At 56.3% G+C, this 57,671-nt stretch carries 46 protein-coding genes and 2 pseudogenes (2 of these 48 cut by a window edge); 20 read left to right on the forward strand and 28 right to left on the reverse strand.

Features of this window, described 5'->3' with window-relative positions; genetic code table 11:
* From rtcA to KRR23_RS09475, 5 genes are all read right to left on the reverse strand, one after another.
* Nucleotides 1–91: the beginning of an RNA 3'-terminal phosphate cyclase gene (gene rtcA / locus KRR23_RS09455; RefSeq protein ID WP_216742290.1), read on the reverse strand. 941 nt of this gene lie to the left of the window's left edge; only the first 91 of its 1,032 coding nucleotides appear in the window; the start codon lies at nt 89–91; its stop codon lies beyond the left edge, outside the window.
* Nucleotides 92–99: 8 nt separating this feature from the next.
* Nucleotides 100–888: a nucleotidyltransferase domain-containing protein gene (locus KRR23_RS09460; RefSeq protein ID WP_216742291.1), complete on the reverse strand. Its 789-nt coding sequence runs from the start codon at nt 886–888 to the stop codon at nt 100–102.
* Nucleotides 889–907: 19 nt separating this feature from the next.
* Nucleotides 908–2,239: a HEAT repeat domain-containing protein gene (locus KRR23_RS09465; protein ID WP_216742292.1), complete on the reverse strand. Its 1,332-nt coding sequence runs from the start codon at nt 2,237–2,239 to the stop codon at nt 908–910.
* A gap of 14 nt (nt 2,240–2,253) precedes the next feature.
* Nucleotides 2,254–3,480, reverse strand: a complete 1,227-nt coding sequence (locus KRR23_RS09470; RefSeq protein ID WP_216742293.1) for an RtcB family protein — start codon at nt 3,478–3,480, stop codon at nt 2,254–2,256.
* A gap of 366 nt (nt 3,481–3,846) precedes the next feature.
* Complete coding sequence (locus tag KRR23_RS09475) at nt 3,847–5,397, reverse strand: TROVE domain-containing protein (protein ID WP_216742294.1); 1,551 nt, start codon at nt 5,395–5,397, stop codon at nt 3,847–3,849.
* A 205-nt stretch (nt 5,398–5,602) separates the two neighbouring features.
* Here KRR23_RS09475 and rtcR point away from each other — a divergent pair, with 205 nt between their 5' ends.
* The 4 genes from rtcR to KRR23_RS09495 all read left to right on the forward strand — a co-directional run bounded on the left by rtcR (nt 5,603) and on the right by KRR23_RS09495 (nt 9,529).
* Nucleotides 5,603–7,201, forward strand: coding sequence for an RNA repair transcriptional activator RtcR (gene rtcR / locus KRR23_RS09480; RefSeq protein WP_216742295.1), 1,599 nt, complete (start codon nt 5,603–5,605; stop codon nt 7,199–7,201).
* Between the two features lie 239 nt (nt 7,202–7,440).
* Nucleotides 7,441–7,854, forward strand: a complete 414-nt coding sequence (locus KRR23_RS09485) for a hypothetical protein (protein ID WP_216742296.1) — start codon at nt 7,441–7,443, stop codon at nt 7,852–7,854.
* Between the two features lie 353 nt (nt 7,855–8,207).
* Nucleotides 8,208–8,885 (forward strand): SOS response-associated peptidase family protein, encoded by a 678-nt coding sequence (locus KRR23_RS09490; RefSeq protein WP_216742297.1) that lies wholly within the window; start codon nt 8,208–8,210, stop codon nt 8,883–8,885.
* Nucleotides 8,886–9,184: 299 nt separating this feature from the next.
* Nucleotides 9,185–9,529, forward strand: coding sequence for a hypothetical protein (locus KRR23_RS09495; protein WP_253912003.1), 345 nt, complete (start codon nt 9,185–9,187; stop codon nt 9,527–9,529).
* 29 nt (nt 9,530–9,558) lie between these two features.
* On the opposite strand, the gene KRR23_RS09500 is transcribed toward KRR23_RS09495, so the two are convergent.
* Nucleotides 9,559–10,800: an MFS transporter gene (locus tag KRR23_RS09500; RefSeq protein WP_216742298.1), complete on the reverse strand. Its 1,242-nt coding sequence runs from the start codon at nt 10,798–10,800 to the stop codon at nt 9,559–9,561.
* Between the two features lie 3 nt (nt 10,801–10,803).
* On the opposite strand from KRR23_RS09500, the pseudogene KRR23_RS09505 reads away from it, so the two are divergent.
* From KRR23_RS09505 to KRR23_RS09520, 4 genes and pseudogenes are all read left to right on the forward strand, one after another.
* Nucleotides 10,804–11,304: pseudogene (locus tag KRR23_RS09505) on the forward strand (LysR family substrate-binding domain-containing protein); the annotation flags it as partial.
* Nucleotides 11,305–11,649: 345 nt separating this feature from the next.
* Entirely contained in the window at nt 11,650–12,354 is a 705-nt protein-coding gene (locus tag KRR23_RS09510; RefSeq protein ID WP_216742299.1) for a phytanoyl-CoA dioxygenase family protein, read from the forward strand.
* A gap of 191 nt (nt 12,355–12,545) precedes the next feature.
* Entirely contained in the window at nt 12,546–13,220 is a 675-nt protein-coding gene (locus KRR23_RS09515) for a DUF3313 domain-containing protein (RefSeq protein ID WP_216742300.1), read from the forward strand.
* Nucleotides 13,221–13,409: 189 nt separating this feature from the next.
* On the forward strand, nt 13,410–13,910 hold the full coding sequence (locus KRR23_RS09520) for a hypothetical protein (protein ID WP_216742301.1): 501 nt from the start codon (nt 13,410–13,412) through the stop codon (nt 13,908–13,910).
* Nucleotides 13,911–14,001: 91 nt separating this feature from the next.
* On the opposite strand, the gene KRR23_RS09525 is transcribed toward KRR23_RS09520, so the two are convergent.
* Complete coding sequence (locus tag KRR23_RS09525) at nt 14,002–14,265, reverse strand: hypothetical protein (protein WP_216742302.1); 264 nt, start codon at nt 14,263–14,265, stop codon at nt 14,002–14,004.
* A gap of 354 nt (nt 14,266–14,619) precedes the next feature.
* Between KRR23_RS09525 and KRR23_RS09530 the strand changes: the two genes are divergently transcribed.
* The 3 genes from KRR23_RS09530 (at nt 14,620) to KRR23_RS09540 (ending at nt 17,142) form a co-directional block, all read left to right on the forward strand.
* On the forward strand, nt 14,620–14,826 hold the full coding sequence (locus KRR23_RS09530; RefSeq protein WP_216742303.1) for a hypothetical protein: 207 nt from the start codon (nt 14,620–14,622) through the stop codon (nt 14,824–14,826).
* 128 nt (nt 14,827–14,954) lie between these two features.
* Complete coding sequence (locus tag KRR23_RS09535; RefSeq protein WP_216742304.1) at nt 14,955–16,067, forward strand: CapA family protein; 1,113 nt, start codon at nt 14,955–14,957, stop codon at nt 16,065–16,067.
* 718 nt (nt 16,068–16,785) lie between these two features.
* Nucleotides 16,786–17,142 carry a hypothetical protein gene (locus tag KRR23_RS09540; RefSeq protein WP_216742305.1) on the forward strand — a complete coding sequence of 119 codons (357 nt, stop codon included), beginning with the start codon at nt 16,786–16,788 and terminating at the stop codon, nt 17,140–17,142.
* 256 nt (nt 17,143–17,398) lie between these two features.
* On the opposite strand, the gene KRR23_RS09545 is transcribed toward KRR23_RS09540, so the two are convergent.
* Nucleotides 17,399–17,593: a hypothetical protein gene (locus KRR23_RS09545; protein WP_145014628.1), complete on the reverse strand. Its 195-nt coding sequence runs from the start codon at nt 17,591–17,593 to the stop codon at nt 17,399–17,401.
* Nucleotides 17,594–17,911: 318 nt separating this feature from the next.
* Here KRR23_RS09545 and KRR23_RS09550 point away from each other — a divergent pair, with 318 nt between their 5' ends.
* Complete coding sequence (locus KRR23_RS09550) at nt 17,912–19,462, forward strand: sensor domain-containing diguanylate cyclase (RefSeq protein ID WP_216742306.1); 1,551 nt, start codon at nt 17,912–17,914, stop codon at nt 19,460–19,462.
* Nucleotides 19,463–20,004: 542 nt separating this feature from the next.
* On the opposite strand, the gene KRR23_RS29070 is transcribed toward KRR23_RS09550, so the two are convergent.
* Entirely contained in the window at nt 20,005–20,484 is a 480-nt protein-coding gene (locus tag KRR23_RS29070; protein WP_253912005.1) for a hypothetical protein, read from the reverse strand.
* Nucleotides 20,485–20,731: 247 nt separating this feature from the next.
* Complete coding sequence (locus KRR23_RS09560; protein WP_216742308.1) at nt 20,732–22,012, reverse strand: HAD family hydrolase; 1,281 nt, start codon at nt 22,010–22,012, stop codon at nt 20,732–20,734.
* A 265-nt stretch (nt 22,013–22,277) separates the two neighbouring features.
* Here KRR23_RS09560 and KRR23_RS09565 point away from each other — a divergent pair, with 265 nt between their 5' ends.
* Complete coding sequence (locus tag KRR23_RS09565; protein WP_216742309.1) at nt 22,278–23,048, forward strand: DeoR/GlpR family DNA-binding transcription regulator; 771 nt, start codon at nt 22,278–22,280, stop codon at nt 23,046–23,048.
* Nucleotides 23,049–23,050: 2 nt separating this feature from the next.
* Here the strand turns inward: KRR23_RS09565 and KRR23_RS09570 are convergent, their stop codons facing one another.
* A complete protein-coding gene (locus KRR23_RS09570; RefSeq protein WP_216742310.1) occupies nt 23,051–23,935 on the reverse strand; it encodes an alpha/beta fold hydrolase in 885 nt (294 codons plus the stop codon).
* A gap of 326 nt (nt 23,936–24,261) precedes the next feature.
* Here KRR23_RS09570 and KRR23_RS09575 point away from each other — a divergent pair, with 326 nt between their 5' ends.
* Nucleotides 24,262–25,026 carry an ABC transporter substrate-binding protein gene (locus KRR23_RS09575; protein ID WP_216742311.1) on the forward strand — a complete coding sequence of 255 codons (765 nt, stop codon included), beginning with the start codon at nt 24,262–24,264 and terminating at the stop codon, nt 25,024–25,026.
* Between the two features lie 128 nt (nt 25,027–25,154).
* On the opposite strand, the gene KRR23_RS09580 is transcribed toward KRR23_RS09575, so the two are convergent.
* Nucleotides 25,155–26,030: a DNA/RNA non-specific endonuclease gene (locus KRR23_RS09580; RefSeq protein ID WP_216742462.1), complete on the reverse strand. Its 876-nt coding sequence runs from the start codon at nt 26,028–26,030 to the stop codon at nt 25,155–25,157.
* Nucleotides 26,031–26,419: 389 nt separating this feature from the next.
* On the opposite strand from KRR23_RS09580, the gene KRR23_RS09585 reads away from it, so the two are divergent.
* From KRR23_RS09585 to KRR23_RS09600, 4 genes are all read left to right on the forward strand, one after another.
* Nucleotides 26,420–28,159, forward strand: a complete 1,740-nt coding sequence (locus tag KRR23_RS09585; protein ID WP_216742312.1) for a dipeptidase — start codon at nt 26,420–26,422, stop codon at nt 28,157–28,159.
* Between the two features lie 53 nt (nt 28,160–28,212).
* A complete protein-coding gene (locus KRR23_RS09590; protein WP_253912006.1) occupies nt 28,213–29,394 on the forward strand; it encodes a sensor histidine kinase in 1,182 nt (393 codons plus the stop codon).
* A complete protein-coding gene (locus tag KRR23_RS09595; RefSeq protein WP_216742313.1) occupies nt 29,391–30,044 on the forward strand; it encodes a response regulator transcription factor in 654 nt (217 codons plus the stop codon). The genes KRR23_RS09590 and KRR23_RS09595 overlap by 4 nt, the downstream gene beginning before the upstream one ends.
* 136 nt (nt 30,045–30,180) lie before the next feature.
* Entirely contained in the window at nt 30,181–31,383 is a 1,203-nt protein-coding gene (locus KRR23_RS09600) for an NAD(P)/FAD-dependent oxidoreductase (protein ID WP_216742314.1), read from the forward strand.
* Between the two features lie 120 nt (nt 31,384–31,503).
* Here the strand turns inward: KRR23_RS09600 and KRR23_RS09605 are convergent, their stop codons facing one another.
* From KRR23_RS09605 to KRR23_RS09660, 12 genes and pseudogenes are all read right to left on the reverse strand, one after another.
* On the reverse strand, nt 31,504–32,937 hold the full coding sequence (locus KRR23_RS09605; protein ID WP_216742315.1) for a mechanosensitive ion channel family protein: 1,434 nt from the start codon (nt 32,935–32,937) through the stop codon (nt 31,504–31,506).
* 422 nt (nt 32,938–33,359) lie between these two features.
* Nucleotides 33,360–34,076: pseudogene (locus KRR23_RS09610) on the reverse strand (ATP-binding protein); the annotation flags it as partial.
* Between the two features lie 552 nt (nt 34,077–34,628).
* Nucleotides 34,629–36,041: an aldehyde dehydrogenase family protein gene (locus KRR23_RS09615; RefSeq protein WP_216742316.1), complete on the reverse strand. Its 1,413-nt coding sequence runs from the start codon at nt 36,039–36,041 to the stop codon at nt 34,629–34,631.
* 10 nt (nt 36,042–36,051) lie between these two features.
* Nucleotides 36,052–37,095: a homoserine dehydrogenase gene (locus KRR23_RS09620; protein WP_216742317.1), complete on the reverse strand. Its 1,044-nt coding sequence runs from the start codon at nt 37,093–37,095 to the stop codon at nt 36,052–36,054.
* A 176-nt stretch (nt 37,096–37,271) separates the two neighbouring features.
* Nucleotides 37,272–37,709: an Lrp/AsnC family transcriptional regulator gene (locus KRR23_RS09625; RefSeq protein ID WP_103318034.1), complete on the reverse strand. Its 438-nt coding sequence runs from the start codon at nt 37,707–37,709 to the stop codon at nt 37,272–37,274.
* Between the two features lie 21 nt (nt 37,710–37,730).
* Nucleotides 37,731–39,110: a threonine synthase gene (thrC, locus tag KRR23_RS09630; protein ID WP_216742318.1), complete on the reverse strand. Its 1,380-nt coding sequence runs from the start codon at nt 39,108–39,110 to the stop codon at nt 37,731–37,733.
* Between the two features lie 16 nt (nt 39,111–39,126).
* Nucleotides 39,127–40,017 carry a LysR substrate-binding domain-containing protein gene (locus KRR23_RS09635; RefSeq protein WP_216742319.1) on the reverse strand — a complete coding sequence of 297 codons (891 nt, stop codon included), beginning with the start codon at nt 40,015–40,017 and terminating at the stop codon, nt 39,127–39,129.
* A gap of 60 nt (nt 40,018–40,077) precedes the next feature.
* The gene (locus KRR23_RS09640) at nt 40,078–41,508 is read right to left on the reverse strand and encodes an amino acid permease (protein ID WP_216742320.1); all 1,431 of its coding nucleotides are present in this window, start codon (nt 41,506–41,508) and stop codon (nt 40,078–40,080) included.
* Nucleotides 41,509–41,659: 151 nt separating this feature from the next.
* Nucleotides 41,660–42,937, reverse strand: a complete 1,278-nt coding sequence (locus KRR23_RS09645) for a cystathionine gamma-synthase family protein (protein ID WP_216742321.1) — start codon at nt 42,935–42,937, stop codon at nt 41,660–41,662.
* A 388-nt stretch (nt 42,938–43,325) separates the two neighbouring features.
* Complete coding sequence (locus KRR23_RS09650; protein WP_216742464.1) at nt 43,326–43,739, reverse strand: DoxX family protein; 414 nt, start codon at nt 43,737–43,739, stop codon at nt 43,326–43,328.
* A gap of 83 nt (nt 43,740–43,822) precedes the next feature.
* On the reverse strand, nt 43,823–44,476 hold the full coding sequence (locus tag KRR23_RS09655) for a hydrolase (RefSeq protein ID WP_216742322.1): 654 nt from the start codon (nt 44,474–44,476) through the stop codon (nt 43,823–43,825).
* Between the two features lie 132 nt (nt 44,477–44,608).
* Nucleotides 44,609–45,505, reverse strand: coding sequence for a LysR family transcriptional regulator (locus KRR23_RS09660; RefSeq protein WP_216742323.1), 897 nt, complete (start codon nt 45,503–45,505; stop codon nt 44,609–44,611).
* A gap of 160 nt (nt 45,506–45,665) precedes the next feature.
* Between KRR23_RS09660 and KRR23_RS09665 the strand changes: the two genes are divergently transcribed.
* Nucleotides 45,666–46,682: an alpha/beta hydrolase gene (locus KRR23_RS09665; protein ID WP_216742324.1), complete on the forward strand. Its 1,017-nt coding sequence runs from the start codon at nt 45,666–45,668 to the stop codon at nt 46,680–46,682.
* A gap of 147 nt (nt 46,683–46,829) precedes the next feature.
* Nucleotides 46,830–48,257, forward strand: a complete 1,428-nt coding sequence (locus KRR23_RS09670; RefSeq protein WP_216742325.1) for a mechanosensitive ion channel family protein — start codon at nt 46,830–46,832, stop codon at nt 48,255–48,257.
* A 234-nt stretch (nt 48,258–48,491) separates the two neighbouring features.
* Here KRR23_RS09670 and KRR23_RS09675 read toward each other — a convergent pair whose 3' ends face one another.
* From KRR23_RS09675 to KRR23_RS09690, 4 genes are all read right to left on the reverse strand, one after another.
* Complete coding sequence (locus KRR23_RS09675) at nt 48,492–49,844, reverse strand: OprD family outer membrane porin (protein WP_216742326.1); 1,353 nt, start codon at nt 49,842–49,844, stop codon at nt 48,492–48,494.
* A 992-nt stretch (nt 49,845–50,836) separates the two neighbouring features.
* Nucleotides 50,837–51,289 carry a very short patch repair endonuclease gene (locus tag KRR23_RS09680; protein WP_216742327.1) on the reverse strand — a complete coding sequence of 151 codons (453 nt, stop codon included), beginning with the start codon at nt 51,287–51,289 and terminating at the stop codon, nt 50,837–50,839.
* Between the two features lie 215 nt (nt 51,290–51,504).
* Complete coding sequence (locus KRR23_RS09685) at nt 51,505–56,934, reverse strand: ATP-binding protein (protein ID WP_216742328.1); 5,430 nt, start codon at nt 56,932–56,934, stop codon at nt 51,505–51,507.
* A 1-nt stretch (nt 56,935) separates the two neighbouring features.
* Nucleotides 56,936–57,671, reverse strand: partial view of a hypothetical protein gene (locus KRR23_RS09690; protein WP_216742329.1) — the 3' portion only. Its footprint extends 806 nt past the window's final position; only the last 736 of its 1,542 coding nucleotides appear in the window; its start codon lies off the right edge, out of view; its stop codon occupies nt 56,936–56,938.

Below are 57,671 nucleotides of genomic sequence, written 5' to 3' on the forward strand. Positions count from 1 at the left end.
CGCGACCAGTCACCATCGACAGGCTTAAAGCGCTGCGCAACACTTGACCACCGCCAATGGCGCCGTCCAGTTCAATCACTTCCTGTTTCATCTTCATCCTTATGCGTAGTGCTTGACGGTCTCTCTCAAGTAGTCGTCCAGCAATCGCGAGTCTTCCTGAGTACGCGGCAGTTTGGGTACGGCACGCTCCAATTCTGCAGCGATGAACGCGTGCAATACGTGACGCCTTGGGCCGTACGTGCTTTCATCGGCGTTGCGTTTGAGGACCAGCAGTTCCGCGACTTCATCAAGCAACGGCTGGTCATCTACTGTGTTCAACAGGTCGGCGAACGTCATCGGTGGGCGGCCCAGCCCTTGATCGATCCAGCGCACGGCCAGCAATGGCCGCAGTACGTAGAAGTACTTTTTGAAACGCACGCTATCGCCTTGCAGGTATCCACGAAAGTTCTTCTTCGCCATCGACAGGTAATGGCTACGTGCTGCCGGTGGACTGTAGAACGCTTCCGCCAATTCACGCAGACGCCCGGTCTCGGCAGATTCGCTGCGATACACCAGCGGCGAATCGAGCCACTCCAGTAAGGTCGGGTTGGATTTGCGCAACAACCCCAAGGTCTTGCGCAGCTCCCAACCGCTGACATCGAGCTCATCGTCCAACGGGCGCTCGATCACGTCCCTTGGCGTATCAACCTGGACGAACCAGTCGGGTTTCTCCACATACACAAAACGTACATCGTAATCGCTGTCAGTCGAGGCGAAACCCCAGGCCCGACTGCCGGATTCGCAGGCGTAAAGCACAGTGACGTTACGTTCGCGCTCTATGCGCGCCAATTCCTCAAGTACCCGCTCGCGCATTACTCCACTGAGCGGGTGGCGCTCTTCAAAGGTCATGTCCATCGCTCCTTCATCCTTAATGCAGGCGACTCATTGTGCCCACAGGTAACTCACCAGTGCTTTCCAGTGCTTGTAAACGTTGTAACAACGCTTCACGAACAACCTTGGGTGTCTGTGGATCGACCAAGGTGTATTGCACCGCACACCAGCGACCAATCCGTTCAAGCCAGTAAGCCGAATCGGCAGGGGCCTGTTCATGGCGCCGAAGCAAGTATTCCAACTGCTGCCAGCACGGTTTGAGCCTCAACAATGTGTTGCGACGATGATCGGTCAGCTCATACCAGCGCGTGTTCAGGTGAAACTCCAAAGCCCCGTCAAAGTCTTGCCAAGGGCGCTGCCCCAGCAAGGCAGCAGCGCAGTTGAACATCTTGTCCCGAGGGTCATTCAAGGCGTTGATCTGTTGTGCCAAACCTCTCTCGCCAAGTGCCTCTAACGCCTGCAAACGGACATAGGGAAAAGTCGTTGCCAGTGCCTGCACCAATATCGAATCTGCTTGCGGCTCTTCAAGCTCCTTGGCAAGCCCGACAAGCCCCAGCCACTCACGCTTCGAACGAGGTGCAGCCTCGGCCAGTCTAGCCTTCAAGATATCGCGGCAATCGAGCTCCCAACGCGGCGCAGCCCAACGAGCCAGACATCGCATGGCTGGGGAAGCATCCAGCATGGCGGCTCGCAAGTGTGCACGCGGATCTTCAGAAAACGTCAGCAGCACCCGCAGAGCCTTCACTCGCACACTGGCACCCGGTGCCTCCATGGCGCGCTCAAGCAACGGCACCGCTTGTGCCGCTGGCAGCACAACGCAGGCATCGACCGCGATCTGACGCACAGTTATTTCACCGTGGGTCAGCGCCAATTCCAACACCGCACCGGTATCCGTTACATCCTCAAGCATTAACTCGAAAAGAAATCGTGCGGCTCTGCGACGGCAAACCATGAAAGCCGCTTCAACATCCATCCGAGCCTGCGGTGCTTTGAGAACTGCGCGAATTTCAGACAGTGTTCCACCATGATCCACACGCCCCTTGTCGGCCAGCGCCATCAACGGAACAAGTGCCAGTAACAACAGATCTGCGTGCTCCTGCACCAGGTACTTCCGGATGCTGGTGATTGCCTGTTGCCTAACCTGAGGCACCCAATCATTGAGACGGTCGACCAGTGCTGCCAGTACTTCGACCGAGGCATGGGCCGCGAGCGCACGCACAGCGATTTCCCGGACGAAGCCACTGCCAAAGCGACTTAACGCGATCAACGCATCATCTTCGTTGTGGGTTTCCAGGACCTGTTGCAGTCGTCCTGACTCGTAGTCCGTCAGCTGGTGGGGTCCATTTTGCAGTTGCTCCAGCTCCCTCATGTATCCCATTTTTTCTATCCTTTTACGCACACCACCTGACGCAAGGTGTGCAGCACTTCCACCAGCTCGCGCTGGGCGTGCATGACAAGGTCGATGTCCTTGTAGGCCATCGGAATTTCATCGATGACGGCAGCATCCTTGCGGCACTCCACATGGGCGGTGGCACGGATCTGATCTTCGACGGTGAACATGCTTTTCGCTTTGGTACGGCTCATGGTGCGGCCAGCGCCATGGCTGCAGGAACAGAACGACTCTTCGTTACCAAGCCCGCGGACAATGAAGCTTTTTGCGCCCATCGATCCCGGAATAATCCCCAACTCGCCCTTCTTCGCCGAGACTGCGCCCTTGCGGGTTACCAGGATGTCCTCACCAAAGTGCCGCTCTTTCTGCACGTAGTTGTGGTGGCAATTCACCGCTTCCAGCGCAACCTCAAAGGGTTTGCTGATCACTTGCCGTGTCGCCTGAATCACCGCTTGCATCATCAATGCACGGTTCTGCCTGGCAAAGTCCTGCGCCCAGCCGACTGCTTCGACGTAATCATCAAAGTGCTGGCTGCCTTCCTCGAAGTAGGCCAGGTCGCGGTCCGGCAGATTGGCGATGTGCTGACGCATATCCGCCTGGGCCAACTGAATGAACAGGTTGCCAATGGCATTACCGACACCACGGGAACCGCTGTGCAGCATGAACCAGACCCGGTTGGTTTCATCCAGGCACACCTCGATGAAATGGTTACCGCTGCCCAGCGTGCCCAAGTGCATGCGGTTATTGGTGTTGGCGAGTTTCGGGTACTTATCGGTGATCGCCTTGAACCGCGGATCCAGTGCCGCCCAAGCCTGATCAGCTTGTTGCGGGATATCGTCCCAGGCCCCTTTGTCTCGGCGAGAACGCGTCGATGTACGCCCGTGAGGCACCGCTTTCTCGATCGCGCAACGCAAGCCGTGCAGGTTGTCTGGCAAATCACTGGCCGTCAGCGATGTACACGCGGCGATCATGCCGCAACCAATATCCACCCCGACTGCAGCCGGAATGATCGCCCCAACGGTAGGAATGACGCTGCCGATGGTCGAGCCCTTGCCCAGGTGTACGTCAGGCATCACCGCAAGGTGTTTGAAGATAAACGGCATCTTTGCGGTGTTCATCAATTGCTGTTTGGCTTCATTTTCTACCGGGACGCCTTGGGTCCAGAGCTTGATCGGTTTACCGTTGGCGACTTCCAGCAGTTGGTAGGTATGTTCTTGCATGATTTCAGTTCTTTTCTATTGGCCGATTGTTCGGCGTTGTTCTGGTACCTGAGGCGACAAGGTTTGGTGAAACATGCATCGCGCTCTACCGCTGAGCTACAGCCTTTCGGCTGGCGGGATTCGAACCCGCGACCACGTTGTCCTGTAGTTCCACCGGCATTCGCCGGGCAAATCTTAAAAAGGTGGCACGACAAAAAATTAGTGGCTGTTGCGCGTTACCGCGCACCGGGGTTAACCGGTCTTAGATGTACAGCCAACTGGCATTCGTGCCTTTCACACTTACTGACAAGGGTTTGATGAGACGTCTTTGGATGTAGTCCCATCGGCATTCAGCGTCTGTGAAAAATCAATTTTCTGCGTATCCGATCAAGGTTCCATTGCCTCGATCGCTTTTACCCAATGTTGCGCACCATAGTTACCGATGGTGAACTGTTCGATCACATCGAACACCGCGTCGCTGAAACCGCCGACATTCAGGATGTCCTCACGATCTGCCGCCTGTGTTGTGGCGCCGGGTTGCATATCGATGCACACCAGCCGCGCTTGCGGGTTGACCTGCTTGATGCGCTCCCATTGCCGCATCGTCTCAGTGGCGCCGTGGCGCCGCACATCGATCCAGGATTCGTTATCCGAAACCAGGATCAGCGTATCGACCTTGGCCTTGACGTTCGCCAGTTTCACCAGCGGCGCCGAGCAGTTAGTCCCGCCACCACCAATGGCGGCCAGCTTTCCGGCATTGCTCATTACACTGTCGCGAGGGTTAAGCTGAATATCCACCACCTGCATTTCAAACGGCATCACCCGAGCGGCCGGCTGCTTGCGCAATACCGCCGCAGCCACCAGCGCAGCAACATCAATGCAGCGTACTGCCGTGGTCGCTCCCTGACGATAACCAGTCACGGGGCTGTGCATCGAGCCCGAGACATCCGGGCAAACAATCACCGAACCTTGCAGCGCCGGCACGTTAGCCAACGACATCTCCAGCGCATCCTGTAACGCTTCACGAACCATTTGCGGTACGTCATCACCGGTCATGCGATAGGCTGCTAGCAACTGGTACGGATAAACCCGTGACTTGGTCACTGCTTTGGCATCCGCCAAGCGGGCCGCTACATACTCGGTGCATCCTGGTACCTGAAACGCGCCATGGCGTGCCAGGGTGTTGAGGTTCATACGCAGCGCCTGCCAACCCATGTTCCGGGCCTGAGTCGCCCATTGTTCCTTGCTCAGCATTTCGTTGCCGAGCAACTGGAACGGCACTTGTGGCACCTCATAGCCCGTCCCGCTTCGAAACGCCAGCAGCGAGCGCGTCAGTTCTGGCAGCGCCTGCACATCCACCGGCTTACCGATCAACCAAGCGAAGAATGCTGCACGCCAGGCGTCTTGGGGTTTCGGGTGAACCATCTTCACTACATCCGCCAAAGATGGCTGATTACCGATTGATGCCTGTAGCAGCTGACGTTCGCTGGCGTTGTTCAACCAGTTTTGCACCAGACGTTTTGGCTGCGAACCGAGCGACTTACGCCCCGTCACACCGCTGCGCAGAATCTGGACGAAATTGCGCAACATCTTGCCACTATCCACCACCTGCTCGAACAGCTCCGGTACCAGTACCGAGCGCTGTGCAGTCAAGGCTGCAAGCATCAAGGCCGGCATATCTTTCATGTGGCCTTTTTTACGAGCGTAAAGAGCGGCCTTGGCCACGTAGCGGCTGTCCAGCTCGGCCACCAGTTGCAACACGTTTTCCAGTTGGCTTTCGGCCGATGCGTAAAAGGTCTGGTTCAGGCAACCGGTCACCGCCAGTTGGGCCAGCTTATGCTTGGCTGTATAGGCATAAGCCGGCGCCTGAGCCGCATTCAGCGTGCCGCATGCCGGTACCGCTGCCTGTTGGGTGTTGAACAGCTTGAAGTTAGCCATCGTGGCGTCTCGCTCTGTTGTCTTGTTCGTTGCCAGAGATATTGCAGCCGACGTGCCAGGTTATTAATTTCGAATGAAAATAATCTTAACTACATGATTTATAAGGTTTATTTTTGTATTTTTATAATTTCAGCCATCCAATCCGAGACAAACAGCCAAGAGATTATTTATCATTTCATATCGCCATTTATCTCTTGGTATAAGAATGTCAGGCAAACGTACTGTCGCCATCGGTTTCATCGGCTCTACACTCGATCGCGTCGGCAAGGGCGCCAATCGCTGGAGTCATTGGCGACCGAGTGTTGGCCTGTGCCAGCAACCGGATGTGTTGATCCATCGACTGGAGCTGATCCATGGCGTCGACGCCCGAGACGTCAGCCTGGCGGAGCGCGTTCGCGAAGACATCCGTCAGGTCTCGCCGGAAACCGAAGTGCACCTGCACCCTATGTCATTGCATAACCCATGGGATTTCGAAGAAGTGTACGGGGCTCTGCACGATTTCACGACGGCCTACAGGTTCGATACTGAGCACGAGGATTACCTGGTGCACATCACCACCGGGACCCACGTAGCGCAGATTTGCTGGTTCCTGCTCACCGAAGCCCGCTACCTGCCGGCGCGACTGATCCAGACCTCTCCCGCTCGCCGACTTAACGAGGAAGAGCGCGCCATCGGCACCCACGCTCTGATTGACCTCGACCTGTCGCGCTACGACCGCATCGCCACACGCTTCGCCCATAAACGCCTGGAAGGCCTGGCTTTTCTCAAGTCCGGGATTGCCACCCGAAACGCAGCGTTTAACCGCTCCATCGAACAAATCGAACGCGTGGCGGTGCGTTCACGAGCGCCAATGCTGCTAATCGGCCCGACAGGTGCAGGCAAATCCTTTCTGGCACGCCGTATCTATGAGCTGAAGCGCAGTCGCCACCAGATACAGGGCCGCTTCGTCGAAGTGAACTGCGCTACGCTGCGAGGTGACGGTGCCATGTCTACCCTCTTCGGCCACATCAAAGGTGCTTTCACCGGAGCGCAAAACGCCCGCGACGGCCTGTTGCGAGCGGCCGATGGAGGCATGCTGTTTCTTGATGAAATTGGTGAACTGGGGGCGGATGAACAAGCCATGCTGCTTAAGGCCATTGAGGAAAAACGCTTCTTTCCTCTGGGCTCGGACAAGGAAGTGGAAAGCAACTTCCTGATCATCGCCGGCACCCACCGCGACCTGCGCAACCGCGTGGCAGAAGGATTGTTTCGCGAAGACCTGTATGCGCGGATCAACCTGTGGACATTCGACCTTCCCGGCCTGGCCGGTCGCCGCGAAGACATCGAGCCGAACATCGATTTCGAGCTCGAGCGCCACGCCCGTGAACAAGGTCATATGGTGCGCTTCAACCTCGAAGCGCGGCGTCGTTATCTGACCTTCACCAGCTCAAGTGAAGCGGCCTGGCTGGGTAACTTCCGAGAGCTGTCGGCCTCCATCACCCGCATGGCGACACTGGCCGACAGCGGACGGATCGATGAAGCCCAAGTTCAGGAGGAAATTGATCGCCTGCGCTACGCCTGGGGGCTGACACAACCAAACGACGGACTGGACCGATTGCTCGGTGAAGACGTCGAACTGGATCTGTTCGATCGCCTGCAACTCAAGGCAGTACTTGAAGTTTGCCGTCAGGCGGACAGTCTGTCCGATGCGGGACGCCGGTTGTTTGATGTGTCCCGCCAGGCAAAAGCACAGCCGAACGATGCTGATCGTCTGCGCAAATACCTGGCGCGCTTCGCCATCGACTGGAAGCAATTGTCAGATTAACGTTGCGCTCAGCTGCCAGCACCACCGCATTTTCCCTCTAACTGGCAGTGCTGTCGCACCCTTAGTGTGATCGACAAGATCAAGGCTGGCGACATCCCCCGGAGCCGTGCCGAAGAGGCGGCAACGAGGTGGGCGGCACTTCCCGAAGGGCCTGGCAAAGCGAATCATTACCCGCCGCAACCGTATGTCGAATGTTCAAAATTTTTGGCGAGCTACACATCAGCTGGAGGGACTGTTAAATGAAGGTTTCGACCCTCGCGTTCATCGCCCTCTATTGCATTGGCACCAGTGCTGCGTTTGCGGATGGCTCGCAGGCGACAAACGACAAGCGCGGGCCGGCAGGCATCGCCGTCGGTGAGCCCTTGGTCGCGGTCAAGGCCAAGCTCATCAAACAAGGATGGAAGCCGACGCGGATGCATACCACCGACGGCTATGAATATAGTGGCGTGGAGCGTGAGCTGGCTGCGCACAAGTACTATGAGGTCGATGTCTGCTCTTTTGATAGCTCGCGTTGCATCTTGTTCTACACAAAGAACGGCGTTTGCCTGCGCGTAGACACTATCGGCGAGCAATTCAATGACATGACGGTTACGCGATGGGCCGATGAGTGTCCTGACGCGCCTCCAAAACCAAGTAAGCGCGGCGCGGGCTAGCGACCGACCATTGCCGAAAATTGCGGTCATTGCGCTTCAGTGTGATCCCCCCTCACATACGCCTGGCACGCAGCCAGAGCGATCAATCCTCGGTCGCCGTCGTCGGTGATGCCGATAATTCGTTGAGCATGCGCCGGGTCAAGTCGGGCGTGTGCTCTTCCATGAGCCAATCGGTTGTTTGTGAAGGCTGGGGCGTGTAACTCCGGAGGTTCTAGCCCACTCAAGCTCCCATCAAAACCCCACATTGGCCCACCCTCCCAGATGCACGCACTGCTTTGGCAGTATGTTGGCCGGCCTCATAGAGCGCCCGAAAACGATCGTCTAAACTCAGGGTTGAACTTGAGGGTTCAGCCATGTGCGGACGACTTTCGCAATACAAGGGTATCCACGACTTCGTGGCGGCGCTGAGCATGCCCAATGCTCTGGTCAACACCGTTGGCGACCAGCCGCTCGAGCAGTACAACGTCGCCCCCACAACAAGGGTCGCCCTCTTTCGCCAGGAGGGCGACACGCTGCACGCCGACCTGGTCAGGTGGTGTTGGCGACCGCATTGGGCAACCGATCAGCCAGCGAAACCGAACGGCAGAGTCGAAAAGGTAGCGCATAGCCCATTCTACCGGGCGATCTGGCCGCACCGCGCCATCACACCCATCAACAACTGGTTTGAGTGGGTCGATGAGGGCGGGCCGAAGAAGCAGCCCTATTTGATCCGGCATCGGGACGGTTCACCGATCCTGTGCGCTGCTATCGGCCAGTTTCCGATCGGCGACCACGCGCCCAGCGAGTATGACGGTTTCGTGATCATCACTGCCGATTCGGCAGGCGGCATGGTGGACATCCACGATCAACGCCCGGTAACACTGGCGCCCGAGGTGGCACGAGAATGGCTCGACCCGACCACACCCAAGGAGCGCGCAGAGCATATGATGATTCAACAGGGAGAGACGTCCGAGGCCTTCGAATGGTTCAAGGTCAGCACAGCCATTGGCAATGTGCGCAACCAAGGCGCGAGCCTGATCAAACCGATCTGAATTGCTATTTGTCCCGCTGAGCCCTGCAATTCACGTAGGCATCACTCCCCGGCTTGGCACCATACGATTGGCAAACGGCGTCATCCGTAGCGTTTTTCTCCACTATGGCGGCCGACAGATTTTTTAAACTTTGCTGGCGAACCTCATAGCCGAGAGTCCACCCACCCTGGCGCGGGTTACGGCGGATCGACTACGGCGTCAGGCAGATATCAAATTACGATAAGCTCATGGAGAGACCATTGCATTACAGCAATGGGACTGTCTGGCTTCACACACAAGAGCTTTGGCGGAACCCTTAAATGAAACCACACCTTGTTGCTTGCATTTTGCTTTGTTGCGTTAGCTTTTTTGCGAACGCAACAGATGTTCCGATTAAAAAAGGAATGTCATTCTTAAATGCACGAAAAGCATTGATTAAACATGGCTGGAAGCCAAGTTTACCGAATGAGATGCAGCCGCTTGGCACTGCAGTAATACTTAAAAACATGGGTATTAGTGAAATCGAAAGATGCACCCAAGGGGTGCAATATTGCGAGTTCAATTACAAGAAAAACAAGGAATGCCTAGGCATCACCACCACTGGCGAAGAAGTAAAAGATCTGATAGTTGATGGTTGGGGCTTCAAGTGCCCCGAGAGGTATTAGAGAGGTTGCGCAACCACTCTTGACCCTGCCTAGTCCTGAAACAGGTATCGCGATCGTGCATCAGCGTCCAGACCTCTCTGCACAAACCAGGACAACGGCAGTGTCAGCAACAGGGTGGCAGCCAACATAATCACCGCGACGGGAACACCGGTGACGTCACCGAGGGTGCCAAACAACACCGGCGCCAGCGCACCACCCCCAATGGTGCCGGTGTAAAACACCGCGAACGCCTGCTCGCGTTTACCCGGCCCCGCCAGATCCGGCACGGCGCCATACAGCACCGACGACGTGCCGTTCAGCGCCAGCCCCAGCAGCGGCAACATCACCATCAGGCCGAAAAACGGCAGATACACCGCCATGACGATCAACACCGCCGTGGTGAACTCGGTCAGCCACACCGTCTTCACCATACCGATGCGTGCACCCAGATAGCCACACAGCAACTTGCCGAACGCGCCCCCCACGAACAACATCGTCAGCGCCAGACCGATGCCTGCCGTCCCGGCGCCCTTGTCTTTCAACAGAAATGGCAAGAAAGTGAGAAACCCCATACGCACCGCGCTGTCCAGCGTACCGGTCAGGATCAATGCGCGCAGCCCGATGGCAGAACCGTTACCTGTGATCGCCCTGGTTGCTTTGCCGTGCGTGGGCAAAGGCTCGGCACGAGCCGGGATCAGCCACCACAGCAGGCCCGCTGCCGCCAACCCGAGCAGACCCAGCAGCGTGACACTGGCGCGCCAACTGATGACTGTCAGCAACAGACCGATCAACCCCGGGATCAACGTTTTGCCGATATCGCCGGAGAAGTTGTACTGCGACAACGCTTGTTTGACACCCCCGCCCGCCTCGTAAGTATCGGTGATCAACGAAGATGCCAGCGGGTGCTGAGTACTGGCGCCCAATCCTCCCAACAGCAGCGCCAACAACAGCACCGTCAACCCGCCAGCCTGCCCCGCCAGCAAATAGGCCAGGCCTGCGAGTGCCGTTCCGCCCACCAGCATGCGCTCTCGCCCCCATCGCTTGGCGGCCCGGCTCGCCAACAGTTGAAAACCGGCCATCATTCCGGCATAGGCACCGCGCAACAGGCCGATCTGGGCGTAGCTCATGCCGAACTGCGACTGCCAGATCGGCAACAGCACATAAATAACGTCGGTCAGCCCATCATGTACGGCATGAGCACCGCAGCCAGCCACCAGGGATCGTCGACGGACTGAAGCATCGGCGGATTGCGGCGCGCACAGGGAAGATATTTCGTCTTTCAAATCGTTCATCGTATTTATTCGCAAGTAGTCGATGGCCGCATCGATATCGGCATGAGCCGGCTGCTGCCTGAAAGCGGGCAAACCGATGTGCAGGTATTGTCTCTCGGGGGAGAACCACTGGTGGCCGCCCTTTCCAGTGACAACCCGCTGGCCAGTCAGGACGAGGTCACCCTGGCCCAGCTCAGTGCGTACTCGTTGATTCTGTTTCCGGCCGATTATGGCTCCGGGCTCAATGAATCCATAGAGCATCTGTACCGACGCAACGGTCTGCCAATACGTCCAGGTCCGTCTGGGCGACAGATCACCTCGATCATCGCCTTGGTGGCCGCTGGCCAAGGCGTCGCTCTTGTCCCCCAGTGCACCAGGACCCTGGCCAAAAAGGGTGTGACCTACCGGCCGCTGGCAGACCCTGAAGCCTGCGCGCAACTGCTGATACTCACGCGAACACAAGGACGCACCCTGCTAGTCGAGGCATTCATGGACGTGGTCGATGAACTTTTGCATGGCCGCTAGTGCTCACCTTCATTGAACCCGGCGCCACCTCTCTATCTGCGCACCCAGTATGGCAATCGAACCGATTTGAAAGCTGGCACGCATAAATCCCCCAATTTTTCCGATACAGAAAGCCCACTACCCAGCTCCCGATTTTCCACTGAGTAGGCCTTCCCCGGCCCGTAGCTAGCAGCAGAGAGCGACCAAAAACGGTCAGTCACCCACAGCTAATACTCAACACCGCTCGCTCTGCTCACTAGACTCGTAAAAGCTACGCTTAAGCATTGGCCGATCATAGCCTAATGCTGTTGTCCAGCCCGGGGGCGCTTTGCAAGAGGCGTAAATGGCGAGGGAATTGAGGAATCCATGACTGACCGCGAGCAACTTCATCGAGATGGCTATGCACTGCTCCGTCGAGCGATCCCGGCCGAGTGGCTGGATGACCTTCGTGCCGTGTTCGATGCGGGCGTGAAACCGGCGGACCAATGGCCTGTGCCGCGTGGCATGGATTGGCGCCATTCGCTGCTGGACGCTGATTCGAAGATTCAGGCTGTGTGTCGCCTGCCGGAGGTGCTGGCGGTGGTGGGTGAGTTGATCGGAGAACGGTTCTTCCTCTCGCAGGTAGAAGGTCGCGAGCCTCTTGCAGGTGGCGGTCATCAGCAGCTGCACCGCGACTTGTCGGCCCAACGGCCAGGCGACATTGTGAACGTCCTGGCTTATTTCGACGATTATGGTCCCGAGAACGGCGCAACTCGTATCATCCCTGGCAGCCATCGCCCTGAGCAGGGAGAGCCGCCATTCGACTTCAATGACGAGTCCCGGTCGGTGCAGCTTTCAGGCTCCGCGGGTGACATCCTGGTGTTTGATGTTGATCTAGTGCATGCGGCCAGTCTGAACTTAATCGGCGCACGCCGTCGCTCCATCCTGATAAGTTATTTTTCGGAGCCTCTATATGCGTCACACCTGGAAACGGTGGGCCTGCGAAGTATTCGGATGGACACGACCGATCGATTCGATCCCTCGGATTTTGCCTTCGGGGCTAATTCGAACAAAGCGAAGCTGGAATGCTAGCCAGCCATATATTTCATTTAGGTAACATTTCTACTGCATGGAAATAAGCGGGACATACTCCAGCAAAGGACACAAGGCACTCTATGCAGACCGCATCATAAGGAATCCAGCGTGCAGGTATTAGCCCTATAGCCTGTCGCTGCCGTCAACTCGATGCGGAATAGAACGTCTTAATCCATGGAGTAAGCAGTATGAGTCTGTCCAGAAAATTGCTTGTCGGCGTTGCCTTGAGCGGCCTGCTGCTCGGCGGATGCACTTCAAGAGTCACGGAGAAGGAACAGTACTCAGGGTTTCTCCCCGACTACAACAACTTGCAGGAAGTCACTACACCCAGCGGTGAGAAAGCCATGCGTTGGGTGACCCCGTCTTGGAATCCGAACACTTATGACACGGTGGCCTTCAAGCGATTGGAACTGTACCCGACACCACAGCCCAATGAACGGGTCAACCGCCAGACGCTGGACCAGTTGCAAACCTACATGACGAACAATGCCAAGAGCGCACTGGGCCAAAAGTACCGTGTGGTACCCAATGTTCAGTCGGCCCCCGCCGGTTCGCGAGTCCTGGTCGTACGCGCTGCGATTACCGGGGTCAGTGCGTCCAACGAAGGTATGAAATGGTATGAAGTGGTTCCGGTTGCGGCCGCGATAGGCGCGACTCAGGCGGCCACCGGCCACCGTAATCAAGAGACCGAGTTGTACATTGAGGCCGAGATGATCGACGCAAGCAATGGCCGGACTGTGGCCAAAGTGGTGCGCAAGGTCTTCGGTGAGCAACTGAAAAATTCAAGCCAGCAGGTTACCGCCAACGATTTCAAAGCGGCGATCAAAAAACTGGACAGCGATATACAAGCATTCATCGAATAGCAATGAACTGTTAGCCAGCTTCCAGTTTCGTGATATCAGGCCAAAAGCGGCGTCAGAAATCATCGACGTCGACGAGGCGAGCCTGATACTGGGTCAACAGAGCATGCCGGCTGTCTGAAGCCTGAGAACGATGGACGCATGCCACGCGTCCTAACTCATGCAAACCCACTCACATCGATGGAAGCCATCATGCATTTAAAGAAGACGAATTTCGTAGCTTTGATGACATGCGTAATGATGCTGGCTGCAGCACCTTTACTCCCAATTTCCTCTGCCTATGCAAAAAGTGGTGGCGGCGGAAACAGTGCAGGTCACGGCAGCAGTAGCGGCGCCGGCGGCCAGGGAGTAGGTCATTCTGCTGATGCTGACGGCAATGGCCGTAGCGAAGGCCATACTGCTGACGCTGATAGCAACGGCCGTAGCGAAGGCCTGGATAGCGATCATGACGGTAAAGCAATCAGGGATCATGGAATCAGTGGCAAGCACACCGGGAGCATTCGCCATGACAGCAAAGGTCATGGTTCGGCGACTTCAGGGATCGCACACTCCAAAACCACACACGGACTTACAAAGGCCACAGCGATCTCGACCACCACACCTGGCAATCACAATGAAAAGGGGCTGAGTAACGCTGCTACTTCGAGCACCAAACATTCGAGCACCAAACAAGATCAGGATAAAGATCAGTAGACCCGATCTTTACGTCTTCATGCACCAGTATGATGCAGAGAGCCCGCCGGTTGCGGACTTTCTCATTCCACCTCAGCCGACCTTGAACATCTTAACCAGCCTCTTGGCTCGCCTGCGTTTCACAACCTCTTTCAGCATCTTGAACCAACGCGTTCAAGAGTTCTTCGGTATGGTTTATCGAATCACGTATCTCGTCAAACGCCTCATCCAGAGCTTTTTCGATTTCGAGTGCAGGAGATCCACGTAATGTCTCCTGTATTTCAAGCTCGTCCTGCTTGAACTGTGACAAGTTGGCGCGCAATCCCTCTAATCGAAGAGATATCTGTGAGATATGGTGTCGGCGGCGCTGAACCACGATGTTTCTCCTGTTGGGCTCCCATACCTATTTAGAACGCTGTCTGCAAAGAGATGTTCGCATTTCCTGACCAAAGGATTCGGTCTCGGAAAAGTCCTTTAGAAACCAGATAAAAGTTCGCCCCCCTTACTCACCGGCAGCTCGTGGCGGATGGGCTTAGTTTGTTCATGGATAACTCCGCGACACCATTCGTCGCCTGCAATACGTGGCGCAGAATACGCGACCATGCCTGGCTCAAGGATTGCTAAGTACGCCCGTAGCAGCCCCGGAACGACATAATTCTGACGCGGCGGCAATCAACATTAACGCTTAAGGACTCCAGCGATACGCCTGGTCAGTCACCGGAGATGTAACGTGTCAACTCTCAATGAAATCGCAGCGAACCACGCGAGAATGGCAAAGGCAAACGAAGACGAGTCGACCGGGCTGAGTGAGCAACACCTTCAAATAGTGGGCAGTTTTGAAATCCCCTCCATCGATGCACAACAGCACATTCCACTGCACCTGATCGCCGGGGTGCAGGACAATCACTTCGAACAGGCAACTGGCTACTTGCTCTGACTGCGTTTGATTTCAATACCGGGTTGGTTCGTCATCGGCTTGTCGCAGGCCACGCAGAAAAATTGATATTTTCAACAGTGTGCGAGCAAAACGTGCGGTGAGCTGATCGGGATATCCGGGAGGGTGTCATGGCCGCTGTTATCGATACGCTGAAGCTGTTTCTCGCGGGCGACGTCATGACCGCCCGCGGCATCGATTCGGTACTGCCGCATCCTGGCGATCCGCGGCTTTACGAAGCTTACGTCAAGAATGCCGGCGATTACGTTCGGCTGGCAGAAAGACTCAATGGATCGATTCCCCACCCGGTCGATTTCGCCTATGTCTGGGGCACTGCGCTGGATGAGTTCGAACTTCGCCAGCCACACGCACGCATCATCAATCTGGAAACTGCGGTGTCCCGCCGCGGACGACCGGAGCCCAAAGGCATCAATTACCGCATGAGTCCGGAGAACTTCCCGGTCATCAGCGCAGCCGGCATCGACTGCTGCATGCTGGCCAACAATCATGTGCTGGACTGGGGGGAAGCCGGTCTGACCGATACGCTAGACACCCTGTCGAGCAACGGTATGTGCAGCGCCGGCGCCGGACGTAACCGGCAAACTGCCGAAGCGCCTGCCGTGCTGCCGCAGCCTGGCGGGCGGCGCTTGCTGGTGTTTGGCCTCGGCGCACCCGACTGTGGCATCCCACCGGACTGGGCCGCCACGGACAGACGCGCGGGCGTCGCACGGCTGGAGGACCTGTCGATGCAAAACCTGGACCTTGTGGCCAAACGGATTCTTGCGGGCAAAAAACCGGGAGACCGAGTGGTCGCTTCCATTCACTGGGGCGGTAACTGGGGATTCGATATCCCGCGGGAGCAGGTCCGGTTCGCCCATGCCTTGATCGACGAGGCCGGAGTTGACGTGGTGCACGGGCATTCCTCACACCACATCAAGGGCATCGAGGTGTACCGCGAACGCCTGATTCTCTATGGCTGCGGTGATCTCCTGAACGATTACGAAGGTATCGAGAACCACGCAGACTTTCGTGGCGACCTGGGGCTTCTGTACTTTGCCGCCCTGGACCCAAGCGGGTGCCTGCAATCGCTGGACCTGATACCCATCCGCCTCCGTCGCTTTCGCATCTGTCGCGCCGAAGGGGATGACTGTCAATGGCTGCACGACACCCTTTCTCGCGAATGTGCACGCTTGGGCAGCCGCATCGAGCCAGGCGCGAAAAATGTCTTCACGTTGTGTTGGTAGGAATTGAGATTGGCGAGACTTTGTCAGCAACGCATTTCCCTGTGCGAATCCCAGTAACGCCCTGCCTCACTCGAATAGTAGCCAATCTGCCGGATTCAACTGAATAACCTATGGGATCTCAACCGTCAGGGCTCTGACGCCCAGATAACGTTCGAGCTATTGATAACCGGACACCGGTCAGGGTTGATCTCGCGTTCGCGATGAAGCCAGACCCTGGTTCGCTCGGCATCGAATTTTCGCTCGTTCCGTTCCCTCATAACGATGCCAGATACGCCGAAATGCCCGCACTCAGGACAAATCAGTTCGATGCCATCCATTGCGGATTCAATATGTCGCGCGTCTTCCGAGCAGATCAAACACCACATGAGCCACTCCCGAGCACCTGTCAGTTTCCACGACCAAGCAATCTAGCCGCCAACTCATGCCCCACCGCCGGGCATCATCGAACGTCTTCCAGGCGCTGACTTCTCGCCTACCCTCACGGTGCAGGTTGTCAATTAATAGACCATTTCCAACCGTCACGCTACCTCGACAAAAAATTCCTTTTACCCACAGAGAAACCGGCAGCCCTGAACTCGATCAGACGGTTTTGAATACCCTCGACGGGTATCGATCAAGTGACCGCCGGCCTTGCCTTTTGTCGCAAGTCGATTGACTGAGGGGAGCCTTTGGAGCCCAGTACTCAACGGGCCAGACCAGATCACACGAAGAAAAAATCATGTCGAAAATAACGGTGATATCCGGTGACTTTCTGGCAGGCGATGCCGAATTTCAATCTGGATTTTTCACTCTGAAATCCGCATTGAAACCTTCTCTCGAATTAAAGATACCCCTGTCAAATCTGGAAACGCTGGAAACAGCAACCGAAGAAGTCGTCAACAAGAAAGGCAGCGTCATTCGATGGAGTCTGGCGGGAGCATTGCTTCTAGGGCCGATCGGGCTAGTGGCGGGCTGGTTACTATGCGATACAGAAAGGGCAATAACCTTCTACGCAAAATTCAAGGATGGCCGCTGCTTGCTGGCCACCACTGATATCGGTACTTACTCAAAGATCTCTGCCTCTCCCCTCAAGTAATGCCACCCCCCTCCCCTCAAAACCAGCCTCTATAGCGGTAAGTGTTCGCCCTGACCAGCAGCTGGCCACTCAGCATGTTTCCTGAAGCATCTGGCAGGGCGAACAAGTAAACCTTACGCGCTTCGCAATGTCGCGTCCGCCATCCAATTCTGAACAATTCACAACTGAACAGACACACTCTGCTGACTGCTAGCATCCATCCGCCCCAAAACCGACAAAGCCCAGCACGGGGCTGGGCTTTTTCATTCCGTTGAGCTTATCTTTTCGGAGGTTTTTTGAGGCTGTCCAATCGACCGCTCTCCAGCAAATCCTTGTACTTCAACGCCTCTGCTTCACTGTGATAGACGCCGACCAGAACATCTCCTTGAAAGACATCCCACATCCTGATTCCCGCGCTACTTGATTCATGAGACATGTGATGCTCATCGCGCTCTTTGATGGTAATGACCATTTGCACATCCTCTGGATTGAGGCAGGTAAGGTATTTTTTACTCCAGTAATCTCCAAGATTCCATACCGACACGGGCTGCGCGTTGAGCCTCCCCTATCTGATCTGGGCAATGGCCGCTTTCTTGATGCTCGTGCCCCCTACGTAGGCAGTGCCCATCGCTCATTGAGGGGTAGGTATGCGTCACCTGACCGCCTGCGCATTTGGCAATAAGCAAGATGCGCATATGGCGAAAACGAATACCCACGCTAAAAATACCTCAACGGCATAAAAAAATAGAATACGCTAACTATTGATACCCACGTCGAATGGCAGGATTTCATGTTGACAAGGAAGGCTTCATTTTTTTCCGCTGGGTGGACCGATGCCAAACTCAAAGTCGGACACGTCATCCTCTTTGTGGCCATCGTATGCATCTCGCTGATAGCAATAAGTACATGGGGAATCTTCAACTCCCTGGAGTACCATTTGCACGACAAGGAAACCGAGATGTCAAATCTCTCGAAGACTTTATCGTCCAATATCGAGGCAACCCTTACGCAGGCTGACACAGTACTTATAGGGGTCAAGGAACGACTGGAAACAGAAGGCAGCAACGCAGAAAACTTAAAAAAACTGGAAGAACTACTAAAAATACAACAAAAACGCCTGCCTCAAATACACGGGTTTTTTATCTATGATGAACAGGGTCGCTGGCTGCTGAATTCAAATGGTGTCATACCCGCGGGTTCCAACAACTCGGACCGTGACTACTTCATTTATCATCGCGACCATACGGACCCGGGCCCTTATCTCGGCCCGTCCATACGCAGTCGTTCAACAAATGAATGGATCATGACGGTATCGCGCCGGGTCAACCATCCAGACGGGAGTTTTGCCGGCGTCACAATCGCTACCATTTACCTAAACTACTTCCTCAATCTTTACGAAGGTGTGGACACCGGAACGAATGGCCTCATCAATCTGGTGAGCTCCAGCGGTAACATTGTGGTGCGCAAGCCATTTCGCGACCAGGACATCGGCATTAACATATCAAAAGGCGAAGTGTTCGCCCTGTTAAAGCCTGACGTGAACTCCGGCACGGCGACCATAAAATCGTTTATCGACGGTGTAGAGCGGGTCATAGGTTTTAGACGCATTAATGGGTACCCCCTTGTCGTCGTCGCCGAATTTGATAGAAATGAAGTACTGGCGGACTGGCGGAGCGAATCCCTCGCCAGCCTGATCATTTCCTCAATATTATTAATAATCCTCAGCTTTATTGGTTATCGACTCATCAAGCTCATGGGTCAGCAAATTCAAGCGCAAAGAGAATTGCAAGCTTCTCAGAAAGATTACATTGAAGCCAATAAGATTCTTGGTTTGATGGCCCTCGAAGATGGACTGACACGGCTGGCCAACCGACGCCACTTTGATTTCTTCATAGAAGCTGAAGTTGCCAGGAAAAAACGCAAGAAACTGGACGGCACTGCACTGATCATGATCGACGTTGACCTCTTCAAGAGCTACAACGACCTCTACGGCCACGTACAGGGTGATGAGTGCCTGAAGGCCGTGGGCGCAATAATCAGAAAGCATGTAAACCGAACCGGTGATCTGGCCGCCCGGTACGGCGGGGAAGAGTTTGCCGTTGTACTGTCAAACACAGATTATGTCGGGGCTTTCCTGCTGGCCGAAAAAATCCGACTCGATTTGGAGCACGCTAAAATACAACACAGCGACTCTCCACTAGGGGTGGTCACTATCAGCATTGGCATTAGTTCACTCTCCGAACGGGAAGTCGATACGGTAGAGGGCTTGGTGGATATCGCCGACAAAGCGCTATACATCGCCAAGTCCAGCGGGAGAAACAGGACCGTCATTTCAAATTAGCAAGGACGGCAGACAGCAGTAAAAAAGCAGCCAAGCAGTAGTTGGCTGCTTCGTCACATCGAAGCAAGAACCTCCATCTAATCCGACGCTACCGATTCTCTGGAACGATTTGGCCGGCTGGCCGACCGCTCTTCGGCGTCGCGATGCAATAAGGAAACGTTGTAATCGTAGGTCGATATCAAGGGCACTGGTTCATCACTTCGAGCCATCTCAAGCCATCGCCTTGTGCGTTCAAGGTCAAAGGATTCGTGCTTCAACATCATTTTCGCAACAAGATTGGCCGAGACCCTGAAGTGTCCACAACCGGCTGAGCATATGACCTCTGACCAGTCTCCCAGCGCGTGAACAGTCTTGGCGGCAGCCTGACAAATTAAGCACTTCATATGAGATCTCCCTATCGATGACTTCTCAACTGTAGCCGATCCTCGGACGAAAACGAGAAAAGCCCTGCAAGCGTAAACTTGCAGGGCTTCTCGGTCACACCGACTCTCTCATTAAGCCGGGCAACCCATGGTTTTCCCGGCTTTTTGAACGCGTTGTGCTTATCGGATTTTGTCAGTGGTCGAAGTCACTGCCTTACTCAAACCTTTTGCGTTGTGATCTCCAGGCGTTGTCGCCGAGATAGCAGTAGCTTTCGTCACCCCTCGTGTTGCTTTCGAGTGCGCAATACCCGAAGTCACTGCACCATGACCACGATGGGCAACGCGGTCACGTCCAAGGTGTTTACCGCTCAATCCATGGTCTCGAACAGCCCGGCCGTCGTGATCGGTTTCCTGGCCTTCAGCGCGGCCATTGCTCTTGGCACCCGCTGAGTGACCTTCACCCGCATGACCAGTACCCGCATGACCACCACCACCGCCGCTGCCATTTCCGCCGCCACCGCCATTACCGCCACCGTGACCACCACCTTCTTTGGCATAAGCCGTGCCCATGACAGACAGCCCTGCAGGGAGTAGCGGTGCGGCAGCAAGCATCAATACGCATGACATAGCTGCGGCTAGCTTCTTGTTTTTCAAAGGCATGATAGATTCCGTAATGGTTCGTTTTTTACGGATTGTCTGACAAAAGCGGCCACCTGTAGTTCAGAACGAACGACGAACGGATCCATGACTAGGTGCGAAGATTGATTCAACGGCGCCCCTACTGATCCAGGGCACCGTTTAGAACTTCGTAAATGATCCCGGTAGTAATAGCGACAAGAATCAGGCTGGTCATAGTCGTTGCACTACAGCTCGCGGATGGCCGTCGACCACCCGCGAGCCAGCACCATCAGGCCAGCAACTTACGTTCGTCTTTACCGTACTTGAGCGATTTTTCGTCCGGAATCATCAGACCGGTATGCTCGTCGCGCCCCTGCAGGATGAAACGGGCGTCCGGCTTACCCAACTGGGTGGCAGCCTGCTGGCTGTCGGCACCAATCTCGCCTTTCTTCATGCGGTTGACGATCACGCCCACCGCCGTGTCGTTGAAGTCGCGCAGCATCCATGCATCACCGTCGCTGTCACCGGCCACCAGCACCGGGCCGTAGCCCTTCTGTTTCACCAGTACATTTTTGATGCCGACGGTCTTGCCCGGCCCGTAATTGAAGTGCCAGTCCGGTTGATAGCGACTGGTGTACTTGCCGTTTTCCATCGCCATGCGCAGGCCGATCACGTTCTCGGGCGGTACGCCGTAGCCGTAATTGGGGTGGCCGGCGAACACCCGCACCACGTCGTCGATCGAGGCGGTGCTGACGTAGACGTCGATACCGTTGGCGCGCAACGTGTGCATCAGGCCGCGGATTTCCTCATGGATGCGAATACCATGGAAGTGCGTGTCCGCCACTACCCCTGCCTTGCCTGGCAACGTGCGTGAACTCTCGTACTTGACCTTGCGCAGCGCGTCGCCCATGGCGTAGTTGTTGGAGGCCTCGGCCATCGCCTGCAACTCGGCCGTGGTCATGTTCTTGTAGAAGTACAGAATCCACTTGTAGCCGATCTCCACCGGGTAGCTGTCGCAGATCGCGTCGTACATGAAGTAGAGCTTGGCGAGAAAATCCTTGTACTGCTCGCTGGCCTGGATCTCTTCCAGGCTTTTGTCGCCGGCAAGCCCTTTGTAGTTGGCGTGCAACCAGCGGTAGTCAGCTTCCACGTCGCTTGCGATGTCTTCCATGGTGACCGGCTTGCCGTCCACCGTGGTGTAGTCCTTCATGAACGCGCCGTTCGGCACGTCCTGGCGCAGCACGGCGGCGAACTCATCGGGCGTCAGCTTGTACTGCAGATGATTGATCTGGTAGACCAGCAGCGCTTCTTCACAGTCATTCATGATGCAGGTGTTGTCCCAGTCGAACACCGCGTACGGGCGTTGGTCAGGACGGTAAGACGCGCTTTTGACGCCGTGCTGGTCGATGACCGCCTGCAGGCGCTGGGTGTTCAGTGGTGACCAGCGTGCCGGATCCAGCGCGCTCGGTGTGGCCGCGGGCGTGGCGGCTTGCGTTATACGGGAGGACAACAACAGCGGGGTTACGACGGAAACAGTAGCGAGGGTGTTCAGAAACTGGCGACGCTGCATGGTATAGCTCCTACTTCTAGACGATAGGTTACAACCGAGGCGATGGCGAAAGCGTGTTTCGAAAATAAGGACGAGGGGAAAAACCGTCCCGCGACGAGGCTAACTTCAAATACACAAAAACACAATATTGCCACAATATTACATTTTGATGATTCGCAGACCGCGCCTGACCGATGCTGATGGAGGCCGGGGCGAACTTGACAGTGACCGACGCCCCTCCACAATGCATGCTCGGAAAGCGACTCAAACAGCAGGGACACCAGGCATGTGGCAAGAAGAGCGTTACCAGCGAATCCGCGCACTGCTATCGACCTTGCAGCGCGTCACCACCGACCGCATCGTCACGGAGCTGAATGTTTCACGCGAGACCGTGCGGCGCGATCTGGTCGCCCTGGAAGACCTCGGGGAGTTGAAGCGGATACACGGCGGCGCCATTCGCGTCGAAGACGAAGCACCCATCGCCGAGCGGGCGCACAGCAATGTCAAATTCAAGCGTGACCTCGCGCGGGCAGCGGTCGGCCTGCTGTCGCACGGACAGACCGTGTTTATCGACGCGGGCACCACCACTGTCATTCTTGCCGAAGAGCTGGCCAAGCTGGGCGGGCTGACCGTGATCACCAACTCGTTCAACGTGGCGCTGCAACTGCGTAATCCCGCCACCTCGGGCGGCCAGCACAACGAGGTAATCGTGCTCGGCGGTTCGCTCGACGACCGTGCTCCCGCTACGGTTGGCGGCACCACGGTGGCGGAGATTGGCCGCTATCGGGCCGACCTCGCGCTGTTGTCGCCCGTCGGCATCGACGCCCAGCGCGGTGCCAGCAACTACGACCACCGTGAGGCCGAAGTGGCCCGCGCCATGGCCGAGCATGCCGAGCGCGTGGTCATCCTCGCCGACTACAGCAAGATCGGCGTGGAGAGCCGCGTAGCCTTCTGTCCGCCAGAGCGCATCGACGTGCTCATCACCAACCACAAGGCCAGCACCGAAGCGGCGTTCGCTGCACTGAACGCCAAGCTGAAACACATTGTCCTGGCGTAGCATCACATCAGTGATGCTTCTCTACTGAAAGAGTGATGATGGACCTGCCTCGGTGTCCCGCAAGCTGGCTGCAGAAAGCCGAGTAAGGCCTGCCGTGTGTCATGCCAGGCCGCCGGGTGTTCCATATCGAGGAAGTGCCCGGCGTTCTTGATGGTATGGAACCGGGACTGACGGGCATGAGCGGCAAAAAGCCGGGCGTCCTCCACCGAGGTGTATTCATCCCATTCGCCGTTGACGAACAACATCGGGACTTCGATCGCGTCGGCACAGACCGAGTAGCAGTGGATATCCTGGGTCAGGATCTCGTTGACGTGGAAATGCATCTGCCGGTATTCGTGTTCGGCCAGGCTGCTGACATGCCGGTGATTGAAACGCTTGAACAACGATGGCAGGTGCTTGCCGATGGTGCTGTTGATCAAGTGCCCGACATTGGGCCGATCACAGGCCTGGAGAAAGTTCAGGCCGCTCTCCAGGTAATCGCGCATCGGCGTATTGATCCGCGCTGCAAATGAATTGATCACCGCCTTCTCGATTCGACGCGGCCGCTGGGCCAGCGCCAGCAAGGTAGCCGCGCCGCCCCAGGAAAAGGACAGCACATGGTGCACGGAAAAGTGTTCGATCAATTCCAGCAGGATCTGCGCCTCGTCTTCCTTTCGGATCGGTTGGCCATGGAGGTTGTGCTCTCTCGACTGACCGGCGTAAGGCTGGTCGTACAGCACCACATTGAATCGCGGCTGCAGGTAACGCACCGTTTGAGCAAAGGATGCGGTAGTTGCCAGCGAGCCGTTGACCAGAATGATGGTTTTGTCAGCGGCGGCGTTGAGATAGTGCTCGGTATAAACCTTGTACTTCTTGCAAATCTCGACGATGGCAGTTTTCGGCATCATGTCATTTTCTTCCCTGAACAAATTTAACTAAGCGCACAGCGTGAGCGACTTCCCGGACGGTCTTTGTGACTGACAAGTCACTGACTGACCAGAGGCTCAGAGTTAAGCAGGGATTTTCCCGTCTGCAAGAGCCCGAACGAGTTATTTCGTTGCCCCGTGGCACACGATGATCCGACTCGCAGTCCCGGGCTCTAAAACCCGATGTAGAGGTCTCGCCCGGGTTCGCTGCCATCGCTTAACACCTGCACCTATGGGAAGATGTTTGCCACCTTGAGTCGGCGATGAGTTGAGTCGACCCTCTACTTCCAATACCTGAACTATCAATCATGAACCGGACCACACGCGTATCGAGCACCTGGACCACGGCCCTTTGCAGGCTGTGTCTGTCGGTATCGCTGCTGATGACCTATAACGCGTGCGGTGCACCATTACCGGTTGAACTGTTTATCCCCGATGCGCCCCCCTTGACGTTTGTCGATGGCCCCAAAGGTCACGGAATCGTCGGAGACGCTGTCCTGATGGCCATTGCCAACGCCGGCTATGCCGCTGATGTACAGGCGCTGCCTTGGGCCAGAGCGCAAAAACACGTCAGTGAGAAGCAGGACATCCTGATAGCCCCGTTGTCACGTACGCCAGAACGTGAGGAGCACTTCAGCTGGATCGCTCCCATTATGTCCATGGAGCGAGCCTTTTTCAGTCTTGACCGGCCAGTGAGCAGCTTCGCTGAAGCCAGGAAAACCTACCGCGTGATCGGTGTAGGTCTGGGCAGCGCACAAGAGGAAATCCTGCGCGCACAGGGCTTCGACAACCGACAGATCTACCCGCTGACCATTGGCGACAACCCCGCGCAAATGCTCTTGAGAGGACGCATCGATGCCTGGTTCAACGGTGTCCCGGAGACTCAATACATTTGGCCGAAGGTGTCTCGACGCACGCTGCTGATGAGTCCCGTCATGAACAGAACAGATCTCTATCTGGCCTGCTCGAAACAATGTTCCCCTCAACAGGTACAAGACTTGCGCAAAGCGATTGAAACGCTTCGCAGTGACGGCACCCTGGCACGAATACATAAGGGCTATTTGTCGCAATAAGCGCTGCTTCGAATGCATGCAAGGGACGCCGGTCTGACCGTGTTTTGTCTGGCTCGCAAGCCGTGACCTCAGCTGAACAGTCAGCGTTGGTCAACGGCGTGGCGTTCAGGAAAGTGATCCCTCAAAGATCAGGAGCGAACCACCGAACCCGAGACCGGCAGATTTCCCAGCAGGTTGAGTCCCGTGATCTTCACAAAAGTCTCATAGTCCACTGGCTTCTCAATGCGGGTTTCCGCGTTAGGTAGCACATAAGCCCAGGCACGTTTGGACGAAGCGTCATACACCAGTTTGAACAGGCGGTCAGGCACCCAGACCTTGTTGTCGCCAATAGTGGTATGACCTGCATCAAAGAGCGGGCCGGTGAAGACAAAGACATTGCCATCGGCGCGCTTCGCGAACTTTCTGACATCAGACTCGACCTTGCTCCAGATCTTGCGGTTATTGGTCGGGTCCTGCGGCACCATGTTCGACAATGCAAAGGTCTGGGCCATCGCATGCGGATTCGGTGCATCGGCTGCCGGGGACTGATGGCCACGATCCACTGCCGGATGTTGGCCACGGTAGTCGCTCAACTCTGCCCGCCCGTCCTTGGGAATGCGTGGGTCCGGATAGAACTGATTGGTTCGCTCCTCTCCTTTGGCATCTGCCAGCTGGGCCGAATTCAGACGCTCAACCACAACCAATGGCGTCTTGCTGGTTTGCGAATACAGCACCGCAAAGTTGTCGGAGCACAGGGCCAAGGGCTTCATCGCTGCAGGCACACTGGCCATGCTGATCGGCCTGGCTGCCGGAAACAGGTCTGCGCACCCATCAAACGATGCCTGTTGCTGCTTGCTTGAATACAGGTCGATCGCCGCGCTCTGGCTGATCGAGCCTGAACGGTGCCCTTGTTCCTCGTGCTGGCTGGACGGTTTGAGGAAATCCAGCAGATTGCGAGCTTCTGCCGTACCGGTCGAGAACAAAACAAGGGCCGACAGCCCCACTGCTATTTTGCGTAGGTTCATGCTTGGAATCTTTGAATTGGATTGAGGGAGGATACTGGCGGCAAAGCCCTGAAATCGTCGGCACGAAAAAAGAGACCAATGCCTCTTTTTTAATGCGGACAACATAATAACGAGACTCGCAGCTAGCGTCTGACCCTTTGAAATCAAAGGAGTTTCTTTTACTCCCAAAACAAGAGTGGGCATGATCTGCAAAGACGTGATCGACGACACTAAAAGCTCGGGAAACCCTCCCGGGACTTTTTCGTTTCTGCGTCGCTTTTGCATTTCTGTGCGACAGATCTCACTTCAGGGACTCCCGTACTACTTCCTCATGGTGTTAGTTTGGAAATGTTTCTGTCTCATCGATCAGAAATCTCTCACAAACCACCTGCAAAGGAATGCCACCAGCAATGGACTTCTCACTCAAGCACCTGGCCGCGACAACCTTGATGCTGGCCAGCCTTTCGGCGTTCACCACGTCAGCTCACGCCAACATCACACCGCTACAGAGCGCGACTATCCTCAAGACTTTCAGTGACGCATCGGTCACGGATTTCAGGCAGTTCCTGGGCAGCCTGGCCAACAGCGATCTCGCCAAAACCGCCGACTTCGGCCCGGCAATCAATGCTTTCCAGGGCAACAAGCCCCTTTCTCCTGAACAGCAGAACGAGATCCATCGCCTGCTTGGCATCTACGCACGGGTGAAATACGGTAACGCTGCCACCGAGACTCTGCGCGAACTGGTGGCAATCCCGACCTTCCGCGTGGATGGCGTCGCCCAGCACGAGAATCCTGAATTCATCAAGATCGCCGACAAGCTCAAGGGCCTTGCCCAGGCTTTCAACCTGAACTTTCGCAACATCGACAACCGCGTCTATGAAATCTCCCTCGAAGGCGGTGGCGACGAAATCGTGGGCATTCACGCGCATGCCGATGTGGTGCCTGTGACTCCGGAGAACTGGGTCCTGAAAGACGGCACCCGACTTGATCCGTTCAAGGTCACCCTGGTCGGCGACCGCATGTATGGCCGGGGCACCGAGGATGACAAGAACGGCATCGTGGTGGCGCTCTATGCCATGAAGATCATCAAGGAAGAGAAGCTGCCACTGGCGAGGAATTTCAAGCTGCTGGTAGACACCACCGAGGAAACCACCGGCGACGCCATCCCCTATTACTTCGAACACAACCCGACGCCCAATTACAACCTGGCGCTGGATGGTGGCTACCCGGTGGTGATTGCCGAGAAAGGCTACGGCACCGTCATGGCGACTTTTGCCCGGCGTGCCGCAGAGGGCAAGGGCGCGGAAATCACTTCAATGACCGGCGGCCTGGCCACCAACCAGATACCATCGACTTCGGTCGCCACCCTGGTGAGTGACAAGCCCGCCGAATTGGCCGCCAGCCTGCAGAAGGCCGGTACCGATTATGCCAAGCGCAATGGCGGTAACTTCGAGGTGACCGCCAAGGTCGTCGACAAGGACGTCAAGCTGACGGTCACCGGCGTTTCCGCCCACTCCTCCGAGCCCGAGTCAGGCGTCAACCCGGTGGCAAGGATGCTGGGCTTGATCAACAGCCTCGACGGTAAGGTCGCGCTCAAGCACAACCACATTACCGACGCCGCCCGCTACGCTGCCGACAACTGGGGGCTGGACTACCTGGGTGGCAAATTGGGGGTTGGCTTTTCCGATGCCTTCATGGGGCCGCTGACCACCTCCCTGACCTATGTCGGGATGGATGACAAAGCCTTCAAACTCGCGGTCAACCTGCGCGTGCCGGTCGGTAAATCCCCGGAGACGCTCAAAACCGAAATCGCCGATAAGCTTGGCGCCTGGAGCAAGAAGACCCACATTGCCGTGGCCTTCAACTACTCGATCGCCGAGCCGATGCACCGCAACCCCGAGGGTGAATGGGTCAAGGCCCTGCTGGCCGTGGCCAGTGAAAACCTTGGCATGGAACACAAGTTCGGCACCTCCGCCGGCGCTACCTCGGTCCATGAACTGCCCAATGGCGTGCAGTTCGGCCTGGCCAGGCCCGAGGTCAAGTACACCGGCCACACCGACAACGAGTTCAAGACTGTCGACCAGTTCCTGCTGGACCTGCAGATCGTGACCGAGATGATGGGGCGCGTCGGGCAGTTGCCGAAGCTCTGATCCGCCTTTCGGACCCGCTGTTCTGGCGGGTCCACCCTTTTGATCCCGTCGTAATGAAAAAAGGACCCGAAGATCCTTTTTGCTTTCTCCATGGAAGACACAAGCTCCTGGACAAATACCCAAACAAAATTCAATGGAAACCCAAGGCGTCGGCAAAGCATTCGGTCCGGCTGGCAAGCAAACTGCCTGCATCGATCGCCCTTATGCCGTTCATGTCACCGCCAACGAAAAAGCCTGCCAGTGAACGTCCCCCCCTCTTGAAAGGTACCTACTGCAAGATGCTGTACAACCTGGGCAAAGGGACCTCTCGCCCCTTGATGTTTTCAATCAACGTAGTGAGCGTGGTCGCCCCGCTGTGCATGATGTCGCTGACGGCGACATTCCTCTACCAGGGAGGCTATCAACACTGGGAATCGACCACAGAGTTTGTACGCAGCCTGAGCGCGCTAGCAGCAATCACCTTGCTGGCACTACGTAGCAAATACGCCGAAGAAGCGCTGCTCCGCGCCCAGGCCCAATTGGCCCATGTCACGCGAGTGAAGTCCTTGGGCGAACTGGCAGCCTCCATCGCCCATGAAGTGAGTCAACCCCTCACGGCGATCATCAGCAGTGGTGAAGCCTGCCGCCATTGGCTCGATCGCCCGGTCCCGGACCTGGGCGAAGTACGCCAATCACTCGAGCGGATCATCACCTGTTCCAACCGGGCGAGTGAGATCACCCATCGGGTCCGGGCTTTGTCCCGCCAATGCGATCCGCTACGCCAAAAAGAGTCGCTCAATGACATCGTTCAAGAGACGCTGGACCTGCTCCAATGCGAATTGGCACAGCGCAAAGTCTGTCCGAAAATCGATCTCGCAGCCTTTACTGGCCGGATCAGTGCTGATCGCGTGCTGCTGCAACAAGTCATCATCAATCTGATCCTCAACGCTTGCCATGCAATTGACGCGGTCGAGGTCGGTGAACGAACCCTCTGCGTTCGGACTTGGGTGAAAGACAACGAGGCCGTATTGGAAGTGGCCGACCAGGGCTCGGGAATACCCGCCGATATCCTTCCTCACGTGTTCACAGCGTTCTTTACCACTAAAGAAAACGGATTGGGCCTGGGACTTTCCATCTGCCGATCGATCATCGATTTCCACAATGGGCGTATCTGGGCAACCGCCGCAACGGGCAAGGGCAGCGCCTTCCGGTTTGCATTACCGGTGCTGGTCCCCCGCGAACCGAGCAAACAATGAACGCAGCCTCCCCCACTGACAAAACCGCTGACAGCGAGCCATTCGTCTTCATCGTGGACGATGACGCGCCACTACGCGAATCGCTCGGAAGCCTGTTGCGCTCCCTCGGCTTGCGGGTCGAACTGTTCCATTCGGTCGCAAAGTTCCTGCACTACAACCGCCCGGACGCTACCAGTTGCCTGGTGCTGGATGTCCGGCTGCAAGGCAGCAGTGGCCTGGATCTTCAGAACGACCTGGCCATGGCCGGCATCAACCTGCCGATCGTGTTTATAACCGGGCACGGTGATATCGCCATGACCGTGCGAGCAATGAAGGCCGGAGCGGTGGACTTCCTGACCAAGCCTTTTCGTGAACAAGACCTGATCGATGCGGTTTACGCCGCCCATGCACGGGACAGGCGGCATCGAGAGGCCGAGCGTCAGACCGATCATTTGCGTAAGCGCTACTCGACACTGACAGCCCGTGAACAAACGGTCATGGCGTTGGCCGTTTCAGGTTTGATGAACAAACAGACAGCCGGGGAAATAGGCCTGAGCGAAATCACGGTCAAGATACATCGAGGCCAAGCCATGCGAAAAATGGGCGCACGCTCATTTGCCGATCTGGTGCGGATGGCTGCGGCTATTTCAGTTCACCCTCCCACCCGGTAACAGGCGTCATTCAATACCTTGGTATACAGACGTCATACTTCGTCATGCCTCGACTGCCCCTATGTAGAAGTGCTCCAGACGGTGCGCGTGGATAACATCCCCCAAAGTCCAAGCGAACACAAACAGGAGCAACTTAATGAAAAAGCAGATATTGATTATTGGCGCAGGGTTCGGCGGAGTCTGGAGCGCCTTGAGCGCTGCCCGTTTGCTGGACAAGCACAATCGTCATGACGTCGATATCACCGTTTTGGCGCCTCAGGCCGAGCTGCGGATCCGCCCACGTTTTTACGAGGCCAACGTGCATACCATGACGGCACCCCTGAACGACTTGTTCGACGCCGTGGGGGTGAAATTCGTGCGAGGCTCGGCCAACGTCATCGACGAGAAAAACCAACAGGTCAGCTACAGCAACACACTGGGCCAGAAAGGTCAGTTGAGTTATGACCGGCTGGTACTTGCCGCGGGTAGCCATGTCACTCGCCCTGCCGCCGAAGGCATGACCAAACATGTGTTCGATGTCGACCAGATCGAAGAAGCCACTCGCCTGGAAGACCACATCAACTCGCTGAAGGATTTGCCCGCCAGCGTCGCCCGCAACACGGTAGTGGTCGCAGGTGGCGGTCTGACCGGCATCGAAACGGCGACCGAAATGCCTGCGCGTCTGCGCGCGGCCCTGGGCAATGACACCGATATCCGAGTGATCGTCGTGGACCGCAGCCCGAAAATCGCCGCCGCCATGGGCAAAGAGCTGAGCCCCTTCATTGCCGAGGCGTCAGAGCATCTGGGGATCGAATGGGTGCTCAATGCAACCGTCGCCTCGGTCGATGCCAATGGCGTAACCCTAGCCAATGGTCAGCGCATCGAATCCAACACCGTGATCTGGACCGTTGGCTTGCGTGCCAGTCACTTGACCGAACACGTGGACGGTACGCGTGATCATCAAGGCAGGCTGCATGTCGATCAGCACTTGAAGGTGCGCAGTCAAACGGCTGTGTACGCTGCCGGAGACGTTGCTTATGCCTCGACCGACGCGGTGGGCAACTTCGCGGTGATGTCCTGTCAGCATGCCATTGCCCTGGGCCGCTATGCCGGCAACAACGCAGCCGCGGACCTGCTGGGCGTGGAGCCGATTCCTTACAGCCAACCCAAGTACGTCACTTGCGTCGACCTGGGCGCCTGGGGCGCGGTGTTCACCGAGGGCTGGGATCGGCAGGTAAAACTCATCAAGCACGAGGCAAAGGAGTTCAAGACTCAAATCAACACGGTGTGGATTTATCCGCCCGCGGCTGATCGTGCCTCTGCGCTTGCCGCCGCCGACCCGCTGATCCCGGTGGCCTGAGGCGCAAAAACGCCAGTCAGGCATTCCTGTCCCGGCCAGCGCTCTCCTTGCTGGACCGGGCATTCCCGAGCGTCCGCCACGGTTTTTTTTCGGCGGGCGCTTTTTTTCAAGCAAGCCATTTCAGCGCCTTTGCAACAGCCAGTGCAACAATCCGCTTTTCTTGGTCTGTGCAGGTTTTTGCATGACGATGGCCTGACGGATCCCCTGGCGCTGATCCTGCAGATTGCTCAGGGCAGATTTCAAATCGCCGGGGTGTTTCAACTGATTGTCGAGCACCGCTTTTTCAATCCGGAAAAACCGTCCACTGGTGATACTGCGAAACTCTCCTCGCGATGGGCTTTCGGCGAGCACCCCCTCTTCGCCCATGACCTCCCCCGGCCCGATACGCATGGCCTCAAGCAGTTTTTCACCGTCGTGAATCGAGACCGAAACCACCCCGGTACTGATAATCATCAGGCCATCGGCAACCTCGTCGAAAGCCAGGAGCACCTCATTGGCCTGATAGTCCACCGGGGTCATTTCGCCGGCGAGACGATCACGCTCATCGTTACTCAGTGAGCGGAAAATACGCACGTCCTCCAGCAACTGGCGTTGACGGTTCCAGGGCTGGCTGTCCTGATCGGTGTCCCAGGAAACACCTGTGGCTTCGAGATGACGATGGGCGAGATCGAACATCAGATTGCACACTTCGGTCTTGTCTTGTTCCAACGCTATAAAGCCCTTGAGTTCGTACTCGGTGTACTCAAGATGGGAACTCTTTATCGAGACCTTAGTGGAAAATTCCGGCAACAACGCCTGAGTCCCGCGCAAGGTCTTTTCCAGGGCATCGATCACACGACGCGGACGCACACTGCTGGGGACCGTAATGGTCACACTGACCCCCTGTACATCCCCCGGACGGCTGAAATTGATAATGCGTGCTTTCGCTGCCACGGAGTTGGGCACCACCGCAATGGCGCCCATATCCGTGATCAGATGCGTCGAACGCCAGTCGATCTCCACCACTTTGCCCTGGGTAGCATCAATGGAAACCTGGTCCCCCAGTTGGTAAGGCTTGGTGGTGTTGATCACGATGCCTGAAAACAAATCGCTCAATGTGCTTTGCACCGCCAGAGCGATCACGATCGCCATCGCCCCGGAAGTCGCCAGCAGGCCCTTGACCGGCAACTGCAAGACATAGGCCGCGGCGCCAATAATGCCGATCAGGAATATCACCGCCCCCATCAGATCGTAGAGCAACCGGGCGTTGCGACCGGCGCGAGACATCAGGCCATTGCCCAGGATCACCGTCAGTACTCTGGCCGCAAACAGCCACCAGCCGATGCCCAACACCGTGGCCATCAGGTTCAGTACCGGATCCTCCGGCCAGAGGGGGGGTTGCAAGGGGCTGATGCCGACAGACAGCATGACCCAGCAGAACAACACAAAAATACCGACACGCACGCACATTCGCAGGTTACGCCGTGAGGGACCAATCAACTGCCAGAGCGCCAGTTCAATCAGAATCAGGGTTATAGCGCTGATCAGCGGGTGAGCCTGCAGGAATGTGAACATGAATGACTTCTCCAGAACCCTGTATGCCGTGCACGGATTCAGTGAACAGGTGGCGAGCTGCGCGCGCTCCTCTCCATCAATAGACAGATTAGCGTTCAGGGGAGAAAAGCCGCGACGGCCGTTGGAAGTGTTGGACGGATCGGACCTGAGCGGCCGTTTTTATCCATCCAGCTGACGACGCACTTTAAGTCGCACACCTGCACCAGGCACTCCTACTTCAGCGCTAGCGACTCATACCCTGGTATGAAGGGCCTGGCCCGCCTATGTGCTGGCGCAACCCATTTATTCCGGCAGCCCCGCTTTACGCAGACCGTCCACCAGTATCGAGGTGGATGCCTTGCCGGGCGAGGTGCTGAAAGGAACGGTGGTAAGCCTGGGACCGGCCAGCATCGCTTGATCGAAAGCAGAGGTCGGATCGGGCGCTACCCAAGCAACTGACTCAACGCCGCTCGCAGCTTTCCGGGTTTGACCGGTTTGTTCAGCAGCGGCGCGCCGAGTCGTTGCAAGGAGCGGCGACACTGATCGCTGCGGTCTGCGGTGATGATCACGGCGGGAATGGCGGCGACGAAATGCTCGCGCAGGTGCCGAATCACGTCGCAGCCGATGACCCCATGGTCCAGATGGAAATCCGCCAGAATCAATTCCGGTGCCCGCCCCTGCAAGGCCAGCAGCGCACCGCTCTCGTCGGTTGCCGTCACCACCTCGCAGCCCCACTGGCCGAGCAATGCGCTCATGCTGTCGAGGATGCTCACTTCGTTATCCAGCACCAGCAGACGACGGCCCGGCAAAGGGTTGCCGGTACTCGGCTGCGGCACCGCCTGATGGATGGGCAGCGGCACTTGCTCGCCGATCGGCACCTGAATGCTGAACATCGAACCGCGTCCCGGCAACGAGCGGACCTCGACCTTGTGCTCGAGAATTCTCGCGATACGCTCGACGATAGCCAGCCCCAACCCCACGCCCTTGCGGTCGGCGGCACGTCCGACGTCCAACTGGTTGAACTCCAGGAAAATCGAGTCCAGGCGGTCGGCCGGAATACCGCGACCGGTGTCCCAGACTTCCAGGCGCAGGTTCTTGCCACGCCGCCGGGCGCCCAGCAGGATGCTGCCCTGCTCGGTATAGCGACAGGCATTGCTGAGCAAGGAAAATTCCGTGGACTGCGTTTTCGAACAACCATTTGTAGCGGTTGCGTTCGGCTTCCAGTTCGTCGAAAGCCCAAGTGCGGATGCAACAGCTGCCGCGCCAGTTCCTGGGCCACCAGCCGGGCATCGGTCGCCTGGGACATTGAACTGACGACACCCTCATTCTGGGCCTGCTGCATCTTCGCCTCCTGCCGGTGCGCAACAATATGAGGCCTGAGTGTACGAAGCCTGGCGGGCGCCACGAATGCTACTTGGGTAGGGGTTAGCCGCTTCCATGGGATGAAAAGACCGGTCGATCGGGCGTTGCTACCATCTACTGATAGGCCTTGCCAGTCGGGCTGCTGTCGTGTGGTCTGGTCCTTGTCGTACAGCATGATGTCGGCAAGGTTGAATGTATCGAAAGCAGATCTTTCAAATATCGTCAGGATCATGCCCATCAAGCCGCACAGTCTCGACAACGGCTGCTCAGCTGATCTTCGGGAAAAAGCACCGGGACGGTGGCCAAACCGTCCCAATGCCAAACAAGCAGTGCTTTTTCTCTTGAATCACCTAACGAAGGATATTCAGACACACCACCTTGGGTTGCGTCATTTCCTCATAGGCGAAGCGCACCCCTTCCCGCCCCAGACTGCCGTACTTGAAGCCACCAAATGGCATCGCATCGAAGCGATAGTCGGAGGAGTCGTTGATCATCACGCCCCCGGCTTCGATCCTGCGCGCAGCGCTCATGGCCGTTGCCAGATTATTGGTGAAGATCCCCGCATGCAGGCTGTATTCCGGTTCGTTCGCCAGGGCGATAGCCTCATCGAAGGTCTCGAAGAGCTGCAACATCACCACCGGAGCAAACACTTCGTTGCGCCACAGTCGGCTGGCGTGATCGATATTCTCCAGCACGGTCGCTGTGTAGCATGCACCCTGACGCTGATTACCGCACAGTAACCTGGCGCCCTCCAGCAGGGCTTCGCTCACCATTTGCTCAGCTTGTTTCGCCGCCTGCGGGGTAATCATTGGACCGATGTCGGTGCCAGCCAGCGCCGGGTCGCCAACCACCAGAGCCTGAGCCTGATTGACGAAGCGCTCGCGGAAAGCCTCATAGATCGAGGCCTGGACCAACAGGCGCTGAGTGCCGATGCAGTTCTGTCCCGCCGCCCAGAAGGCCCCGGACAGGCAACTCTCGACGGCCGCGTCAAGGTCGCAGTCGCCCATCACGATCACTGGCGCATTGCCGCCCAGGTCCATGGTCAATTTCTTCAGGCCGGCGATACGGGCAATCTGCTCACCCGTGGCGAATCCACCGGTAAAGGAAATCATCCGTACCTCACGGGCGGCTACCAGGGCCCTGCCCAACTCTGCCCCGCCGGTGGCGACCGTGACCACTGACTCCGGCAACCCAGCCTCGACCAGATACCTCACCAGCCTGATGGCCGACAACGGCGCCAGCTCGGACGGTTTGAGAATCACCGCGTTGCCGCCGGCAATCGCCGGACCGAGCTTATGTGCCACCAGATTCAACGGATCGTTGTACGGGGTGATCGCCACAATCAAGCCCAGCGGTTCGCGGGAGAACCAACCCTGCCGCGACTCGGAGCCCTCATAGGCGTCGAACGGCAACACTTCGCCAGCATTGCGCGTGGCCTCTTGCGCAGAAAGCTTGAGGGTGTTGATACACCGTTTGACTTCTTTCTCCGCCTGTTTGAGGGTCTTGCCGGCTTCGTCGACGATCAACCGGGCAAAAGCGCGGGCATCGCGTTCGATACTCAATGCCGCCTGTTCAAGGATCCGTGCCCGGAGATAACGCGGTAACCCGGCGCTGGCCTGAGCTCCCTTGCGGCCCTGCTCCAGCAACTGCGGAACCTGTGTCGTACAGACGTCCGCTACGGTCCCGACGACGCTGCCGTCAAAGGGGTTCAGTACATCGATTTGATTCTCCACAATGGCCAGGGCCGGACGCGATAGGTTCACAGGCCTTCTCCTAGTTGTGTGCAACGGACTGATGGATATTGATGATGTCCGAGAGCAGCGCGAACGCAGTTTCCGTGCGCCCGGCACCCGGCCCCGAGACCGTCACCGTGCCGAGCAAACCGGTAGTGAATGACACCGCGTTAGTTGCACCGCAGATACCGGCCAGCGGGTGATCGTTGCTCAGCAGCCGGGGTTCGACATGGGCACTGACCGAACCATCGGCATGCCGTGTGGCGGCGCCGATGAGCTTCCAGCGTGCACCGTCCTGCCGGGCTCTTTCGATATCACTGAGGTTGAGGCCGCAAATACCCTTGCAACTGACATCGCTGACGTTCAGTTTGGCGTCCAGCAGTTCATTGGCCAGGATCACTACTTTGAGGCGTACATCATGCCCCTCGACATCCGCAGTCGGGTCGGCTTCGGCGTAGCCCAGTTCCTGAGCCTTGCTGACCGCCTCGGCGAACCCCAGCCCGTCTTCCATGCTGCTCAACACAAAGTTGGAGGTGCCATTGAGAATCCCCTCGAAGCCGAGTATTGAGCTGCCCGCCAACGACTGCTTGGCCAGGCGGATCACCGGCGTGCCGCTCATCACCGAGCCTTCGTATTCAAAGGCGACGTTATTGCGTCGAGCGAGGTCCTTGAGCTCCGCAGCGTGCAAGGCAATCGGCCCCTTGTTGGTGGTGACCACATGCTTGCTGCCTTCCAGCGCCCAGCGACAGAACGAGGTGGCCGGCTCACCGTCGACCGGACTGGTGAAAGTCGCTTCGACAACGATGTCCGCACCGGAGTGTTTGATCACAGCTTCATTGAAGGCTTCGGCATCCCCTCCCGGCAACTGCGCCAGAGCACCCTTGACCTTAGGCAAGTTAGCCAGCTGACCGGCATCCAGTCCTTCGCGACCAATCACGCAGCCGAGGAACAGGTCGGTGACACCGACAATTTTCAGGGTAAACCCCAATTCTTTTTTCCAGCTTTCGTTACGCTCGGCAATCAGTTGAGCCAATGCCCGGTTGACACCACCGAAGCCGACCAGCGCCAGTTTGTATTCAGTCATTTTTTATTGCCCTTGATCCGAATGATGGGTTGCTGGGCACTAGATTAGGCGGGCGACCAAGGCAGTGAAATATGGCTATTTGCTCTATTTTATGGGCGTTTTGACCAGTGGCTGGGCAAAGCGTCAGGCATAAAAAAAAGCCAACATGCGTTGGCTTTTATATCGGGGCAAAGCAGCTAGACAACAGACGAAAGCACGAATGAGGTTACGGTGTTTTCCACCCCAGGCAACGCGGATATTTCATTCCAGACTTTATGCACTCGCTCCGGGCTCGCGGCACCGACCCGCAGCATCAGATCGAACTCGCCGCTCATGACATCGCACTGGATAACTTCCGGAATCTGCCGCAAGGCCTGCAGCACTTCCGCGCCACGCATACGATCGTAGCGATAGACGAAAATCACCGCATTGATATTCGAAGAAGTCTGCCGTCCCTCCCCCGTACGCACCGTGTAGCCTTGTATCGCCCCGTCGCGCTCGAGCCGTTCGATGCGCTGGCGTACGGCATTGCGCGACAGGTTGACCCTGGCCGCCAACTCGGCGTGGGCGACCCGGGCATTGAGCCGCAGTTCGGCGATGATGCGCTCATCGAGAGGATCCAGAATTCGCTTCACTTAGCCTCCTTTACAGCGTCTTCACAGAGCGCCGAGCAGTTGATGGATGATCTCGAGGTCATCGGGCTGAATCCGGTAAACCTGCGACGGCCCTTGCCCCGGCACCGGGCTACGCCGAGCCGGCGCGGTGATCCCCAGTTCGCCGAGCAGTAGCGCGGATTTGGCCGGTGAGATCTCGCCCAGGGTGACCATGGGCGCCACAAGACTTCGGCGGTACAACCGGGCCGCAAGGACACCAGTGGCGGCATGAGGGTCAATGACATAACCGGTATCGCTATACAGCGAGGTGATTTCCTTCAGGGTCTGCTCATCACTGACCGAGTAGGAGTCGATAATCATCCGCGCCTGTAGCCAGAACTCGTTGGCGATGCTCATCTCGCCGCTGGATTCGAACTCGACCATCAATGCGCTCACCGCCTGATAGTCGTGTCCATAGAGCTCCCAGAGAAAGCGCTCGAGGTTGGAAAAGATCGACAAGTCCATGGCCGGAGACAAGGTCTTGTTGGCCCGCAACCGGGAGTAGTGGTTCTTCAGGAACAACTGATGCAGCGCGTCGTTTTGATTGGTTGCAACAATCATCTGGGTAATAGGCAGGCCCATCTTTTGCGCAATATAGCCGGCGTAGACTTCAGCGAAACTCGCTGCCGGCACACTGAAGCCGATGGGGCGCTGCCCACCCCCCAGTTGCAGCACGGCATGGAAATAAAACACTAGCTGCGCCAGCACGCCGACCCAGTTGTTCGAGTTGAAACTGATGGCCTCGTATTGCGCGCACGGCCATTGCCGGAACAATCGGGTGACGATGGTCTGGCACTCGTCGAAGCTGCCATTTACCGCGAATCTGTGGACCCTTGGATGAGCCACCGCCTGCAAATCCTGTAACTGCTGCTCCGGCATGCCGGACTCCGGATAGATCACCACTACCATCGTATCGTCGCAGTGCTTGAACGCCTCGATGGCGGCCAGCCCGGTATCGCCGTTGGTGGCCCCCAGGACGATTCCGCGGCGCTGGCGTTTGCGCAGAAAGTACTGCACCAGTCGCGCCTGTAACTGGGCGGCAAAGTCTTTCGAGGAACAGGTCGGCCCATGGAACAGTTCCAGCACCCATTCATTGCGGTCGACCTGGTGCAAGGGCGCGACGGAGCGATGGCTAAAGGTACTGTAGGCCTCCTTCAGCAGGCGTTTGAAATCCTCCTCGGGGATGGCATCGCCGACAAAAGGACTGATGACCCGATAGGCCAGTTCGTCATAGGGCAAGGTCGACCAATTGGCGATTTCCTGTGGCTCGAATAGCGGCAGGCCAACAGGCACGAACAGCCCACCGTCGTCGGCAACGCCGGATAACACAACCTTCTCGAAATCAGCCTGTACGGCCGAACTTCGTGTACTCACATAGCGCATGGTTGACTCCGGCCATTCATTTATAACGATGTGCCTGCTCGACCAGCCAGGTGGAAAACATCACCGCATCAGGGTGCTGATCGGCCTCGGCCCCCCGCACCAGGTAAAACGACTCGCTGGCCTCGATACGTTGCGCGAAGGGCTCGACCAGACGCCCGTCCTCAAGCATTTCGTCGACCATGGACGAGCGGGCCAGGGCAATGCCCTGCCCTAGCTCGGCCATGCGCAACGTGGAAATCAGGGTATCGAACTGCATACCGGTGGACGAGTCGACGGCGTGCGCACCGACCATATTCAACCAGTAACCCCAACCTTCTTCGTAACCCAGGACATGCAGCAGTGGATGGTGCAACACATCCTCTGGCACCTTCAGCGGCGAGCGGGCCATCAGAGCCGGCGAGCAAACCGGGAACAAGGTGTCCCAGGTCAGGCGCTGAGACACCAGCCCTGGCCATTGACCATGGCCCCAGCGAATCTCCATATCGTCCTCGCCATCGAGTTCCTTGACCCAGATGTTGCTGATGTAACGGATGTCGACATGCGGATGGGCCTGGCGAAAGTCCACCAGCTTGGGCGCCAGCCAGTGCACGAAAAACGACAGGCTGCCGCGTACCTTGATGGGCCGGCGCTTGTGCTGACCAAAAATCTCGTTGGTCCCCACCGCCAACCGGGTAATCGCATCCTGTACCACCGGCAGATAGGCTTGGCCTTCCTCGGTCAAACCCAGACCACGAGGCAAGCGCTTGAACAGTGCCACCCCAAGGTGGCTTTCCAATTGGCGGATCTGTTGGCTGATTGCCCCTTGAGTCAAAAACAGCTCTTCGGCGGCGTGGGTGAAGTTCAGACAGCGAGCGGACACCTCAAATGCTCGCAGCCAGTTCAATGGGGGTAACGTCTTTTGCTTCATGGCCTGGACCTCATTGACGCCCCCCGCACCGAGCACGTTTGCCCACCTCGTCGACAATGTCTAGAACGCATCGGACGGTTGTGCCAAGGGAGCAAGCGACAAGCGGCGCTCGCGGCTTTTGCGGGTAATGTAATACACGAAGTAGCACCAGGCGATGAACGGCACACCGAAGTACAGGGCCACCCGCTGCTCAGGGTCGAAGGCGATCCCGACACAGGCCAGGCTGCAGCTGGCCAGCGCCCCCAGTGGCACCCATGGGTAACCCCGCACGCGGAACTTCAAGTCATGGATATCACCGCCATTGGCCACATAGTGTCGACGGAAGGCGATCTGGCTCGCAGCAATGCTCATCCATACCACCACCACTGCCAACCCGGAAATCGACACCAACGCCAGGTAGATAGTGTCGGCGGCAAACACACTACTGAGCAACGACGCCGCGCCACCGACCATGCTCAACACGATGGCATTCAACGGAGTGCCCATGCGGGTCAGGACCGAGAATTGCTTGGGCAGGTGACCCTGGTCGCTCAAGGTCCAAAGCATCCGCGAGGCGGCGTAAAGTCCGGAGTTGGCGGCGGACAGCAAGGCGCTGATGATCACGAAGTTCATGATGTCGGCGGAGTACGGAATACCGATGTAGGTGAACACCGTGACGAACGGACTCTCCACCAGCCCGGCCTGTTCCCGGGGAAGCAAGGTCGCCAGGACGAAGATGGTACCGACAAAGAAGATCGCCAGGCGCAGCACCGTGGTGCGAATGGCTCGCGGCACGTTGCGTTGCGGGTCCTTGGTTTCGCCGGCAGCGATACCGATCAGCTCGGTGCCAGAGAAGGCAAATGACACAGCGAGCAAGGTCATGGCAATCGACATGAACCCAGTGGGAAACAAGCCCTCACGGGTGAAGTTGCCCAGGCCAATACTGTGAGCCTGATCGATATGCAACAGGCCGAGAATCGCCCCGCCGCCGATCAGCAGGAACACTACCACCGTCACCACCTTGACCAGAGACAACCAAAACTCAGTCTCGGCGAACAAGCGCACCGAAATCACATTGGTCAGAAACACCACTCCAGCGAACAGCGCACTCCAGATCCATACCGGAGTCTGTGGGAACCAGCGCGCCATAAGGATACCGGCGGCAGTGAATTCCGAGCCAATAGCCACGGTCCAGGTCAACCAGTAAAGCCAGGCCACCGTGTAACCGGTCCCCGGGCCGAGAAAGCGTGTGGCGTAGGTGCTGAACGAGCCGGTTTCCGGCATCTGCACTGCCAGCTCGCCCAGGCACATCATGACCATGTAGACCATGAGCGCGCCGATGATATAAGCGATAACCGCCCCCAAGGGGCCGGCCTGGTTGACGGTGTATCCAGACGTGAGGAATAGCCCGGTACCAATGACACCGCCCAATGCCAACATGACAATATGGCGGGTCTGCATTTCCTGTTTAAAACCGGCACGCGCGTTGAGTTGTTGTTCTTTTATGAACATGATTGCTCTCATGAAAGTTATTAGGGCATGCATTCACTTCTGCGATGATTTACTGGGCAGAATAAAAACAGGTTGCCACTAAGTTTTATTATTATTCCTCTTCATGAAGTCCTCATAGACTGCCTTGTCGTGAGGTATTAACTTTGAAACTTTAGTTTGGTACCTCGGTGCAAGATTCATTGATTGAGGGTTGTGTTTTTACCTGTACCTGTTCATGCCGTGAGCGCCTGACATAGGCGAATGCCTGCTTCAGATCGTCGAGCAAATCGTCGGTGTCTTCGATGCCGACCGAGACCCGCACCAGCCCTTCGGAAATACCCAAGGCCAAACGCTCCTCCAGTGTGTTCTCCACATGACTGGTGGTCCTGGCCGGGCCGTAGATGGTTTCCACCGCGCCCAGATTCCCCGCGCAATGGGCAAAGCGCAGGCGTGGTAACAGTACTTTGACCGTGTCCATGCCACCGACCAGGACAAAACTGACGATGGCGCCGAACCCCCGCATTTGCGCGCACGCCACAGCGTGGTTCGGATGACCGGGCAAGCCGGGATAGTTCACCGATTCCACAAGGGGCTCGTTGCTCAGGAACTCTGCCAGGGCACGGGCACTGTGTTGTTGCTGACGCATCCGCAGTGCCAGGGTTTTCATGCCCCGGATGATCAAATAGGCCGAGAAGGGATCAAGCGCCGCACCGTTGATTTCCCGGTAATGACGAACCTTGGCCATCAAGGATTCAACGCCGCACACCAGACCGCCAAGCACATCGCCATGGCCGCTGAGGAACTTGGTCGCGCTGTGGATGACCACATCTACGCCCAATGCCAGGGGATTCTGATTCAACGGAGTGGCGAAGGTATTGTCCGCCACCACCACGGCACCGACGCGCTTGGCCGCACTCACCAGACGTTGGATATCGAGTATTTTCAGGGTCGGGTTGGTCGGAGTTTCCAGGTAGAGCACCTGGCAGCCTTTGGCGACTTCACGCTCGATCTCGTCATGATCGAAGGTTTCGCACAAGGTCACGTCCACCCCCATGCGTGGCAGGAACTCTTCGAAAATCTTGTTGGTGCCGCCGTAGCTGTCCTTGGTGGAAATTACCCGATTGCCGTGGGCAAGGAAGGTATAAAGCACGCTGCTGATGGCCGCCATGCCGCTGCTGAAGGCCACCGCGGACTCGGCCTTTTCCAACTCGCGGATCTTCGCTTCGAGGGTCTCGACCGTCGGGTTGCTCATGCGGCTGTAGATAAATCCCGGAGCCTTGCCCAAAGCCACGTCGTACCAGACGTCAATGTCGTCGTAACCGTAGGCGGCACTGACCACGATAGGTGTTTGCGTGGCGTTATAGGGGTGCCTGACTTGCTCCCCGCCCCAGACCGCTCGGGTTCCCGTTCCGGCGTTATCAAGCCCTGCGCTGTCAGGTTTATTGTTCATTGAGACTACTCGCACTGAAGGGTGGCGACTGTTGAGTCATTCGCCGGGTCTGGTCGCCAATATAGTCAAAAGGATTGCACCCGAGAAACGATGTAATCAGTGCCAAAGGGCCGCTTTTATTAATGGCTGTTGATGTGCGAGAAAATCGAAATAGCTAGCGCTTGTACCGTACACCTCTCATTTTCCAGAGACTTATCCAAACCTCCAATTCATATACCAGTTGAAGGCTACGTCTTAACGTTCAGTCGAAAGGAAACTATATTTTCTGGTTCTTCACGGAATACCAGGAAACACAGAAACCAGAACGCCGATTTGATTGATGATGTTCGTGCGAGCAAACACATCTAACAAACCGGCGTTCTGATACCCAATATTAATACTTTCCTCCCTACAGTTTGCTCAGGAGCGGCCAGCGATGCGACAGACTCGTACCCACTGCCAATCTTCCAGACCCGCCGACAAGAATCGTCGAGAAGATGATCAGCAGCAGCCAGGCGAACTGGCCCTCGGCCAGGCTCCACTCGGGATGAACCCGGACAACCGATACAACCAGTAAAAATAGAACAGGCAGTGTCGCAAGGCGCGTCAGCAGTCCCACTGCGATGAATATCGGACAAAACACTTCCGCGAAAATTGCCAGCGACAAGGTCAACCGGGCCCCCATGCCAAACGGGTCTTCGATCAACGCCAGTTCGTGCTCAAAATCGAAAAGCTTAGGCAATCCGTGCACCAGCAACAGCATCAGTACACCGGTGATGCGTAGCCAACACAGCGCCACATCCGGTGCAGTCGTCGTATTCATATCAGATGTGGACATGTTCCATTGCCTCCCAACGCTCACCTGAGTGCGCCTCTTCCCCCATCAAGGAAGAGGCGCAATACAGATCAGTGACCTTCCGATGCGTTAAACATGGTTTTGGCATAAATCAAACCAAGACCATACGCGCCGCCGTGAGCGATAGAGGTTTTCACCGTCTCGTTATAGGTGTCGCTGCGAGCCCAGTCACGCTGCAGTTCCAGGAGGTACTGGAGGGAGGTCATCGGACGCGCACCGGCTTGAATCATGCGCTCGATAGCGCGCTCGTGAGCCTCATCCGAAACGTCACCGCACGCATCGCAAATGATGTAGACCTCGAAGCCTTGTTCAAGCGCCGAGATCGCAGGGCCGACAATGCAGACCGAAGTCCAGAGACCGGCAAGAACGATTCGGTCGCGACCAATCTTGTTCACGGCGACGGCTATGCGCTCGTCTTCCCAGGTATTCATGCTGGTCCGGTCAATCAGTTCCTGACCGGCGAAGACGGAGGTAATTTCTTCAAACATCGGGCCCGAAAAGCTTTTTTCAGCGACGGTGGTAAGAATGGAAGGAACGCCAAACTCCTTCGCTGCCTTGGAGATCAGTGCGGCGTTATTACGAAGTGTGACAGCGTCGATGGATTTGGTCGCAAATGACATCTGCGACTGAAAGTCGATCAGGATCAGAGCGTGGTTGCTTGGATCAATCAGACCTTTACCTGGTACTGCTTTTGCGGTTGCCATAACACTTCTCCGGATACGTTTGAGAGGCGCCATTTTCGGCTTCGTCGCAGCAGAGCGATTGTATGGATGTGCGAATCTGGAAAAGTCTGTGCTGAGAAAACTCTTTCGCCAAGCATCTGGAGGCTGCTGTATTTAAAGCCCGCCCTCGGTCCGATCCAGCCGTTCACGCAAGAATTCAATCAGTGCCTGCACCGGTCGCGAGCCCTGACGATGCTGCGGATAAACTGCCGATAACGTCAACGGCGCAGGGCAGAAGTTGTCCAGCACCGGCACCAGCCGCCCGTCCTTCAAGGCCGAACCGACAATGAAGGTCGGCAAATAAGTAATGCCCATGCCGGCGATGGCCGCGTCCTTGAGCAATTCTCCGTTGTTGACCCGCATCCTTCCGGTGACGTTCACGGTCAGTGGTTTGCCCTGCCCTTCGAACCGCCATTGCACCTGGCGACCGTGGCCGTAAGGCAGGCAGTCATGGCTGTGCAAATCTTCGGGGTGAACCGGCGTACCGCGCTCGGCCAGGTAGGCCGGGCTCGCGCAGTACACCCGTTGGATGGCGGCGAGGCGTCGGGCGATCAGCGTCGAGTCTTCCAGCACGCCGATACGCAATGCCAGGTCGTAACCTTCGCCGAGCAAGTCCACAGGCCGGTCGCTCAAATCCACTTCCACCGTGACGTCGCGATAGCGCTGCAAAAACACCGGCAGCAGGCACCCCAAGTGCGCCACCGCGAACGACAGCGGCGCGCTCAAGCGAATGGTGCCGCGTGGCTCGCTGGTCTGCCCGGCGATGCCCTGCTCCACGTGTTCGACTTCGCTCAGTAGACGTAGCGCCGATTCGTAATAGCTCTGCCCCAGTGGAGTGACGTCCAGCCGCCGGGTCGAGCGGTTGAGCAGGCGCACACCGAGGCGCTCCTCCAATTGCATCAGCCGGCGGCTGACGAACTGCTTGGACAGGCCCAACTGATCGGCCGCCGCCGTGAAGCTGCCGGAGTCCATGACCTGGCAAAAAATACGCATGTCTTCGAACGGGTTCATTGTCACTCCCTGGTTGACAGTTAAACGCTTTATAGCCGCTTTTTCACTTTCAGGCACCTCATTAATCTGTGCTCACGGTGTTGCTGAGACCTGAACCCCAGCGTCACAGCAGCCCGATCCCAAGGCATAAAAACTCGAACGTTTGAAAAAGGAATTGACCATGAGCCTCAAGAAAACCCTCACCGCTTCCCTCCTCGCCCTGTCCATCGGCAACGCTTTCGCCACCGGCAGCCCCGGAGTCGAACACAACACCCAGGCCTTCCTCGACGCCCTCGCCGCCGGCGGCGGCAAGCCGCTGGAACAACTGAGCCCGAAAGACGCCCGCGCGGTGCTGACCGGTGCCCAGGCCTCGGTGAAAGTCGATCTGTCCGGTGTTGATGTCAGCAACAAGGCGATCAAGGTCGACGGCCAGACGATCAACCTGAAAGTGGTGCGTCCGGCCAAGGTCAAGGGCGAGTTGCCGGTGTTCATGTTCTTCCACGGTGGCGGTTGGGTACTGGGCGACTTCCCGACCCACCAACGCTTGATTCGTGATCTGGTGGTGGGCTCCGGGGCAGTTGCCGTGTATGTCGATTACACCCCGTCGCCGGAAGCGCACTACCCGACCGCGATCAACCAGGCCTACGCCGCCACTAAATGGGTGGCCGAACATGGCAAGGACATCGGTGTCGACGGCAAGCGTCTGGCGGTGGCCGGCAACAGCGTCGGCGGCAACATGGCGGCGGTGGTGGCGTTGATGGCCAAGGAACAGAACACCCCGGCCCTGCGTTTCCAGTTGCTGATGTGGCCGGTGACCAACGCCGGGTTCGATAACGGCTCGTACCAGCAGTTTGCCGAAGGCCACTTCCTGACCAAAGGCATGATGCAGTGGTTCTGGGACAACTACACCACCAGCCCGGCCGAACGCGCGCAGATCCATGCCTCGCCACTGAATGCCAGCGCCGAACAGCTCAAGGGCCTGCCCGCCGCGCTGGTGCAGACCGCCGAATTCGACGTGCTGCGTGACGAAGGTGAAGGCTACGCTCGCCACCTCGATGCGGCCGGCGTGCCGGTGACCGCGGTGCGCTACAACGGGATGATTCATGACTTCGGCCTGCTCAATCCGCTGAGCCAGATACCTGAAGTGAAGGCCGCAGTGCGACAAGCGGCGTCTGAGCTCAAGGCCCATCTGAACTGAGTCCACATTGTGGCGAGGGAGCTTGCTCCCGCCGGGCTGCGCAGCGGCCCCAAAATCCTCAAGACACCGACGATTTTGTGAGTGCTGCGCACTCAAGCGGGAGCAAGCTCCCTCGCCACAAATGTCATCCAGACTTTGGAGTTCCTCATGTCCTTTCTCCTCACCCACCTACTGTCCTGCAGCGCCCTGCTTCTAGTGCTCGACACTCTGCTCTGGCACCTCGCCCCGTTCAAGCACCGCGCCTCGCGGGTCGGCGTGCGTCTGGCGTTGTTCCTGGCGTTCAGTGCGCTGGTCATCAACGCCGGCGTCAGCCCGTTGCAGGCGCCGTTGTTCGCCGATGACCCTGTTGCGCAACTGGGCGCCACGGCACTGGGGATTCTCTGGTGGCTGTACGCCGCGCGGGTGCTGACCGAAGTGATCGGTCTGGCCCTGATGCGCCGCATCGGTCACAGCGGTCGGTTGTTGCAGGACGTGATTGGTGCGCTGGTGTTCCTGGCCGCCATTGTCGCTGCCGCCGGGTATGTGCTGGAGCTGCCGGTCAAAGGCTTGCTCGCGACCTCCGGGGTGGTCGCCATTGTGGTCGGTCTGGCGTTGCAGAGTACGTTGAGCGACGTGTTCTCCGGCATCGTGCTCAACACCACCAAGCCCTATCAGGTGGACGATTTCGTGATGATCGACGGCGTCGAAGGCAAAATGCTCGATATCGACTGGCGCGCCACCCATCTGCTGACCAGCGATGGCACCCTGGCCGTGGTGCCGAACTCGGTGGCGGCCAAGGCCAAGATCGTCAACCTCAGCCGCCCGACCAACCTGCACGGCGTGTCGATCAGCATCATGGTGCCGAACCACGTCCGTCCGCGCCGGGTGCTCGATGCCCTCGACCGTACTCTGCAAGGCAGCAGCAGTCTGTTGCTCGATCCGGCGCCGAAAGCGCTGCTCAAAGAGGCCGGTGAAGAAATGTCCGAATACGTGGCCAGTGGTTTCATCGCCGAACTGGGCAAGAAAGGCGACGTGCGCAATCAACTGTTCGACCTCGCCCATCGGCACCTTGAAGCGGCGGGCATCTCGCGGCATCCGGACGGTGTGATCGAACCCTCGAGCCGCGCCCGTGCGTTGCTCGATGAAGTGAAAATTTTCCGCTCGCTTAGCCATGAGGAACGTGACCGCCTCGCCGAATCGATGGTGCCGCAGCAGTACACCGCCGGCCAGGTGGTGCTGGATCTGGACGAAGTGCCGGACAGCCTGTTTGTGATTGCCACCGGTGTCGTCAGCGCCAGCGTGTCCGACGGTAATGGCCTGGCCGAGGCAGGTCGCATGGGGCCGAGCGAAGTCATGGGCGAACAGAGCATCCTTGCCGATACACCGTCCCAGGCGACGTTCACCGCGCTGACGTCCTCCATCATCTACCGTCTCGACAAGAACCTGACCCGCCAGTGCATGGAGCAGCGCAGCGAAGTGGGCCAAGCGTTGAACAAGCTGCAAGCGGTACGGCAACAGAACAGTCGGTTGGCGTTGATGGCCAAGCCTGTGCCGGTCAGGAAAGGTGGATTTCTGGGATGGTTGCAAAAACGTTGAGCAGAAAAATGCCCGCACATCGGCGCAATGCTGTTCACTTAAGCCGATGTTTCAGGCACAACCGCAGTTGTGGCGAGGGAGCTTGCTCCCGCTGGGGCGCGAAGCGGCCCTGAATTGGGCCTGCTACGCAGTCCAGCGGGAGCAAGCTCCCTCGCCACAGATACTTCTCAGGCCTCCAGACTTCCTTAAGTGAACAGCATTACGCATTTGCGGGCTTTTTTGCACTATCAATGCTTACCAAAGCGGTACGACATAACTCACGTAGAGCCGGTTTTCATCCTGCTTGGTCTGGCCCGTCAGGCTCGGGTTGGCCTGGGCGTTTTTCCAGGTCACGCCCAGTCCCTTCAACTTACCATCAGGCACCTGATAGCTCAGCGCCAAGTCGCGCTCCCATTCGCTGTCGCCGCCTTTAGTTACTTTGATCTTATCGCCGTGCGCGTAGGTGGCCATAAAGCCAAGGCCTTTGATGCCCAGTTGACCGAAGTCGTATTTGTACTGAGCCATCCAGGTTTCTTCGCCAGCATGCTGGAATTTGTTCAGTTGCAGGTTGGTCAGTGCCGGTGTATCAGCGCCGGCGCCAGGACCTTGTCGGGCATCGCCACTGTTAAGCCCGGAGTCCAGGTAAGGGAAGTCACTGTCACCGGTGTTTTTCTGGGCCCCCAAGCCAATGGTGTGGCCCGCCAGGCTGTAGCTTTCCATCAGGCTGATCGTGGACTGGTTAATACGCCCCTTGGTCAAGCCGTCACCGTAAGAACCCGCGGTGGCAAAGTCGCTGTCGCCATTCGCGTTGCCGCCTACGCCCAAGCTGCGGTAGGCGCGGAAATCACTGAGGAGGCTACCGACCGGCAGCGCGCTGGTGTGCTTGGCGCCGATGAAGGCTTGTTGGTAGTAGTCCTGAAGATTGGAGTACCACAGGCTTAAGGTGGTGTCGGCCAGGCCCGTATAGTCAGCACCGCCATAGAGGAAGCGGTCGCTGAGTTTCGCACCGCCGCCAGTGGTCATGTCACTGTCGTTGCTTTCATTGCGAATTTTCGTCCGGACGATGTCGCCACCCGTGAAGGTGAAGTCGGACAGGTCTTTCGACACCAGTTGCACGCCGGTGTTGGTCTGGTGGTACAGACGCCCATCGGTGTTGGCCAGCATCGGGTTATTTTGGTTGAGCATACCAACGCGCAACTCATCCTTGAGGAAGCGCATCTTGAAGGTCGGGCTCAAGACACTAAAGTCACTGGCGGATTTCCCATCATCCAGCGGGAACATGCTGCCGGGATAACGACTCTGGTGATCCTTGTTATTCAGGTCACCACCAGAGTCGAGCTTGAGGCCATAGAACGCCTCAAGATCGAGGCCGAAACCCACAGCACCTTCGGTATAACCAGAGCGGAAATTGAACTGGAAACCCTGTCCCCAGTCGCGATAACTCTTGGCCTTGGCGGTGCTGCCCACCACGTCACGGCCTTGTTGATTGAGGTAGCGGTTGAGCAGGGTCAAGTCGGCATGGCTGTCGTCGATGAAGTCCGCATGGGCAGGCAACATCGCGCCTCCCAGCAAAGCGCCAACGAGGGATACGGCTAGTTTCTTGATCATCATGGATCTCGTTCACAGGGTAATTCACCCTGCCGACGGACTTGTTCATCCAAGGCAATCCTTTACCCATGCATCGGCAGTTTTGCAGCGCTGATGCCAAGCATTTGAATCGCTGCAATATTTTGAAACGCATTAGGGGCTTCGAATATGACAGTTCGGTTACGCGACCTTTAGATGTTCGTTGCATTGACCTGCATAAAAAAAAGGCGCTGAAGAAGAAAACGAAGTGTGTCCCCGATGGAGTTCAGCTAAGACGTAGCCAAGGAAACAGGTTCGGACAGCGCCGCGAATGACGCCGGTGGAGTTGCGGGAATCGATCATTTCTTTTGCTGACTGGGTCTGGCATCGCGAAGAGCGTGGCGTAACCAATTTCAAATGCAGTGATTTATGAGTCGAGGCGTAGCTTTACTTGCTCGCATTCGGGTCGCGGAGGATATCGAGGGGTGAGGTGGGAGCTGGCTGGCTGGCGAGCTGAAAGTCGTACCAGGTTGAGTATCGCGAGGTTGAGTTGCTGGCACGAAATGGAAAACAACGTAATGCCGCGTTCCAGACTGGTTTTCAGCAAAGAGCGCTTGCGCCACAAGCTAGAAACCCCAAACCCCAAACCCCAAACCCCAGACGCAACAAAGCCCGCACTAGGCGGGCTTTGTTGATGCTTCGTTTGGTGGGCCGGGGTAATCTGAACTAGGAATTTAAATTATTGATTTGTTTGGTTTTTATCTCTTTATTCTTTTTCTTGGAATACCATTTGGAATACAAGTCCGTCCCCGATGCCCTGAGGCGTGATCGGACGGTCTGATGGGATTTCGCCTGATCCGAGGGGGCCATGCAGATATGCTTTAAACATCCGAAAGGCGTGACGTACGCACAGCCGAACCACTTCATTCCGCTCTCGCCATGCTGTGCTGACTAGTTACATTCTGGCAGGTTAGGTCGGTTTTTTGATTAAAAACACATTTCAAGAAATTCACCCTGCGATGAAGCGTTTCGTCTTACCCTCCTGACTGATCTAAAAATTCCTCCTTTCTCTCCCGTATTGACTCAGCTAAGCGTTCACCAGTTGACCGCGCCTTTTTGGCCGACCCAAGCTGGCATTCCCAGGCGACGAATACTCTCCAGCCGGCCGTCTTGAGGAGCCCTATCACCCGGTTATCTCGAGCGACGTTTTTCTCAAACTTTTCAACCCAAAATGCTGTATTGCTTTTCGGTGTTGTAGCGATATTGCAGTTGACATGCCTGTGCCAAAAACAACCGTGAACGAAAACCACGGCCTTGTATCTGGGGAACACAAGGTCGGGCTTGCCGGGTAAGCCAGCCCCATCTAATCGGTAGCGGAAGCCGAGGCTATGCAACACTTTACGCAGTGCTATTTCTGGGCGAGTGTTACTTCCCTTGATTCGCGCCATCCTTTCTGACCGTTCCTTAGGTGAGAGGAAGTCAGTCATATCCGACCTCCACGTCGAGAGCTCCTGCTCCGGACTTTCATTGCTGTTCTCAACCGACTCACAGAAAGGTAGGCCATGAATTACCCCCTTTTAAATATCGAAAGATATATAAAGCTTGCACGTCTCAAAAAAACAACTCAGAGGCGAGCGACTTATGGCGTGGACGGGGGTCTTAAAATTCGACAGGTCCGTTCACGCCCTCTATCGCTGAGCAGTCAGTCGAGTTGATAGAAGGGAACCTCCTCGATGAATTCTCCGCTCCAATCAAGTGTTTTACAGAGCGAGTTAAATTTTTCCAGGCCTGATATACGATTTACCATGCTATCAGAGGCAGCCGGTAGGCCGATTTTATCCAGATCTCTAGCCGTTAAGCCTGGTACCTGATGGATAAACCAACTCCCAATGGGCTCGAGATAATCTGTGCGCGTTGTTTTAAAATGGCTAAAATATTGTGAAGCAAGGATTACACCTACTCCGAATGCACGGCCCTGCACCAAGAGCTTTGTTAGAACTTCAAATTCGTAAGGCATAATGTTGTGTGCCTCGTCAACCAACAAATAAGAGTCGATGAAGCGAGTTTGTGGATCTTTACCCAGAAAAGGCTTTTTCTTCACCCGTAACATGTAGTCCGAGTAGAGATTAAGGAAAATCACAACTACCATTTTCTTCAGCTTCTCGTCGCTGAGATCTTTCAAGTCGATAGCCACAACTCCCTCGAAAAACTCGTCGAAGCTAACAATTTTGGTTGGGTCATCTTCGAAGATCTCATAATCCACCATATCGCTGATGATCCCTGAAACAGAATCTGGCTTGCCATCGACTACGGCTTCGTAGTGCTTGAAGACGTCGTAAATAGTAGGATCACGTCCCTCGTCATCCTTCACCTGCTGGTAAGCCCTTTTGATAGCTTCTTTGAGGTTCTTATCTTGGACTGGGGCGTTCACTGAAAAAATCTTGCGCAATATGTCCCGAAAGAAGCCAATTTTATCCAGCATGGTTCTATTGGAACTATCTCCATAAGTTGCGAATAGATTTAGTGGTATCTTGTACGGGGATACGACTTTTACCTTCGCCTTGTTTATGAATTGGCAATTGTCTTCTTTGTCGCTGAAGTCCCGCTTATAGTCCAATATCAAGATTTTGGGAGCCACTCCTCGATTTTTCTCTGGCTGCTTAACCATTTGATATACCAGTGACTTGAGAAGCTGGGTTTTCCCAGTCCCTAAGTCGCCAACTACTCCAATGTTAATATTGTTAAGCTCAGTATTGCCTGGGTAAAAAAAGACATCCTTACTTCCGATTAGATCCTTAGTCCAGCCAATTTTGAAGTTGAGGCCAACGGCGTCCTCCGAAATTATCATTTCGGGCTCATCATCTAGGACTGGTTCGCCTATCTGGACAGGAAGCTCGGTATGCTGGGGTGAACTTTGGCTAGGGCGAGAGGGTGCCTCCATTGACCCATCAAGCTCTACTTTATTCCCAAGTGCTGGGACTTCCGAGTCAGTAACCGTTTGTTTACTGACACTGCTGGCTGCGAGCAAGTCCCAGCTTCCTACCAGATTTACCATGTCAGCAACCACTTGAGGCTGATTCCCAGCCAACAGCGCTCCGGCTACTTCGTAGCCGAGTACAGCCGTGTTCTTTAGATCGCTTTTTCCCGTTGTCAATATTCTGCTCTTGGGCGTGTTCTCAACGGATATCAGGCGCCCTTCAGGGTCGAGCTCAACTTCCAGCTTACTAGACATTAATCTCGCGATGGTTTGCTGGTGATATTGAACCCAGTGAGGAGTAGCTCGAGCAACTTCGGTTTCACCGTAAACGCGGAAGCCATAATCTAGCCAACTGGCTATTAAGTCACGGTAAGCAATTCCCCAGAGGGCAGAGCTTTTCCCGCGTGCGTTCAACTTGTCGAGAAATCCAGCGAACGACTTTGCTTGGGTTAAAGCTTCATCGCGTTGTCTTTCTGTCATCTCGGTGGAGCGGGCTTTCACCTCGATTGGCGTAATCTTGAGGGCGTTAGGCTCGAGGAATTCCCCCCCGGTATCGATACCGAAGGCAATACTTAAAACCAGCAAATCGGGCCTTTCTCTGCTCTCGGCACCTAGGGCTTTGCGTAGCTCGTCGAAACGTGGTTGGAATACGTCCGCTGGGATCACGAGATTCACCATGCGGTTACCAATCGCGGGAATTAGCCCCTGACCCTCGCTACCTCGTTGGAAGTCAGACTGAAGCAGACGCGCTGCTACCAATATTCCTACTTCACCCAGGCTAGCGGAGCCTCCGCTTGTCAGTCGTTTCAGAGTCGGGATCCCCCGCCGGGATACCTCGTCAAGCAGTGAGGAGATTTGTGCGTCGCTGACGTCTTTTGTGCTGGGGAGCTGCCTCAGCACATTTCTCACTGCCGTTACCATTGTGGGTGACTGCTTTGCCACCAAATAGAATCCACTCGATTGCCCCGCACCAGGAGCATAACGGGGCAATTCGAAATCCCAGAGGTAGGCGTCCTTGCCGGGACTGTGGAAGCAAGTAGCATCTACCGCGGATGATGAAATTGCGCTATAGCGTGTATCCCTCAATGAGTTGTTCAAAGTTTGCAAATTAGGGGCGAAGCTGAGGCTGTCAAATTGGGCGTCGTTGACACATGCTGATTCGAGTAACTCTAGAGCCCTAGACAAGTTATCCTGCAATACCTCGCCGCTTGATTCTCTAACAAACTGCCCAGCTCTAGACAACGACAAGTATTGTCTATGGGCTGCGGCGTTTTTCTTGATGCTAACGCGTGACATGCACGTGGGATCAACCGGGGAAAGCACACCGTCTTTCCGGAACTCTTGATCCATTGTCTGGAGGTGGTCAACGATGGAAAGATCCCGCTCAGCATGATCTCCCTTGCTATTGGTAAACCATCTAATTTTGGTGCCTGAGCGCTCTGTTAAGGAAGCAAGCACAGCTGGCTTAGGCTGCTCCTCTTGAGGTCTCTTATCTATTATCTGAAGCGTTAAGCCAACGGCAGGAGACCACTCGTCTGCATCCGGTCCAAGGTTCTCCAGGCACCACTCATCTATGCCGTCGTTGCAGGAACTGTACCCAGATGAGTCGCTGTGCAAGGAGATCCTGAGAGTGGATTTGGCGGGGTAGAGATGGCGAATTTCGTCTAAGGAGCGTCTTACTTGCTGCCGATTGAAACCATTGACCATTCCCTCGATTTTCAACCCCAGATCATTACCAAATACCCCTTCGTGATTACCTTTGCTCACCTCGGCTATAAGATCCGCCCGCCACAGAACTGACCAGTAATCCGAGGAACTCTTAACGGCGACGAACCCTGCTGGGTTAAACCGGCCGTCCATATCTCTGCACTTCAGAGCCAGACAGTCCGGAAAGCTGTATGGCTCGATGATGCCCGCAACCGGGCACGGCAATCCTACATTGATCGAATCCTGCATGAGTTGCTGGGCGTTGCATTGCCAAGCTAGCCGAACTGGATGAAAGGGTGACAGTAGCACCGCAAGAGGTTTGGAATCTAAAAAGTGGCTTTGTTGCTGAGCCCTATGGACTGTGATCAGATCAGCCCAGGCTGCTAGGGAGTTGGGTATCGCTAGCCAGTCCGCGTACTCACAGATGTAGCGCTCGATGATGCTGCGCTTGTCCTTATCCAGCATGAGCTGGCCAAGGCTGAGTGCTTCAATGGTGCACCCTTTAACGTCACAAAGGCTCTTTAGGAGCTCTCGTGCCTGCTTCCGTGCTTGCAGATAACTATTAGGGGGAGCTAGTTCGTCGGTTCTTGGGCGGGGGTCTAAGGACAGATTTAGGTTGGACATGCGTGGCTGCAAGGTCCAGTTTGGCTGATGCCAACTTTCCTTGAATCCGGGGCCAATAACCAATGGTAAGTATGACTCCTCGCTCTCTAAAATCCATTGCTCGAGAAGAGTTAACATGGATTGCTCAACATCCGTCTTGGCCACGTTGTCGGAGCGGGTACAATTGTTAGTGACCAGCTTGTCGAATTCGCTAGATGCTCCCTTGGCCGTAAACTCGTTGGCACTAACATTGAGAATATATGTGACCGCCCTGTCCAGCTCGGGTAGGTCTATCTCGAAAATTATCTGGCAGTCTTCGCTGACCTCAATAACGGCTAAAGCTTGGCAAGCTTGTACCTCTGAGCTTGTCAGCGGCCAAACCACTTCGCTTGCGTTTACTCCTTCGCCAAACTGACCGCGAATCGTGAGGGGCAAACTGACGGTATTACGATAAAAAAACTCAATAGTTTGAGTGCCTGTGCCGTTGGTCACCAAATCACATTCGTACTGATCAGTAGCCCTTGCTCCACGGCCCACTCTTTTCTTTTTGAAAGGAGACAGCTTCTGAGCTGACCTGCAGTTCAGTACAACTGTAGGAAGATAGGAATCCAATGATATCAGTTTAAATGTGGCAGGTTTTTCGAGCTTGTTACAGGTGAACTCATAGCGAATGTATTGCTCATGATCGCAAAGTAACGAATCGTCGTTCCATTGAGTTTCAATATCATTGATGGTGATAGTAGCAATCAGCTCGAGGGTCTTCCGACCTGAAGCCCGGTACACGGTGAGTTCTTCGCCGACCAATTCTTCGTCGGCCGAAAGTAGGAACTGGGGGGAGGTTTTCACCACTGCCAACTGGCTAGACAACGTAGGGCGGAATAGCTCATTTGCACAGCTAACGTTCAACGTACCCAGATTTCTACTTTCTTCCCGATTGAGCAGCTCGATCCAGATAGATTGCGATAGTACATGCCACCATGATGCCCGTTGAGTTGTCCGGGCCTTCGCATAGTTCCCGAGCGGACGGGTCACGAATCTTTGAGGCGTCCGGTACAGCATCACGAAGTCCTGGCTCAACAGCTTCAGTGCTTCAGAAACCTCTTCCGAGCTCGCATCCCCTTGTAACAAATGGATGCCCGCGGTGAAGCCATGAGCCTGCATGTAATTGGCAATCTCATGATTTATAGTCGGATCAGGAAGTTCGTCGTCATCAAGTCTGGGTACTCCAAGGGCATGACATAAGTCGCGGCCTGTCTCTCCGTTCCCCCCGAGATCGTACAAGGCCCGGAGTAGCTCCCAAGGCTCCTGCATGTCGCCAGCTTGGGCTGACTCGATGAAGGCCTCTTCAAGAGCTCTCCAGACTAGATCCTTCACGAGAACAGGGACATTTACGAACCTGCTCAATACTGCCCCGAAGACATCCTGTACAAACGGTTCTTCTTTCCATGTGGAGAAAGCTACGTGATTTACCCGATTCAAGCCAAGCTTGTTTGCTGTGGTATCTGTAGACAGCAGCGGAGGAGTGTTGATAGTAGAAAGTGCTAAGTACGAGCCATATGAAGTCCTTATCGCAACGACGTGGTTACTCGAACACCGGGTAGTATTCTGGTGCGAAGGGTCTTCAACCCCTTCCTGAACACGCAATACGGGCACCAGCTTCACGTTGCCATCATACTCAAGCCCCAAACGAGGGCCCATGGCATCAAACCTGTCGTAGATTTCATCGAGGATGCCAGCTGGGGGCGCAGAAAATGTGACCCTCAGGTTATTGTCTTCCGAAGAGATAAAGTGCCCGGCTTCTTTTCGGATCTTTAATACCAGATAGCCAATAAAATCACCGACCACGTTAGTTTCCTTCTTTGCCGGCTTTCGCCAGTGGGCTCGCGATGACCATGCCGCCCTCGGCGTCAGGGCTGTCGATTGCGATAGACATTTCTCTAAGTTTCTTGTTCAAGCTCTCACCTTGCCCTAAGGCCATTTCAGCGCTGATCCCGTAGCCGGCTAACTGCTCGCACAAATTCTGAACGGTGCAGGGGCCTGTTACGCGGCTGGCTGCGCAGTGGACCATCAACAGCGTCGAAAGGGGGCCTAGGCCAACAACCCAGGGCGAGCCCCTGTAGTGGCCGCGCTTCTCGATGTAGTACCCCTGGTCATATCCCTCGAGTCCAGCCTCGGCGGTCATGCGTTGGCGTGCAACGTGCTCTAAGAACTCCAATACGTTCTTCGAAGAGCCTTTTTTGCATTCTGCGACCTTGGGGTCGCTTTCTATCATTAGGTTAAAGTAAGAAAGATACTGGTCGAAATCAAATTTACTGCGATGTCGGACTAAGTAATCCAGAGTTGCGGCGATTTCAGCGGTTGACCCTAGGTGAACCTGTGACATGTCAAAGCCAGCGTGCTCCAACATGTGAAGTAACAGATTCAAGGCACCACGCCCTTCGATGTAATAACGTGCTGCTTCTTTTACCGGTTTTGCTGTGACCTGCCCAAGGCTCCAAAATCCTTTTCCAGTTGATAGCTTTGTAGCCACTTCATCTTCGGTACGGCACTTCCCTAAGCTCAACGCATCCTCGATTAATTCG

Origin of the sequence: Pseudomonas sp. CVAP#3, from assembly GCF_018986375.1 — a bacterium.
Taxonomy (GTDB): domain Bacteria; phylum Pseudomonadota; class Gammaproteobacteria; order Pseudomonadales; family Pseudomonadaceae; genus Aquipseudomonas; species Aquipseudomonas helvetica.

Excerpts from the sequence above, each read along its gene's own strand:
- KRR23_RS09460 (WP_216742291.1), bottom strand. The coding sequence starts at position 888 with ATGACCTTTGAAGAGCGCCACCCGCTCAGTGGAGTAATGCGCGAGCGG.
- KRR23_RS09465 (WP_216742292.1), bottom strand. The coding sequence starts at position 2,239 with ATGAGGGAGCTGGAGCAACTGCAAAATGGACCCCACCAGCTGACGGAC.
- KRR23_RS09470 (WP_216742293.1), bottom strand. The coding sequence starts at position 3,480 with ATGCAAGAACATACCTACCAACTGCTGGAAGTCGCCAACGGTAAACCG.
- KRR23_RS09475 (WP_216742294.1), bottom strand. The coding sequence starts at position 5,397 with ATGGCTAACTTCAAGCTGTTCAACACCCAACAGGCAGCGGTACCGGCA.
- rtcR (WP_216742295.1), top strand. The coding sequence starts at position 5,603 with ATGTCAGGCAAACGTACTGTCGCCATCGGTTTCATCGGCTCTACACTC.
- KRR23_RS09485 (WP_216742296.1), top strand. The coding sequence starts at position 7,441 with ATGAAGGTTTCGACCCTCGCGTTCATCGCCCTCTATTGCATTGGCACC.
- KRR23_RS09490 (WP_216742297.1), top strand. The coding sequence starts at position 8,208 with ATGTGCGGACGACTTTCGCAATACAAGGGTATCCACGACTTCGTGGCG.
- KRR23_RS09495 (WP_253912003.1), top strand. The coding sequence starts at position 9,185 with ATGAAACCACACCTTGTTGCTTGCATTTTGCTTTGTTGCGTTAGCTTT.
- KRR23_RS09500 (WP_216742298.1), bottom strand. The coding sequence starts at position 10,800 with ATGAACGATTTGAAAGACGAAATATCTTCCCTGTGCGCGCCGCAATCC.
- KRR23_RS09510 (WP_216742299.1), top strand. The coding sequence starts at position 11,650 with ATGACTGACCGCGAGCAACTTCATCGAGATGGCTATGCACTGCTCCGT.
- KRR23_RS09515 (WP_216742300.1), top strand. The coding sequence starts at position 12,546 with ATGAGTCTGTCCAGAAAATTGCTTGTCGGCGTTGCCTTGAGCGGCCTG.
- KRR23_RS09520 (WP_216742301.1), top strand. The coding sequence starts at position 13,410 with ATGCATTTAAAGAAGACGAATTTCGTAGCTTTGATGACATGCGTAATG.
- KRR23_RS09535 (WP_216742304.1), top strand. The coding sequence starts at position 14,955 with ATGGCCGCTGTTATCGATACGCTGAAGCTGTTTCTCGCGGGCGACGTC.
- KRR23_RS09540 (WP_216742305.1), top strand. The coding sequence starts at position 16,786 with ATGTCGAAAATAACGGTGATATCCGGTGACTTTCTGGCAGGCGATGCC.
- KRR23_RS09545 (WP_145014628.1), bottom strand. The coding sequence starts at position 17,593 with ATGGTCATTACCATCAAAGAGCGCGATGAGCATCACATGTCTCATGAA.
- KRR23_RS09550 (WP_216742306.1), top strand. The coding sequence starts at position 17,912 with ATGTTGACAAGGAAGGCTTCATTTTTTTCCGCTGGGTGGACCGATGCC.
- KRR23_RS29070 (WP_253912005.1), bottom strand. The coding sequence starts at position 20,484 with ATGCCTTTGAAAAACAAGAAGCTAGCCGCAGCTATGTCATGCGTATTG.
- KRR23_RS09560 (WP_216742308.1), bottom strand. The coding sequence starts at position 22,012 with ATGCAGCGTCGCCAGTTTCTGAACACCCTCGCTACTGTTTCCGTCGTA.
- KRR23_RS09565 (WP_216742309.1), top strand. The coding sequence starts at position 22,278 with ATGTGGCAAGAAGAGCGTTACCAGCGAATCCGCGCACTGCTATCGACC.
- KRR23_RS09570 (WP_216742310.1), bottom strand. The coding sequence starts at position 23,935 with ATGATGCCGAAAACTGCCATCGTCGAGATTTGCAAGAAGTACAAGGTT.
- KRR23_RS09575 (WP_216742311.1), top strand. The coding sequence starts at position 24,262 with ATGAACCGGACCACACGCGTATCGAGCACCTGGACCACGGCCCTTTGC.
- KRR23_RS09580 (WP_216742462.1), bottom strand. The coding sequence starts at position 26,030 with ATGAACCTACGCAAAATAGCAGTGGGGCTGTCGGCCCTTGTTTTGTTC.
- KRR23_RS09585 (WP_216742312.1), top strand. The coding sequence starts at position 26,420 with ATGGACTTCTCACTCAAGCACCTGGCCGCGACAACCTTGATGCTGGCC.
- KRR23_RS09590 (WP_253912006.1), top strand. The coding sequence starts at position 28,213 with ATGAAAAAAGGACCCGAAGATCCTTTTTGCTTTCTCCATGGAAGACAC.
- KRR23_RS09595 (WP_216742313.1), top strand. The coding sequence starts at position 29,391 with ATGAACGCAGCCTCCCCCACTGACAAAACCGCTGACAGCGAGCCATTC.
- KRR23_RS09600 (WP_216742314.1), top strand. The coding sequence starts at position 30,181 with ATGAAAAAGCAGATATTGATTATTGGCGCAGGGTTCGGCGGAGTCTGG.
- KRR23_RS09605 (WP_216742315.1), bottom strand. The coding sequence starts at position 32,937 with ATGTTCACATTCCTGCAGGCTCACCCGCTGATCAGCGCTATAACCCTG.
- KRR23_RS09620 (WP_216742317.1), bottom strand. The coding sequence starts at position 37,095 with ATGACTGAATACAAACTGGCGCTGGTCGGCTTCGGTGGTGTCAACCGG.
- thrC (WP_216742318.1), bottom strand. The coding sequence starts at position 39,110 with ATGCGCTATGTGAGTACACGAAGTTCGGCCGTACAGGCTGATTTCGAG.
- KRR23_RS09635 (WP_216742319.1), bottom strand. The coding sequence starts at position 40,017 with ATGAAGCAAAAGACGTTACCCCCATTGAACTGGCTGCGAGCATTTGAG.
- KRR23_RS09640 (WP_216742320.1), bottom strand. The coding sequence starts at position 41,508 with ATGTTCATAAAAGAACAACAACTCAACGCGCGTGCCGGTTTTAAACAG.
- KRR23_RS09645 (WP_216742321.1), bottom strand. The coding sequence starts at position 42,937 with ATGAACAATAAACCTGACAGCGCAGGGCTTGATAACGCCGGAACGGGA.
- KRR23_RS09650 (WP_216742464.1), bottom strand. The coding sequence starts at position 43,739 with ATGAATACGACGACTGCACCGGATGTGGCGCTGTGTTGGCTACGCATC.
- KRR23_RS09655 (WP_216742322.1), bottom strand. The coding sequence starts at position 44,476 with ATGGCAACCGCAAAAGCAGTACCAGGTAAAGGTCTGATTGATCCAAGC.
- KRR23_RS09660 (WP_216742323.1), bottom strand. The coding sequence starts at position 45,505 with ATGAACCCGTTCGAAGACATGCGTATTTTTTGCCAGGTCATGGACTCC.
- KRR23_RS09665 (WP_216742324.1), top strand. The coding sequence starts at position 45,666 with ATGAGCCTCAAGAAAACCCTCACCGCTTCCCTCCTCGCCCTGTCCATC.
- KRR23_RS09670 (WP_216742325.1), top strand. The coding sequence starts at position 46,830 with ATGTCCTTTCTCCTCACCCACCTACTGTCCTGCAGCGCCCTGCTTCTA.
- KRR23_RS09675 (WP_216742326.1), bottom strand. The coding sequence starts at position 49,844 with ATGATCAAGAAACTAGCCGTATCCCTCGTTGGCGCTTTGCTGGGAGGC.
- KRR23_RS09680 (WP_216742327.1), bottom strand. The coding sequence starts at position 51,289 with ATGACTGACTTCCTCTCACCTAAGGAACGGTCAGAAAGGATGGCGCGA.